General features: G+C 63.7%; 59 protein-coding genes and 1 pseudogene (2 of these 60 running past the window's edge). 41 read left to right on the plus strand and 19 right to left on the minus strand.

Translation table 11 applies throughout. The features are described 5' to 3' along the window. Positions 1–541, plus strand: the 3' end of a protein-coding gene (locus B384_RS17815; protein WP_024475644.1) for a glucoamylase family protein. The gene continues 1,103 nt to the left of window position 1, outside the view; 541 of the gene's 1,644 nt are visible here — the last part of the coding sequence; its start codon lies beyond the left edge, outside the window; it ends in the stop codon at positions 539–541. On the opposite strand, the gene B384_RS0105205 is transcribed toward B384_RS17815, so the two are convergent. Then, positions 538–1,167: a TetR/AcrR family transcriptional regulator gene (locus B384_RS0105205; RefSeq protein WP_035746769.1), complete on the minus strand. Its 630-nt coding sequence runs from the start codon at positions 1,165–1,167 to the stop codon at positions 538–540. The two genes, B384_RS17815 and B384_RS0105205, sit on opposite strands and share 4 nt — an antisense overlap. A gap of 133 nt (positions 1,168–1,300) precedes the next feature. On the opposite strand from B384_RS0105205, the gene B384_RS0105210 reads away from it, so the two are divergent. From B384_RS0105210 to rplI, 17 genes are all read left to right on the plus strand, one after another. After that, positions 1,301–2,572: a sugar ABC transporter substrate-binding protein gene (locus tag B384_RS0105210; protein WP_024475643.1), complete on the plus strand. Its 1,272-nt coding sequence runs from the start codon at positions 1,301–1,303 to the stop codon at positions 2,570–2,572. 2 nt (positions 2,573–2,574) lie between these two features. Beyond that, on the plus strand, positions 2,575–3,504 hold the full coding sequence (locus B384_RS0105215) for a carbohydrate ABC transporter permease (protein ID WP_019482083.1): 930 nt from the start codon (positions 2,575–2,577) through the stop codon (positions 3,502–3,504). A 1-nt stretch (position 3,505) separates the two neighbouring features. Then, complete coding sequence (locus tag B384_RS0105220) at positions 3,506–4,384, plus strand: carbohydrate ABC transporter permease (protein ID WP_019482084.1); 879 nt, start codon at positions 3,506–3,508, stop codon at positions 4,382–4,384. Between the two features lie 30 nt (positions 4,385–4,414). Next, on the plus strand, positions 4,415–5,590 hold the full coding sequence (locus B384_RS0105225) for a glycoside hydrolase family 1 protein (RefSeq protein WP_019482085.1): 1,176 nt from the start codon (positions 4,415–4,417) through the stop codon (positions 5,588–5,590). Between the two features lie 188 nt (positions 5,591–5,778). Beyond that, positions 5,779–7,461 carry an ABC-F family ATP-binding cassette domain-containing protein gene (locus tag B384_RS0105230; RefSeq protein ID WP_019482086.1) on the plus strand — a complete coding sequence of 561 codons (1,683 nt, stop codon included), beginning with the start codon at positions 5,779–5,781 and terminating at the stop codon, positions 7,459–7,461. 82 nt (positions 7,462–7,543) lie between these two features. After that, positions 7,544–8,743, plus strand: coding sequence for an MFS transporter (locus tag B384_RS17820; protein WP_019482087.1), 1,200 nt, complete (start codon positions 7,544–7,546; stop codon positions 8,741–8,743). 72 nt (positions 8,744–8,815) lie between these two features. Next, positions 8,816–9,808, plus strand: a complete 993-nt coding sequence (locus B384_RS0105240) for a daunorubicin resistance protein DrrA family ABC transporter ATP-binding protein (RefSeq protein ID WP_019482088.1) — start codon at positions 8,816–8,818, stop codon at positions 9,806–9,808. Beyond that, positions 9,805–10,641, plus strand: coding sequence for an ABC transporter permease (locus B384_RS0105245; RefSeq protein WP_019482089.1), 837 nt, complete (start codon positions 9,805–9,807; stop codon positions 10,639–10,641). The genes B384_RS0105240 and B384_RS0105245 overlap by 4 nt, the downstream gene beginning before the upstream one ends. A gap of 242 nt (positions 10,642–10,883) precedes the next feature. Next, positions 10,884–11,831: an ABC transporter ATP-binding protein gene (locus B384_RS0105250; RefSeq protein ID WP_019482090.1), complete on the plus strand. Its 948-nt coding sequence runs from the start codon at positions 10,884–10,886 to the stop codon at positions 11,829–11,831. Between the two features lie 2 nt (positions 11,832–11,833). After that, entirely contained in the window at positions 11,834–12,697 is an 864-nt protein-coding gene (locus B384_RS0105255; protein ID WP_019482091.1) for an ABC transporter permease subunit, read from the plus strand. Between the two features lie 36 nt (positions 12,698–12,733). Continuing rightward, positions 12,734–14,011 carry a sensor histidine kinase gene (locus tag B384_RS0105260; protein WP_024475641.1) on the plus strand — a complete coding sequence of 426 codons (1,278 nt, stop codon included), beginning with the start codon at positions 12,734–12,736 and terminating at the stop codon, positions 14,009–14,011. Further along, a complete protein-coding gene (locus B384_RS0105265; RefSeq protein ID WP_443110852.1) occupies positions 14,004–14,738 on the plus strand; it encodes a response regulator in 735 nt (244 codons plus the stop codon). The genes B384_RS0105260 and B384_RS0105265 overlap by 8 nt, the downstream gene beginning before the upstream one ends. Before the next feature lie 19 nt (positions 14,739–14,757). Then, on the plus strand, positions 14,758–16,038 hold the full coding sequence (locus B384_RS0105270) for a M18 family aminopeptidase (protein ID WP_019482094.1): 1,281 nt from the start codon (positions 14,758–14,760) through the stop codon (positions 16,036–16,038). A 184-nt stretch (positions 16,039–16,222) separates the two neighbouring features. Further along, positions 16,223–16,528 (plus strand): 30S ribosomal protein S6, encoded by a 306-nt coding sequence (gene rpsF, locus B384_RS0105275; protein ID WP_019482095.1) that lies wholly within the window; start codon positions 16,223–16,225, stop codon positions 16,526–16,528. Between the two features lie 64 nt (positions 16,529–16,592). Beyond that, positions 16,593–17,177: a single-stranded DNA-binding protein gene (locus B384_RS0105280; RefSeq protein WP_019482096.1), complete on the plus strand. Its 585-nt coding sequence runs from the start codon at positions 16,593–16,595 to the stop codon at positions 17,175–17,177. A 109-nt stretch (positions 17,178–17,286) separates the two neighbouring features. Then, complete coding sequence (gene rpsR / locus B384_RS0105285; RefSeq protein ID WP_005273147.1) at positions 17,287–17,526, plus strand: 30S ribosomal protein S18; 240 nt, start codon at positions 17,287–17,289, stop codon at positions 17,524–17,526. Between the two features lie 18 nt (positions 17,527–17,544). Continuing rightward, complete coding sequence (rplI, locus tag B384_RS0105290) at positions 17,545–17,994, plus strand: 50S ribosomal protein L9 (RefSeq protein WP_019482097.1); 450 nt, start codon at positions 17,545–17,547, stop codon at positions 17,992–17,994. A 16-nt stretch (positions 17,995–18,010) separates the two neighbouring features. Here the strand turns inward: rplI and B384_RS0105295 are convergent, their stop codons facing one another. Next, positions 18,011–18,526, minus strand: coding sequence for a hypothetical protein (locus B384_RS0105295; RefSeq protein WP_019482098.1), 516 nt, complete (start codon positions 18,524–18,526; stop codon positions 18,011–18,013). A gap of 593 nt (positions 18,527–19,119) precedes the next feature. Here B384_RS0105295 and dnaB point away from each other — a divergent pair. Next, positions 19,120–20,502: a replicative DNA helicase gene (dnaB, locus tag B384_RS0105300; RefSeq protein WP_019482099.1), complete on the plus strand. Its 1,383-nt coding sequence runs from the start codon at positions 19,120–19,122 to the stop codon at positions 20,500–20,502. Between the two features lie 22 nt (positions 20,503–20,524). On the opposite strand, the gene B384_RS0105305 is transcribed toward dnaB, so the two are convergent. The 3 genes and pseudogenes from B384_RS0105305 to B384_RS0105320 all read right to left on the minus strand — a co-directional run bounded on the left by B384_RS0105305 (position 20,525) and on the right by B384_RS0105320 (position 23,763). Then, the gene (locus B384_RS0105305) at positions 20,525–21,919 is read right to left on the minus strand and encodes a DUF2254 domain-containing protein (protein ID WP_019482100.1); all 1,395 of its coding nucleotides are present in this window, start codon (positions 21,917–21,919) and stop codon (positions 20,525–20,527) included. Between the two features lie 133 nt (positions 21,920–22,052). Next, a complete protein-coding gene (locus tag B384_RS17825; RefSeq protein WP_019482101.1) occupies positions 22,053–22,352 on the minus strand; it encodes an iron chaperone in 300 nt (99 codons plus the stop codon). 317 nt (positions 22,353–22,669) lie between these two features. Further along, a pseudogene (locus B384_RS0105320) lies at positions 22,670–23,763 on the minus strand (WD40/YVTN/BNR-like repeat-containing protein). Between the two features lie 389 nt (positions 23,764–24,152). Here B384_RS0105320 and B384_RS0105325 point away from each other — a divergent pair. Next, positions 24,153–25,031 (plus strand): DUF4031 domain-containing protein, encoded by an 879-nt coding sequence (locus B384_RS0105325; RefSeq protein WP_019482104.1) that lies wholly within the window; start codon positions 24,153–24,155, stop codon positions 25,029–25,031. Between the two features lie 96 nt (positions 25,032–25,127). Further along, positions 25,128–25,775 carry a TetR/AcrR family transcriptional regulator gene (locus tag B384_RS0105330; RefSeq protein ID WP_019482105.1) on the plus strand — a complete coding sequence of 216 codons (648 nt, stop codon included), beginning with the start codon at positions 25,128–25,130 and terminating at the stop codon, positions 25,773–25,775. Here the strand turns inward: B384_RS0105330 and B384_RS0105335 are convergent. Continuing rightward, positions 25,772–26,008: a hypothetical protein gene (locus B384_RS0105335; RefSeq protein ID WP_019482106.1), complete on the minus strand. Its 237-nt coding sequence runs from the start codon at positions 26,006–26,008 to the stop codon at positions 25,772–25,774. The two genes, B384_RS0105330 and B384_RS0105335, sit on opposite strands and share 4 nt — an antisense overlap. A gap of 124 nt (positions 26,009–26,132) precedes the next feature. On the opposite strand from B384_RS0105335, the gene B384_RS0105340 reads away from it, so the two are divergent. The 3 genes from B384_RS0105340 to B384_RS17840 all read left to right on the plus strand — a co-directional run bounded on the left by B384_RS0105340 (position 26,133) and on the right by B384_RS17840 (position 28,564). Continuing rightward, entirely contained in the window at positions 26,133–27,458 is a 1,326-nt protein-coding gene (locus B384_RS0105340) for an MATE family efflux transporter (RefSeq protein ID WP_026040985.1), read from the plus strand. Positions 27,459–27,555: 97 nt separating this feature from the next. Continuing rightward, positions 27,556–28,164 (plus strand): hypothetical protein, encoded by a 609-nt coding sequence (locus B384_RS17835; protein ID WP_019482108.1) that lies wholly within the window; start codon positions 27,556–27,558, stop codon positions 28,162–28,164. 67 nt (positions 28,165–28,231) lie between these two features. After that, complete coding sequence (locus tag B384_RS17840) at positions 28,232–28,564, plus strand: hypothetical protein (RefSeq protein WP_019482109.1); 333 nt, start codon at positions 28,232–28,234, stop codon at positions 28,562–28,564. Positions 28,565–28,708: 144 nt separating this feature from the next. On the opposite strand, the gene B384_RS0105355 is transcribed toward B384_RS17840, so the two are convergent. After that, on the minus strand, positions 28,709–29,254 hold the full coding sequence (locus B384_RS0105355) for a CGNR zinc finger domain-containing protein (RefSeq protein WP_019482110.1): 546 nt from the start codon (positions 29,252–29,254) through the stop codon (positions 28,709–28,711). A 76-nt stretch (positions 29,255–29,330) separates the two neighbouring features. On the opposite strand from B384_RS0105355, the gene B384_RS0105360 reads away from it, so the two are divergent. Continuing rightward, entirely contained in the window at positions 29,331–30,299 is a 969-nt protein-coding gene (locus tag B384_RS0105360) for an EamA family transporter (protein WP_019482111.1), read from the plus strand. Between the two features lie 18 nt (positions 30,300–30,317). Here the strand turns inward: B384_RS0105360 and B384_RS0105365 are convergent, their stop codons facing one another. Genes B384_RS0105365 through B384_RS0105375 form a run of 3 tightly spaced genes read right to left on the minus strand, consistent with a single transcriptional unit; the run spans position 30,318 to position 33,218 of the window. Next, on the minus strand, positions 30,318–32,597 hold the full coding sequence (locus B384_RS0105365) for a heavy metal translocating P-type ATPase (RefSeq protein ID WP_019482112.1): 2,280 nt from the start codon (positions 32,595–32,597) through the stop codon (positions 30,318–30,320). Positions 32,598–32,652: 55 nt separating this feature from the next. Next, positions 32,653–32,877 (minus strand): heavy-metal-associated domain-containing protein, encoded by a 225-nt coding sequence (locus tag B384_RS0105370; RefSeq protein ID WP_019482113.1) that lies wholly within the window; start codon positions 32,875–32,877, stop codon positions 32,653–32,655. A 29-nt stretch (positions 32,878–32,906) separates the two neighbouring features. After that, positions 32,907–33,218: a metal-sensitive transcriptional regulator gene (locus B384_RS0105375; RefSeq protein ID WP_019482114.1), complete on the minus strand. Its 312-nt coding sequence runs from the start codon at positions 33,216–33,218 to the stop codon at positions 32,907–32,909. Positions 33,219–33,379: 161 nt separating this feature from the next. Between B384_RS0105375 and B384_RS0105380 the strand changes: the two genes are divergently transcribed. Then, complete coding sequence (locus B384_RS0105380) at positions 33,380–34,015, plus strand: DUF305 domain-containing protein (protein WP_019482115.1); 636 nt, start codon at positions 33,380–33,382, stop codon at positions 34,013–34,015. Between the two features lie 54 nt (positions 34,016–34,069). Beyond that, positions 34,070–34,714 (plus strand): DUF3105 domain-containing protein, encoded by a 645-nt coding sequence (locus B384_RS0105385; protein ID WP_019482116.1) that lies wholly within the window; start codon positions 34,070–34,072, stop codon positions 34,712–34,714. Positions 34,715–34,781: 67 nt separating this feature from the next. Here the strand turns inward: B384_RS0105385 and B384_RS0105390 are convergent, their stop codons facing one another. Continuing rightward, a complete protein-coding gene (locus B384_RS0105390; protein WP_019482117.1) occupies positions 34,782–36,329 on the minus strand; it encodes an MFS transporter in 1,548 nt (515 codons plus the stop codon). Between the two features lie 61 nt (positions 36,330–36,390). Here B384_RS0105390 and B384_RS0105395 point away from each other — a divergent pair, with 61 nt between their 5' ends. Next, a complete protein-coding gene (locus tag B384_RS0105395; RefSeq protein WP_019482118.1) occupies positions 36,391–36,939 on the plus strand; it encodes a TetR/AcrR family transcriptional regulator in 549 nt (182 codons plus the stop codon). A gap of 6 nt (positions 36,940–36,945) precedes the next feature. Here B384_RS0105395 and B384_RS0105400 read toward each other — a convergent pair whose 3' ends face one another. Genes B384_RS0105400 through arsB form a run of 4 tightly spaced genes read right to left on the minus strand, consistent with a single transcriptional unit; the run spans position 36,946 to position 40,477 of the window. Next, positions 36,946–37,596 (minus strand): arsenate reductase ArsC, encoded by a 651-nt coding sequence (locus tag B384_RS0105400; RefSeq protein ID WP_337459688.1) that lies wholly within the window; start codon positions 37,594–37,596, stop codon positions 36,946–36,948. Between the two features lie 13 nt (positions 37,597–37,609). Further along, a complete protein-coding gene (locus B384_RS0105405; RefSeq protein WP_019482120.1) occupies positions 37,610–38,974 on the minus strand; it encodes an NAD(P)-binding domain-containing protein in 1,365 nt (454 codons plus the stop codon). Next, a complete protein-coding gene (locus B384_RS0105410) occupies positions 38,971–39,384 on the minus strand; it encodes an arsenate reductase ArsC (RefSeq protein WP_019482121.1) in 414 nt (137 codons plus the stop codon). The genes B384_RS0105405 and B384_RS0105410 overlap by 4 nt, the downstream gene beginning before the upstream one ends. Next, on the minus strand, positions 39,377–40,477 hold the full coding sequence (gene arsB / locus B384_RS0105415) for an ACR3 family arsenite efflux transporter (protein ID WP_035766516.1): 1,101 nt from the start codon (positions 40,475–40,477) through the stop codon (positions 39,377–39,379). The genes B384_RS0105410 and arsB overlap by 8 nt, the downstream gene beginning before the upstream one ends. A 122-nt stretch (positions 40,478–40,599) precedes the next feature. Between arsB and B384_RS0105420 the strand changes: the two genes are divergently transcribed. Beyond that, positions 40,600–40,941, plus strand: coding sequence for an ArsR/SmtB family transcription factor (locus B384_RS0105420; protein ID WP_019482123.1), 342 nt, complete (start codon positions 40,600–40,602; stop codon positions 40,939–40,941). 116 nt (positions 40,942–41,057) lie between these two features. Next, positions 41,058–41,615, plus strand: a complete 558-nt coding sequence (locus tag B384_RS0105425; RefSeq protein ID WP_035766517.1) for a dihydrofolate reductase family protein — start codon at positions 41,058–41,060, stop codon at positions 41,613–41,615. 121 nt (positions 41,616–41,736) lie between these two features. On the opposite strand, the gene B384_RS17845 is transcribed toward B384_RS0105425, so the two are convergent. Further along, positions 41,737–42,792: a lactonase family protein gene (locus B384_RS17845; RefSeq protein ID WP_019482125.1), complete on the minus strand. Its 1,056-nt coding sequence runs from the start codon at positions 42,790–42,792 to the stop codon at positions 41,737–41,739. Between the two features lie 93 nt (positions 42,793–42,885). Between B384_RS17845 and B384_RS17850 the strand changes: the two genes are divergently transcribed. From B384_RS17850 to B384_RS0105455, 5 genes are all read left to right on the plus strand, one after another. Continuing rightward, entirely contained in the window at positions 42,886–44,352 is a 1,467-nt protein-coding gene (locus B384_RS17850) for a cryptochrome/photolyase family protein (RefSeq protein ID WP_019482126.1), read from the plus strand. A 137-nt stretch (positions 44,353–44,489) separates the two neighbouring features. Beyond that, positions 44,490–44,885: a phage holin family protein gene (locus B384_RS0105440; protein ID WP_035766519.1), complete on the plus strand. Its 396-nt coding sequence runs from the start codon at positions 44,490–44,492 to the stop codon at positions 44,883–44,885. 206 nt (positions 44,886–45,091) lie between these two features. Next, positions 45,092–45,343, plus strand: coding sequence for a hypothetical protein (locus tag B384_RS0105445; RefSeq protein ID WP_019482128.1), 252 nt, complete (start codon positions 45,092–45,094; stop codon positions 45,341–45,343). 3 nt (positions 45,344–45,346) lie between these two features. Next, positions 45,347–46,261: an FHA domain-containing protein gene (locus B384_RS0105450; RefSeq protein WP_019482129.1), complete on the plus strand. Its 915-nt coding sequence runs from the start codon at positions 45,347–45,349 to the stop codon at positions 46,259–46,261. Positions 46,262–46,269: 8 nt separating this feature from the next. Beyond that, entirely contained in the window at positions 46,270–46,803 is a 534-nt protein-coding gene (locus B384_RS0105455; RefSeq protein WP_019482130.1) for a 2'-5' RNA ligase family protein, read from the plus strand. Here the strand turns inward: B384_RS0105455 and B384_RS0105460 are convergent. Together B384_RS0105460 and purB are read right to left on the minus strand one after the other, a co-directional pair. Further along, positions 46,800–47,720 carry an AEC family transporter gene (locus B384_RS0105460; RefSeq protein ID WP_019482131.1) on the minus strand — a complete coding sequence of 307 codons (921 nt, stop codon included), beginning with the start codon at positions 47,718–47,720 and terminating at the stop codon, positions 46,800–46,802. The two genes, B384_RS0105455 and B384_RS0105460, sit on opposite strands and share 4 nt — an antisense overlap. A gap of 97 nt (positions 47,721–47,817) precedes the next feature. Beyond that, the gene (gene purB, locus B384_RS0105465) at positions 47,818–49,242 is read right to left on the minus strand and encodes an adenylosuccinate lyase (protein ID WP_019482132.1); all 1,425 of its coding nucleotides are present in this window, start codon (positions 49,240–49,242) and stop codon (positions 47,818–47,820) included. 169 nt (positions 49,243–49,411) lie between these two features. Between purB and B384_RS0105470 the strand changes: the two genes are divergently transcribed. Together B384_RS0105470 and B384_RS19595 are read left to right on the plus strand one after the other, a co-directional pair. Next, positions 49,412–49,720, plus strand: coding sequence for a hypothetical protein (locus B384_RS0105470; protein WP_019482133.1), 309 nt, complete (start codon positions 49,412–49,414; stop codon positions 49,718–49,720). Further along, complete coding sequence (locus tag B384_RS19595) at positions 49,717–51,045, plus strand: hypothetical protein (RefSeq protein ID WP_019482134.1); 1,329 nt, start codon at positions 49,717–49,719, stop codon at positions 51,043–51,045. Before B384_RS0105470 ends, B384_RS19595 begins: the two co-directional genes overlap by 4 nt. On the opposite strand, the gene B384_RS0105480 is transcribed toward B384_RS19595, so the two are convergent. Then, on the minus strand, positions 51,022–51,414 hold the full coding sequence (locus B384_RS0105480; RefSeq protein WP_019482135.1) for a phage holin family protein: 393 nt from the start codon (positions 51,412–51,414) through the stop codon (positions 51,022–51,024). The genes B384_RS19595 and B384_RS0105480 overlap by 24 nt on opposite strands. 51 nt (positions 51,415–51,465) lie before the next feature. Here B384_RS0105480 and B384_RS0105485 point away from each other — a divergent pair, with 51 nt between their 5' ends. The 4 genes from B384_RS0105485 to B384_RS0105500 all read left to right on the plus strand — a co-directional run. After that, positions 51,466–52,605 carry a histidinol-phosphate transaminase gene (locus tag B384_RS0105485; protein WP_019482136.1) on the plus strand — a complete coding sequence of 380 codons (1,140 nt, stop codon included), beginning with the start codon at positions 51,466–51,468 and terminating at the stop codon, positions 52,603–52,605. A 119-nt stretch (positions 52,606–52,724) separates the two neighbouring features. Beyond that, positions 52,725–53,897 (plus strand): pyruvate dehydrogenase (acetyl-transferring) E1 component subunit alpha, encoded by a 1,173-nt coding sequence (gene pdhA, locus B384_RS0105490; RefSeq protein ID WP_019482137.1) that lies wholly within the window; start codon positions 52,725–52,727, stop codon positions 53,895–53,897. After that, complete coding sequence (locus tag B384_RS0105495; protein ID WP_019482138.1) at positions 53,898–54,872, plus strand: alpha-ketoacid dehydrogenase subunit beta; 975 nt, start codon at positions 53,898–53,900, stop codon at positions 54,870–54,872. It abuts the gene before it with no gap. A 9-nt stretch (positions 54,873–54,881) separates the two neighbouring features. After that, on the plus strand, positions 54,882–56,241 hold the 5' portion of the coding sequence (locus B384_RS0105500) for a dihydrolipoamide acetyltransferase family protein (protein WP_019482139.1). The gene runs 35 nt beyond the window's last position; 1,360 of the gene's 1,395 nt are visible here — the first part of the coding sequence; the start codon lies at positions 54,882–54,884; the stop codon falls past the right edge of the window.

Here is a 56,241-nt window from a genome sequence, read left to right on the forward strand (position 1 = left end):
CCATGCAGCGACAGTGCGGGCTCACATTGAGCATGGCCTGGAGGAGGCCGGCTATGGGTACTGGGGTTTCTCGCCCGCCAGTGATCCGTTCGCCTCCTACCGCGAGTACGGGGTCGAGGAGATCGGAATCAGCAGCACCGGCTACGCGAGCGACGTCGAGAGCACCGACGTCGACAAGGGGTACGAGGGCTGCCGGGAAGCCGCGAACCCGGAGCCAGAATTTGGCGACGGGGTCGTGACGCCGCACGCGGCATTCCTCGCCCTACCGTACGATCGCACGGCGGTACTGGAAAACCTCGATGGCATCAAGAACAATCTCGGCGCCTACGGGCCCGGCGGATTCTATGACTCGGTCGCGGTGGGCAGTGGCACCGCAGCCGAGCGCTATCTCAGCCTGGACCAGTCAATGATCATGGGTGCGATCCTCAATGAGCAGAAAAAGGACAGGCTGAAGGACTACTTTGTAGACCGTGGCTTCGAGAAGGCTGTCCGGCCGCTGGTCGAGGCTCAAATCTTTGGCACCAACCTCGGCGAAAACTAGCGCTCTTCTGATTCCGGCACCCCAGCGGGTGCCGGAATCAGAAAGTATCCCCTGACAAACTCGTCGAAGACCGCGGTCATGTCGACGGTGTCATCGAGCAGCCACTGTTGCTGCAGGCCATCCATCACCGCAGCGATTAACCGCGACGCATGGTGGACGTCGAGGTCACTACGCACCAGGCCATCGCGCTGTGCGTCGGCGAGGATCTTCGCCGTCTGCTGTGCCCGATCGGCGTACCGGGCAGCAAAATACTCGTGAGCCGGATGGTCTGCGTTGGTGGCTTCGGCCGCAATCACCGTGTACAACGAGGTGAGCCCCGGGGTGGTCTGGTTGTAGGAGACCACCCGGCGCATCTGTTGTAGCAGGGTGTCTTCGGCAACATCGCCGGCAGCATCCTTGACGCGCTCGTCACGTTGGCGCAGCACTTCAGTGAAGAGTTCTTCCTTCGTCGCAAAGTGGTGCATCAACCCGGCCGGTGTGAGTGCAACCCGCTTGGCGATCTCCCGCAGGGACCCGCTGTGGAATCCGCTGCGCCCGAAGACCACAAGCGCAGCGTCCAGAATTTCCTGGCGCTTTGCCTGGCCTTTGGCATAACTGCCGCGTTTTCGGTCGGGGGGCATAGTCATAGACAAAAACCTATCGCATGACCGGAAATAAAAACCTTCCGCATGTAAGGTTTTTGTGGTAGCTTGACAACGAACTCCGACGGCGAAAGCCGTGTCCTGCGGAGTGTTCACCACACCTACTGGAGGCAAGACTATGAATCAATGGCGATCATGGAGCGCGGTGGCCGTCATCGGCGCACTCGCACTGACAGGCTGCGGACGCGAAGAGGGAAGTGCGTCCGGACCCGAGGGCGGTGGCCCCATCGACGACGCTCCCGCAACCGGAGAGGTCACCATCTGGGCGATGGGCAATGAGGGTGAGATTCTCGACCAGTTGGCCGCCGACTTCGAGTCTGAGAACCCTGACGTAACCATCAACGTCACTCCGGTCCCTTGGGAGAGCGCGCATGACCGCATCGCCACTTCCATCGCGGGCGGAGAGACCCCTGACATTTCAATGCTGGGCACCACCTGGGTGGGTGAGTTTGCGGCAACCGGGGCTCTGGAACCGACGCCCGAGGGTCTCGTCGATGAGGGCGACTTCTTCGAAGGATCCTGGGGCACGGCAGTGGTCGACGACGTGGCCTACGGGGTCCCGTGGTACGTGGACACGCGTGCCCTCTACTACCGGACCGACATGGCTGAGGCGGCCGGCGTTGAACCGCCAACCACCTGGGACGAGTTCAAGACCTTCACGGAAGGCCTCCAGGCGGAGGGCGCCGAGGCAGGCATCTCCCTGCCACCGGGCGGCTTTGATTCCTGGCAGTACCTGGCACCGTTCGTGTGGCAGGAGGGTGGGGACATCATGAACGAGGACGGCTCCGAGTTCACCTTCGAGACCCCTGAGTGGAAGGCAGCATTCGAGTACTACTCGAGCTTCTTCTCCGAGGGAATCTCAGATCCGGTGCGGCTGGAGACAGGTGAGATTGAACAGAAGTTTATTTCCGGTGAGGTGGGCTCCTTCTTCAGCGGCCCCTTCCACGTTGGTCTCCTTGAAGAGCAGGGCGGCGAAGGATTCGCCGACCAGTTCGACGTAGCGATGGTCCCAGGCACTGATGCGCGGACCAGTTTCACCGGCGGCGGCAACCTTGCTGTGTTCAATGACAGCGAGAACCGCGACGCCAGCTGGAAATTCGTGAGGTGGCTCAGTGAACCCGAAACGCAGATCGCCTGGTACGACATTTCGACCACGCTGCCCAGCGTCCAGGCTGCCTACGACGATCCCACTTTCGCCGAGGACCCCAACCTGAGCGTCTTTGCCGATCAGCTCGAGGACTCCAAGGCACCGCCCGCCATTCCGACCTGGGCTCAGGTGTCGGCGGTCATCGATCAGGAGCTTGAAAAGGTCACCCGCGGCGACACCACAGTCGATGAGGCGCTGGCCGCTATTCAGGGACAGGCCGAAAGCATAGGGACAGGTCTGTAACAGTGGCACTCGCCCAAACGGGAAAACCAGCTCCGGCGCGGTCGCGCAAACCGCGCTCGCGTCGGAGCCGGCAGACTGTCGTCGCCTGGAGTTTCGCTGCGCCGTTCCTGATTCTTTTTGTGATCTTCATGGCGGGGCCCATCGTGGCATCCCTCGCCATGAGCTTCACTGATCTGACCACCCGGGACCTGCGAAGCCCGTTCGGGGTGAATTTCGTGGGATTCGAGAACTACATCGCCCTGTTCAACGACACCCGGTTCGTCCGCTCCCTGGTCAACACCGCAGCGTTTGTGTTGGTTGGTGTGCCACTCACCATGACCGTGGCCCTCCTGGTGGCGCTGGCGCTCAACAACGGGATCACCCGGTTCCGCACGCTTTTCAGGGTGGGCTTCTACGCCCCGGTAGTGACCAGCATTGTTGCGGTCGCGATCGTCTGGCGGTTCATCCTGCAGCCGGACGGACTCCTGAACGGCTTACTGGGGGTATTCGGCATCGCTGGTCCTAACTGGCTCGAAAATGAGTTGACGGCCCTGCCGTCCCTTATTTTCATGGCGGTCTGGCGCAATATCGGAACCCTGATGGTGATCTTTCTGGCCGGGTTGCAGGGAGTTCCACGGGAGCACCACGAAGCGGCCATGATGGACGGGGCAACCGCCGTGCAGCGGTTTTGGAATGTCACCCTTCCCGCTATGCGGCCGCCGATCCTGTTCGCGGCAGTGATCACCGGCATCGGGTTCCTGCAGTTTTTCGAGGAACCGTATGTGATGACTGGTGGCGGCCCGCTCGATGCGACCCTTTCGACCGCCATGTACACGTATGACCAGTTTGGGTTCGGTAACTATTCCTACGCCTCAGCGGCGAGCTACGTCCTGTTCCTCGCCATTGTGATCCTGTCCCTCATCCAGTTCCGAATCCTTGGAAAGAAGGACTGACATGGCTACCTCCGTTGCACCACCGGTCGTTGCGGTTCCCGCCAGCCGTAAGCGCTCACACCTTCAGCAGCGCCCCAGGCTGTGGCTGTACGTTGTGCTGGCAGTCGGCATGATTGCGATGATCCTGCCATTCGTGTGGATGATCCTTGGATCCTTCAAGACGACGGCCGAGATTCGGCAGTACCCGCTGAACTTCTGGCCCATGGAGCCAACTCTCGACAACTACACCGAGTTGTTTGTCCGGCTGGACTTCGCCACCTTCTTCACCAACAGCCTGGTGGTGGCGGTTTTCGTCACCGCCGGCAACATCATCTTCTCGTCAATGGTGGGATATGCCCTGGCGAAGCTGGACTTCGCAGGGAAAAAGATCCTGTTCATGTTGGTCCTTGGCACGCTGATGGTGCCTGGAGTGGTGACCTTCGTCCCACTGTTTGTGCTGACCGCCAACCTTGGTTTGGTGAATTCCTATCCGGGGCTGATTCTGCCCTTCCTGATCGCACCGCTGGGCGTCTTTCTCATGCGGCAATTCATGTTGGGCCTCCCGGATGACCTCATTGAGGCGGCTCGCATTGATGGCGCCAGTGAATGGCGAATCTTCCTCCGGGTGATCATGCCGTTGTGTGGGCCCGCCGTCGCCACCCTGACCATCCTCACGTTCCTTGCGTCCTGGAATAACTTTCTCTGGCCCCTCGTGGTGGCCACCAGCGAGGACCGCTACACGCTGCCCGTCGCCCTGGCGTTGTACTCGGTTGGTCAGAATGCAGCGGAGTACGGCCTCATGATGGCTGGCGCCGTCGTCGTGGTCCTGCCAATCCTCCTCATTTTCGTCCTGCTGCAGAAGTACTTTGTGCAGGGCATCGCGCTGACAGGCATCAAATAGCTGGCTTCCGCCGGCAGAAAGTAGTCGACTATGAACTTCCCAAACGGATTTCTGTGGGGTGCGTCTACGGCGGCGCACCAGATTGAGGGCGGCAACGTCAATTCTGATTGGTGGCAGCGGGAGCACGGTCATTTCCCCGGCGCTCCAGTCGAGGCCCCGAGCGGTGACGCTGCTGACAGCTACCATCGGTATCGCGAGGACATGACATTGCTGGCCGACGCCGGCCTGACGTCCTACCGCTTCAGCATCGAATGGGCGCGGATCGAACCGGAAGAGGGTTTTGTCTCCCGCGCCGCCGTGGATCACTACCGTCGGATGGTGGCGACCGCCGTCGAACTCGGTCTCACCCCAATGGTGACCCTGCACCATTTCACGAATCCCATCTGGTTCGCCCGGGCCGGTGGGTGGAAGGACGCTGGGTCGGTGGAGCGGTTTGCCCGCTACGTTCAGCACGCTCTGCCTGTGCTCGAGGGGGTCGACCTGGTCTGCACCATCAACGAGCCGAACATGGTCGCTGTTCTTGCTGACCCAGAGCAGGGTTTCCCCTCGATCGGACTTCCCGCAGGCAACCCCGAGGTCACTACGAACCTCATCGCCGCGCATCGCCGTGCCGTCGATATATTGCAGGCCGCGGGCAAGCAAGCCGGTTGGTCGGTCGCAACCCAGGCCTACCAGGCTGAACCGGGGGCCGAGGATGTCACGGAAGAATACGGCCGAACACGGGAGCACGTCTTCTTGGAGGCCTGCGTCGGTGACGACTGGGTGGGGGTCCAGGCCTACACCCGAACCAAGGTGGGCGTTGACGGTCCGCTGCCGATTGACGACGACGCCGAGCGAACGCTCACCGGTTGGGAATACTACCCCGCAGCCATCGAGGACGGCATCCGAAATTCCTGGCAGCGCAATAGCGTGCCGATCTACATCACGGAAAACGGGATTGCTACCGGCGATGACACTCGTCGAATCGACTACACGCGCGGCGCCCTGGAAGCCGTTGCCCGGTGCATCGACGACGGAATCGAGGTCCGCGGTTACCTGCACTGGAGCGCATTGGACAACTACGAGTGGGGCAGCTTCAAGCCAACCTTCGGCCTGATCGGCTGGGACGCCAAGACGTTCGAGCGGCACCCCAAGCCAAGCCTCGGCTGGCTCGGGAGGGTGGCCGCGGCGAACTCGCTGCTGGAGCCGGCTGACGCTGCCCCGTAGCCAATTCCGCACAGAGCTGCCCAGTAGCCAATTCCGCACGGAAACGGCCCCAAGGGTCAGGATCGCCGGTTGCAACCGGCAATCCTGACCCCAAGCGCCGTTTCTCGCTGCTGGGCAGCCCGCATCGGCGACAAACACCCCAGGTGGCAGGCGGGGGCCGGTTTGCCTCCGGGTGACAAACTTAAAGTGTGGCTCATCTAGACGTTTCCAACATTGACTACTTCCTCTCCGACGGGCGGCAGTTGCTCAACGCCGTCAGCTTCAAGGTCGGCGACGGGCACAAGACGGCCCTGATCGGCCCCAATGGCACGGGCAAAACCACACTGCTGCGCATCATCGCCGGCGATGTCACCGCCGATGAAGGCGCCGTCACCCGCTCCGGCAACATGGGAATCATGCGCCAGTTCGTCGGCCAGGTCAGGGATGAGACGACGGTCCGGGACCTGTTGGTCTCCGCCGCGCCGCCAGCCCTCGCCAAGGCCGCGAAAGCGGTCGACGACGCCGAGCTCGCCATGATGGAGAACGACGACGAACCCACCCAAATGCGCTACGCCCACGCGATTACCGAGTGGGGTGACGCCGGTGGCTACGAACTGGAAACCACGTGGGACGAAGTCACCATGGCTGCACTCGGGGTGCCTTACGCCCGGGCACAGTACCGGGCGTCGTCGTCGTTGTCCGGCGGCGAGCAGAAACGGCTGGTCCTCGAGGCGCTGTTCTCCGGACCGGACGAGCTGCTGCTCCTCGACGAACCCGACAACTACCTCGACGTTCCCGGGAAGCGGTGGCTGGAGGCGAAGCTGAACGAGTCCAAGAAATCGGTGCTGTTCGTCAGCCACGACCGGGAACTGCTCGCCAACGCCGCCACCCGCATCATCACGCTGGAGCCTGGGGCGCTCGGCGCGTCCAGCTGGATCCACGGTGGCGGCTTCGAAACCTACCTGCAGGCCCGCACCGACCGCAACCTGAGGTTCGAGGAACTGCGGCGCCGGTGGGACGAGGAGCACCTCAAGCTCAAAGAGCTGGTCAACATGTACAAGAACAAGGCGGCGTTCCGGTCCGACATGGCCAACCGGTACCACGCCGCCCAGACCCGGCTCGCGAAGTTCCTTGAGGCCGGGCCGCCGGAAGCGATCCCGATAGAGCAGAACGTCACCATACGGCTCAAGGGTGGTCGCACGGCCAAGCGGGCAGTCGTCGCCCAGAAACTCGAACTCACTGGGCTGATGAAGCCGTTCAGCACCGAGATCTGGTTCGGCGACCGGGTGGGAGTGCTGGGCTCCAACGGTTCCGGCAAGTCCCACTTCCTGCGACTGCTTGCCAGTGGCGGCACCGATCCGGAGAAGGAACACGAACCGGTCTCCGAGGTCAGCATCCAGCCCGTCCCACACGAGGGAACAGTGAAGCTCGGTGCGCGGATCCGACCTGGCTTCTTCGCGCAGACCCACGTGCGACCCGACCTGCTGGGACGCACCCTGCTCGACATTCTGCACCGCGGCGATGATCACCGGTCGGGATTGCCGCGCGAAGCGGCGTCAGGAGTTCTGGACCGTTACGGTCTGGCGGGTCAGGCGGAGCAACTGTACGACTCCCTCTCGGGTGGGCAGCAGGCGCGGCTGCAGATCCTGTTGCTGGAACTCTCGGGTGCCACGCTCCTGCTGCTCGATGAGCCCACCGACAACCTCGACCTGCACTCGGCCGAGGCGCTGGAGAAGGCCATCGACGCGTTCGAGGGTACCGTGCTGGCTGTCACCCACGACCGATGGTTCGCGCGTAGTTTTGACCGGTTCATGGTTTTCGGGTCGGACGGCTTGGTGTACGAAACTGAGGAGCCGGTCTGGGATGAGGGCCGGGTGCAGCGCGACCGCTGACCCAAACGGTCGGCTGAGGCAGTAGACCGGCTCCGAAAATTGCGCATACGGTTTACTGGTGCAAACAAATGTCTTGTCGGCCATGTGGGCGACGTTCGCCGTCTTCGGCCTTAACGGCCTGGTCTTCGCGAGTTGGGCTGCCCGGATCCCGTCCGCGTCCTCAGTGCTGGGCCTCGGCTCGGGGGAGACGGGCGCCCTGTTGTTGGCTGCTGCCGCCGGATCGGTGATTGCCCTCCCCCTCGCGGGCGGGATCTCAGGCCGGGTGGGGGTCGCCAATACGGTCAGGATCGGCGGCGTGGTGTCTGCCCTCGCGGCGGTGACCATTGCCGGCGGATTGACGACGACGTCGGTCTCCCTCACCGCGATCGGGCTATTTCTCTTCGGCGTGGGCGTTGCCCTCTGGGATGTGGCCCAAAACATTGAGGGTGCCGACGTCGAGCACCGCCTCCGCCGCACCATCATGCCCAAGTTCCACGCGGCGTTCAGCGGCGGCGCCTTCGTTGGTGCAATGGTCGGCGCCGGTCTGTCACACCTCGACGTCGACCTGTCCTACCACCTGCTGGGGGTTGCCGCCGTCGTCCTCGTGGTTTCCCTCTGGGTGCCCCGCTACTTCCTGCCGGACATCTCCCACGCCGACGCGTACCCGGATACTCCCCAGCCCAGCCGGTTCGCTGCCTGGCTGGAGCCAAGGACACTGCTCATTGGGTTGGTGGTGCTGGGCGCTGCCCTGACCGAGGGTGCGGCCAACGACTGGGTGGCCAAGGCCACCGTCGACGGCTTGGGGGCCAGCGAAGCGACTGGCGCGCTCATATTCGGCGTGTTTGTGGCTGCGATGACCCTGTTTCGGTTTGTGGGCGGCGGATTGATTGACCGGTATGGCCGGGTCAGGGTGCTGCAGATCAGCCTCGGGTCGTCGCTGGTGGGGCTCATCATCTTCGTTTTTGCGCCCACCGTGCCGCTTGCGGGGGTGGGAGCGGTGCTCTGGGGTGCCGGCGCAGCGCTGGGCTTCCCGATGGGAATGTCGGCGGCCGNCGACGAACCGCGTCATGCGGCGGCCCGGGTATCTGTGGTTTCCACCATCGGCTACCTGGCGTTCCTGGCCGGACCGCCCCTCCTTGGATTCCTCGGCGATGTGGTCGGCATCCGCAACGCACTGCTCGTCGTGGGGGTGGCGGTCCTCGCCTCATTCCTGGTCGCACCCGCTGCCGCCGAACGCCGGACCGACGCCGATCCCCTGGGCACACCCGTCCCCCAGAAACTGGATCAACCGGGCCCACTCTGACCGCTTCCCTCGCGGACAAAAACTGTCCTCAATGATTACCTGCGGGCTGCTCCGAACCTTAAGATTGGACGCATGACAATTATTGAGGCCAGAGGTCTGAAAAAGACCTACAAATCGAAGAGTGGCCCCGTTCACGCGCTGGACGGGTTGGACTTGCTGGTGCCCCAGGGCACCGTCAAGGCGCTGCTCGGTCCCAACGGTGCGGGCAAGACCACCGTTGTGAAGGTCTTGACAACGCTGATCCAGCCCACGGAGGGCACGGCGTTCGTTGACGGCATCGATGTGCTCTCGAACCCCCGGGCAGCCCGTCGGATCATCGGGGCATCCGGACAGTATGCGGCAGTTGACGAGAACCTGACCGGGTTTGAAAACCTGGAAATGGTGGGCCGTCTTTACCATCTCGGAGCCAAGACGGCGAGGCGTCGTGCCCAGGAGCTGATCGACCAGTTCGAGCTCACCGAGGCCGGCAACCGCCCGGTGAAGGGTTTTTCCGGCGGTATGCGCCGCAGGATCGACCTTGCCGGGGCGCTCGTCATCAACCCGAAGATCCTGTTCCTTGACGAGCCCACCACGGGCCTTGACCCGCGGAGCCGGCTGGCCCTGTGGCAGATCATCAAGAACCTGGTCCATGACGGCACTACGTTGCTGCTCACCACCCAGTATCTTGAGGAGGCAGACCACCTGGCCGACGACATCGCGGTGATCGACGGCGGCAAGGTGATAGCTGAGGGCACCTCCGACCAACTGAAAGCCCGAATTGGCGGGCATCGCGTGGTGGTGGCCCTCGTCGACGAGTCCGATGCCGGCGCGGCCAGTGAGATCCTTGCCCGCCATGGCGAGGGTGAGGCAAGGGTTTCCAGTGACCGGCGCAGCGTCGAGGTTGCTGTCACCGAAGGACCACGCGCGTTGCAATACATCCTCGCGGACCTGGGGCAGGCCAACGTCGGGTTGCACGACGCCGGTATGCGCCGCCCCACCCTCGATGATGTGTTCCTCAAGCTCACCGGCCACACCGCGGAAAATGAGCAGGACACCGAGAAATCCGAAATGGAGCAAGCCAAATGAGTGTCCTCACCAAGCAGACGACCTACGAGAGTGTCGGCACCCCCGCGGGGCAGCTCCTCTCGGATGGATGGATCGCGACCCGCCGGAACCTGATCAAGATCAAACGGGTGCCGGAGATCCTGGTCTTCACTATCCTGCAGCCGATCATGTTCGTGTTGCTGTTCAGCCAGGTCTACGGCGGGGCAATGAACGTCTCCGACTACACCAACTTCCTGATGGCTGGAATCTTCGCCCAGACGGTGATCTTCGGGTCGACCTTCTCCGGCGCCGCTATGGCCCAGGACCTCAAGGACGGCATCATTGACCGGTTCCGCACCCTGCCGATGAACCCCGCGGCGGTGCTGATTGGTCGCACCAACGGGGACCTGGTCATCAACAGTATTTCGATGCTGATCATGATGGGCACCGGCTGGATCGTCGGCTGGCGCGTCACCACCTCCGTCTGGGGATTCCTGGGCGGCGTGGCCATCCTGCTGCTGTTCAGCTACTCCTTCAGCTGGGTGATGGCGTTGCTGGGTATGAGCGTCAGGAGCCCGGAGGTCATCAATAACGCGTCCTTCATGATCCTGTTCCCGCTGACCTTCATCTCCAACGCTTTCGTGCCAATCCACACCATGCCCGAGGTGCTGAAGAACATCGCCGAGTGGAATCCGGTTTCGGCCCTGGTCGAATCGGCCCGGCAGTTGTTCGGCAACACCAATCCGGACTTCCCGGAACCCACGGCGTGGACCCTTCAGAACCCGTTCATCACGATCTTCGTGGGGATCGCGCTGATGCTGCTCATCTTCGTGCCGCTCTGCATCAGGAAGTTTGAGTCCATCAGCTCACGGTAGACCCACGTCGGATACCCAGAAACGGCTCTTGGGGTCAGGTTCGCCGGTTGCACCCGGCACTCCTGACCCCGGGGGCCGTTTCTGCGTCAGGAGGTTCGGGGGCACGCAGCCTACTCATCCGAAAGGTGTAGGCGAAGGCCGCCAAACATCATCCCAAGGAGCGGCGACCGGGCGAGGGACAATCCGTAGGGTAGAGGTAGGCCCAGCACCGTGGGCACCACAGCAATCTTAAGGACGCAGCCATGATTGAGGCACAAGGCCTGGCGAAGCGCTATGGCTCCAAGACAGCAGTGGATAACGTGTCATTCACGGTCCACCCCGGTAAGGTCACCGGCTTCCTCGGCCCCAATGGCGCCGGCAAGTCCACCACGATGCGGATGATCGTCGGGTTGGATAACCCATCCTCCGGCAACGTGACAGTCAACGGCCGGCGTTACGCCGAGCACCGGGCGCCCCTCCGCGAGGTCGGCGCCCTCCTGGACGCGAAAGCAGTCCACACCAAGCGCAGCGCCTACAACCACCTGCGAGCCATGGCAGCGACCCACGGCATCCCCAATAGCAGGGTCAAGGAAGTCATCGAAATGACCGGGCTGGGCCCCGTTGCCAAGAAGCGGGTCGGCGGCTTCTCCCTCGGCATGGGCCAGCGCCTCGGCATCGCCGCAGCGCTCCTGGGTGATCCCCACACTGTCATCCTCGATGAGCCAGTCAACGGACTGGACCCCGAGGGCGTCCAGTGGGTGCGCCACCTTGCCAAGGGGCTCGCCGCTGAAGGGCGCACAGTTTTCCTGTCCTCCCACTTGATGTCGGAGATGGCATTGACCGCCGACCACCTGATTGTGATTGGCCGCGGACGGATTATTGCCGACGCCCCCATCGAGCAAATCATCTCGGATCAGGGACAGGCGCGCACCCGGGTACGCACCGACAACCCAAGCGAACTCATCCGGGCGCTTGCCGGTGACGGTGTGACCTCGAAGCAGCTGGAGCCCGAGATGCTCGAGATCACCGGCGCCGACTCTCACCGGATCGCCCGCACCGCCCTGGACAACCGGGTGCTGGTCTACGAGCTCACACCGCTGCAGGCGTCCCTTGAAGAGGCGTACATGCAGCTCACCAACGATTCGGTCGAATACCACTCGGCCGATCTCCCGCAGGCAACCCAGGCCGCCGGCGTCGGGGAAGGAAACTAGCCATGTCTCACACAGCAGTCGCAGCGCCTACGCGCGGCACCACCCAGGGTAGTGGCGTGAACTTCATGCGGATCCTGAAGTCCGAATGGATCAAGTTGATCACGGTGCCCTCCACCGTGATCATGCTGTCGATCACGGTCATCGTGATGATTGGTCTGGCAGCTCTCTTTGCGTGGCAAACGACGGTTTTGCTCGATCTACAGGGAGACCCGGAGATGGCCGCCCAGATGCAGGGCGCCCCGGACGCCACCTCCATTACCAACACCATCCCGGGTTCGGGACTGATCTTTGGCCAACTGCTGATTGGGTCGCTGGGAGTCGTCCTGATCGCGTCTGAATGGGGCACCGGGATGATCCGCTCCACGATGGTGGCAGTGCCAAAACGTATTCCAGCACTCCTCGCCAAGCAGGCCGTGTTCGCAGTGGTGGCCTTCGTTGTTGGCGCCGGCTCAGCCCTGGTCAGCTACCTCATCGCACAACCTATCCTGACCCCGTCGGAACTCGAATTCGGACTCGGTGACGAGGGGGTGCTGATGCACATCATCAACACCGGTTCGGTGCTCGCCCTAATGGCTATCATCGCGATGTCGATTGGTACCCTACTGCGCAACACGGCCGGAGGCGTGGTCACCACGATCGGCCTACTCCTGATCCTGCCAATCCTGGTAGCCACGTTGCTGGCAGGGATCGCCGACTGGGTTCCCGACGCTGCTCGTTTCCTTCCCAGCAGCGCGGGGGAGCAGATGGTGGCCATTACCATCGCCGACGGCGCACTGAACCAGTGGCAGGGCGCGCTGGTACTGGGCGCCTGGGCCCTCGTACTGCTGGTTGCCTCCTTGCTGGTCACCAAGAAGCGGGACGTGTAACCCAGCGGGTCAACAGCGGATCGATAGGCTCACTCAATGAGTGAAAAAGCCTCGGTGGAGGGGGCGGCGGAGCGAACGGCCGCCGCCTCCTTCACTGAGCTCAATGCACGACGGCTAGGCCCGTTCCGGCGCTATTTCAGGAGCCACCCGCGGGTAACCGACGCGCTGATAGTAGTCCTCTACCTCGCCGCGAGCCTGCCACAGGCGATCGTCGGAACCGTGCTGGCCGATCGATGGTTGGCCTTGATCCCCGTCGTTGCAGCAGGGATCGTCCTCTTCTGGCGCCGGGACCGCCCACTGATTGTCCTTGGCATTTTGATGGCACTCGAATGGGCGAGCCTCATGGCCTCCGACGGTGAGGCGAGTGTCGGGTTTGGCGTCTGGTTTGCTCTGTACGCTGTGGCCGTCCAGCATCCCTTCCGCAGCGCCCTCTGGGCGCTCGCCGGAGCAGCACTGCTGACGATCACCCCCCTCTGGTTTGTCGACGCACTGTTTGTCGATGAGGCGCCATACCTCATCTGGATCGTGACCGGCTTTGTCCTCATGTGGTATTTCCTTGCCGTCGGATTTGGGGTTACCACCCGGAAGGATCGGGAGCATGAAACAGCCCTCCGCGACTGGGCCATCCGCAACGCCGAACTGGCGTCCGCCACCGAGCGCAACCGCATTGCCCGGGAGATGCACGACGTCGTCGCGCACTCCCTGTCGGTGATGATCGCCCTCTCCGACGGCGCCGCCGTCGTGATGAAGCGGGACCAGGACCGTGCCCGAGAGGTCCTCGATGAGCTCTCGACCAGCGGACGCACGGCCCTGGCCGACATGCGCCGGGTGCTCGGCGTCCTGCGGGAAAACCCCGACGCCGCACCCCGCGAACCCCTCCCAGCGGCCGGCTCGCTTTCCACACTGCTTGACGGCTTCCGGGCGGCGGGACTCTCCATCCGACTGGGACTCTCGGGTCCGGGATTGCCCGAGGACCCAGCCTTCCAGCTGACCATCTACCGGATTATTCAGGAATCCCTGACCAACGTCCTGCGGTACGGCAAGAGCGTCACGACTGTTGATGTAGCTATTGCGCGCACCGGAACCCTGGTCCGGGTGAGGGTGTCCGACGACGGCCGCGGCAGTATGGGGCCGGTGGTGTCGGTGGGTTCCGGGCAGGGGATCGCTGGAATGCAGGAGCGCGCCGCCATCTATTCGGGGACGGTTGATTGCGGTCCGGGCCCGGACGGTGGCTGGGTCGTGGACGCTCGACTGGTCATCCCCGAGGAGCAACAATCCACCAACAGGGGAGCACCAAGTGTCCGAAGTGCCTGAGGGGTTAGCGCTCAACGAGACAGCCGTGCCCGAAACGCTGGCCGGGGAGACCATCAGGGTCCTACTGGTTGACGACCAGCCGCTGCTGCGGATGGGGTTCCGGCTCATCCTCGAGGGTGAGGACGGGGTGGTCATCGTCGGTGAAGCGTCCAACGGCGCCGAAGGAGCGCGGATGGCGGCCGCCCTGAAGCCGGACGTCGTGTTGATGGACGTCAGAATGCCGATCATGGACGGGATCGAGGCAACCCGCCTGATCACCCAGTCTGGATCGTGTTCACGCATCATCATCCTGACCACCTTTGACCTGGACGAGTACGCCTTCGCAGGCCTCCAGGCTGGAGCGTCTGCTTTCCTCCTGAAGGATGTGGGACCCGATGAGCTGGTGAATGCCGTCCGGGTGGTTGCCAGCGGAGACGCGGTTGTCGCTCCGCGGGTGACCCGCCGCCTCCTTGAAACCTACGTGCGATCGCTGCCACCCCTTGCGACTCCACGGCCCGTCGATCCATTGCTGGAGGACCTGACCCCCCGTGAACGGGAGGTTTTGGAGGCCATCGCCGAGGGACTCTCCAATGCGGAACTGGCCCACAAGTTCTTTCTCTCCGAAGCCACCGTGAAAACCCATGTGCGGCGGATTTTCACCAAGCTTCACCTCAGGGACCGGGTGCAGGCAGTTGTGTACGCCTACGAGTCGGGTCTGGTGGTCCCCAGCCAGGGACAGGACTACTGAGCTTGGTAGGCTCACTTCCATGACCGCCCTCCAGCACATCACCGATCTCGGCGCCTACATTGGTGCCTCACCCTCCAGCTTCCACGCCGCAGCTGAGGGCGCAGCCCGGCTGGAGGCCGCCGGGTTTGTCCGGTTGCAGGAAGCCGACGCGTGGACAGCACGGGAGGGCAAATTCCTGGTGGTCCGTGATGGTGCCCTGATCGCCTGGGTAACCCCGGCCAAAGCCACCCCCGTCACTGGGTTCCGCATCCTGGGCGCCCACACCGATTCGCCGGGCTTCAAACTGAAACCCAAGCCCACCACCGGTCGGCACGGCTGGCTTCAGGCGGGCGTCGAAGTCTACGGTGGCCCGCTGCTCAACTCCTGGCTGGATCGCGAGCTGGCGCTCGCGGGCAGGCTCGTCACCCACGACGGCGTCGAGCACCTGGTGTCCACGGCCCCCCTGCTGCGGTTCCCCCAACTCGCGATCCACCTCGATCGGGCAGTCAACGACGGACTCGCGCTGGACAAGCAACAGCATATGAATCCGGTCTGGGGAGTTGGCGACCCACGCGACGCCGACCTCCTCGAGCTTCTGGCCGACTCAGCAGGGATTGCCCCGGTGAACGTTGGCGGCTACGACGTCGTCGTCGCGGACACCCAGCCAGGCAGCGTCTTCGGGGCGGACGGTGCGTTCTTCGCCGCCGGTCGGCTGGATAACCTTTCCTCGGTGCACGCCGGACTGGTTGCCCTGATCGCGGCGGGTGCCACAGCGGCGCCGGATGGGCCGATCGCCGTTCTCGCCGCCTTTGACCACGAGGAGGTGGGCAGCGCCTCCCGCTCCGGGGCGAGTGGGCCCTTCCTTGAGGATGTACTGCACCGCATTTCGGGTGGGCTGGGAGCGGAGTCCGAGGAACGCCGGCGCGCGCTGGCCGCCTCGTTCTGCGTTTCAGCGGATGCCGGTCACGCGGTGCACCCCAACTATGCCGAACGCCACGATCCCGTGAACCGCCCCATCCTCGGTGGTGGCCCGCTGCTGAAAATCAACGCCAACCAGCGTTACACCACCGACGCCCCAGGCGCCGCATATTGGGCCCGGCTGTGCCGCGAAGCGCGGGTACCGTATCAGGAGTTTGTCTCCAACAACGTGATGCCCTGCGGCTCAACCATTGGTCCGCTGACCGCCACCCGGCTCGGGATCCGGACGATCGACGTCGGGACCCCACTGTTGTCCATGCACTCCGCCCGGGAACTGTGCGGCGTTGAAGATCCGCACCACCTGGCCACAGCCACCGAACTGTTCTTCACCTCCATCAGGTAGCGACGAAGCCGGGGACCGGTTATCCACACGCGGTTCGGTGGGCCGGCGAATCTCCGGTAACATTGGTAAGTCTGCGCTGGCACCGGCCCGAACTGGGAATCAGGTGTCAGGCAGGCCAACGCAAATAGAACCTCCTGTTACGGAAAGACCGTGACCGTTTAGCCCAGAGGAGGTGGGTTCACAAATGCGTGCATATGAATTGATGGTAATCATCGACCCCGATGTCGAGGAACGTACCGTTGAGCCTTCGCTCGAGAAGTTCCTGAATGTCGTCCGCAACGGCGGCGGCACCGTAGACAAGGTAGACCTGTGGGGACGTCGTCGCCTGGCCTACGAAATCAAGAAAAAGGCTGAGGGTTTCTACGCTGTAGTCAACTTCACCGCCACTCCAGCAATCGCTGCCGAGCTTGACCGCCAGCTGAGCCTCAACGAGACGATCATGCGTACCAAGATCATCCGTCCCGAGGAGCAGAAGGTTTCAGCCGAATAATTTCGGCTTAGCTTCACAGATTAGGACAGGCCCACCACAGTGGGCTGTGACAGTAGGAGGCACCATGGCAGGCGAGACACTAATTACGGTCGTCGGTAATCTCACCAGCGATCCCGAACTTCGTTTCACCCCGTCAGGCTCAGCAGTGGCAAATTTCACCATTGCGTCGACGCCGCGGACCTTCGACCGCCAGTCCAACGAGTGGAAGGACGGCGAAACGCTGTTCCTCCGTGCGTCGGTATGGCGTGAAGCGGCAGAGAACGTTGCGGAGACCCTGACCAAGGGAACCCGCGTCGTCGCTCAGGGCCGCCTCAAGTCACGCTCGTACGACACCAAAGAAGGCGAAAAGCGCACCGTCATGGAACTTGAGGTGGACGAGATTGGTCCATCCCTGCGCTACGCGTCAGCCAAGGTCACCCGCACCCAGCGCTCAGGCGGTGGTGGCGGTGGTGGTTTCGGCGGCAACAGCGGCGGGAACAGTGGCGGCGGAAACAACTCCAACTCAGGTTGGGGCGGCGGCCAGCAGGGTGGTCAGCAGGCGCAACAGCCAGCTGATGACCCATGGGGCGCACCCGCTGGGGGCAACTCCTCCGGAGGTAACTCCTCCGGTTGGGGCAACGGCCCGGATTCGTCCGAGCCTCCCTTCTAACCCTTCTTTACCGGCAGGACCGCTCCGCTGTTGGCAGCGGCCACCCGCCAAGTAGTTCCCATCCCGCAGAATCGTTCTGCGGGCTCCACCAGACATAAGGAGCACCACGATGGCAAAGGCTGAACTTCGTAAGCCCAAACCAAAGTCCAATCCCTTGAAGGCCGCTGACGTCACCGTCATCGACTACAAGGACGTAGCCTTGCTGCGTAAGTTCATTTCCGACCGCGGAAAGATCCGTGCACGCCGCGTTACCGGCGTCACCGTTCAGGAGCAGCGCAAAATTGCGCAGGCAATCAAGAATGCCCGTGAAGTTGCCCTCCTGCCGTACTCCGGCGCAGGCCGCGGTTAAGGAAAGGAACCCAACCCAATGGCAAAGCTCATTTTGACCCATGAAGTAACCGGTCTTGGTGCTGCAGGCGACATTGTCGAGGTAAAGAACGGTTACGCACGTAACTTTCTTCTGCCCCGCGGCTTCGCCCTCACCTGGACCAAGGGCGGCGAGAAGCAGGTCGAGTCGATCAAGGCTGCCCGCCTCGCTCGCGAGCACTCCACGCTCGAGGACGCCCAGAAGCAGGCAGCTGCTCTCTCCGCCAAGCCGGTCAAGCTGACCGTGAAGGCCGGTGAGTCCGGACGTCTGTTCGGCACCGTCAAGGCTGACGACGTTGCGAAGGCAGTCGAGGCCGCAGGCCTTGGCACCATCGACAAGCGCAAGGTAGAACTGCCCGCCCACATCAAGTCGGTTGGCACCTACCAGGCGAACGTCCGCCTGCATGACGATGTCGCAGCAGTTATCGACCTGAACGTTGTCGCCAGCTAGTTCCGGCGCACATCATTCAGGACGGCTCCAGGGGCTCCCGCTTACCGCGGGGGTCCCTTTTGTCGTCCTCGGTCGGCCCACCGGCCTGTTCCAGCCCCAGGCCCTGCAGGTGCAGGGCGAAGGCGGGGCTGCTCATCAGCGCCTGCACCCGGTCCAGGGTGCTGACGCGTGGATCGCCCATGGCCGCCTGGTTGGCAGCGAGAGCCTGCCGGGTAGCCAGCACGCCGTCATCCTCATTCCCCGACTGCCCGGGCCCCAGCGGGGCGGCGACGACCGTCGGGTGGAGCCCTGGCGCGTCGTGAGCCTGGCGGGTTTTCGAATCGGTAGGAAGTGATGCGGTCCGTTGCCCAGTCCCCGGCCGCGGCGCGGGATAGTCAATGTTAGCCCGACGGCGGTGCGATTCACCAGACGATCCGGGCGCCGGGCCGGAGGCCGGGTCCGCCCCTCGATCACGGCGACCCACGTAACTGATCAACCCGCCGGTCAGGAGGAGCGCTGCGAGCAGCACGGCGCTGATCAGCTGTAGTTCCATCGACCTGTTCCCTTCACCCCGGGGTGGTGTCCATTTCAAAGTATCGCACCGCTCGGGGTACATCGCTGGTGGAAGTATGCCGGAAAGGTCATATCTCAGGTGGGAGCGCGGCATTCGGGTGCGGCGACCGGTATATAGGCCAGTGGGACGTCGTTTTAACTGTGGTCCGACTCACACTGGCAACCCACAAAGCTGTGGATAGCTGGTGAATAACTCGCCCCGTAGGCGCTGTGAGCGCATCTGTCAACACGCAAGTAGGGGATGAACGTTGGGTGACTGAAACATTTACTCCACAGGTGCGGGAGGGTGTTTGGCCTTGTCAGAGACATATTGGGTGGATAAGTATTTAGTTATCCACACTGTTGTCCCCATCCTGTGCACAAGACACGCCGCGTAATCCACAGTCAATCCACAGGGCCTGTGGATTACTCGCTTGGCAGGATGGTGCTTCGGCACTACCGTTGCGGAGTATCCCAGACGCTAAAACTGTCCGTACCGGGTGATAAGACTCAGTTATCAGACCGGATACGACCACCCCCGACGATCCGTCGGAGTGGTTCCCGGGGTAGGTAACTGGAAGAGAGAGTGCAGCGGTGTCCCTCACGCGCGTTGATTCATCAGAGGACACCCGGTCCCCGGAGTTCACCAGAACCCCGCCTCAGGACCTGGTTGCTGAGCAGTCAGTTCTCGGCGGAATGATGCTGTCCAAGGACGCCATCGCCGACTGCGTCGAGGTACTGCGCGGGGTGGACTTCTATCGTCCGGCCCACGAAAGCATCTACGAGGCCGTGATTGATCTCTATGGCCGCGGGGAACCCGCCGACGCCGTCACCGTCTCCGATGAGCTGACAAAACGCGGCGAAATTTCCCGCATCGGAGGACCCGCCTACCTTCACACGCTGATCCAGTCAGTCCCGACGGCCGCGAACGCCGGATTCTACGCGGAGATTGTGCGGGAACGCGCAGTGCTGCGGCGGCTCGTGAATGCCGGGACCAAAATTGTGCAGCTGGGTTACTCCAACGACGGCGAGGTGGATGACATTGTCAACGCCGCCCAGGCCGAGGTGTATGCGGTGGCCGAGCGGCGAAGTGCCGAGGACTATGTCGCGCTGAAAGACATCATCGAAAGCACCGTCGACGAGATTGAATCGGCCGGACACCGCGGTGAGGGTATGACCGGGGTCCCGACCGGCTTTTTTGAACTGGATGAACTAACCCAGGGACTCCATGGCGGACAGATGATTGTGGTGGCGGCGCGGCCTGCGATGGGTAAGTCGACCTTCGCCCTGGATTGGGCTCGCTCCGCAGCGATCAAGCACAACATGACCACCGTCTTCTTTTCCCTGGAAATGGGGCGCAACGAGATTGCCATGCGCCTGTTGTCAGCCGAAGCCACCATCGGGCTGCAGGACCTGCGCAAGGGCACGATCAAGGACGAACAGTGGGGCAAGATCGCCACCACCATGGGGCGGATGAACGATGCGCCGCTCTTCATCGATGACAGCCCCAATATGTCCCTGATGGAAATCAGGGCGAAGTGCCGGCGGCTGAAGCAGCGCCATGACCTGAAACTGGTGGTCCTCGACTATCTGCAGCTGATGTCATCGGGCAAGCGGGTCGAGTCGCGTCAGCAAGAGGTCTCCGAGTTCTCCCGCGCGCTGAAGCTGCTTGCCAAGGAGCTGAACGTACCGGTGGTGGCGCTCTCCCAGCTGAACCGTGGCTCCGAGCAGCGCACCGACAAGCGCCCGATGGTTTCCGACCTTCGCGAGAGTGGTTCGATCGAGCAGGACGCCGACATGGTGATCCTCCTGCATCGCGATGACGTCTACGACAAGGAATCCCCCCGGGCCGGTGAGGCCGACGTGATCGTCGCCAAGCACCGTAACGGCCCCACCAAAACCATAGTGGTCGGGTTTCAGGGCCACTATTCCCGGTTCAACAACATGGCTGTGGACGGTGGCGGCGGCGGGTTCTGACCGGATTACCGGACCCTGGTGATCAGACCCGGCCGCCTGCCACCGGGCCGCGTGGTGACCAGACGCCGTCAAGGGCCTGATTCACCTCGTCCAGCCGGCCCTGCAGGTGTTCCTGCACTGCCGGCGGGTGCGATTCCTGCCGGATAGCTGCAGCGACTCGCTGTAGCTGTTCGCGGACCGCCGGCTTGTCCTCATCAGCCGCGTGCCAGGCGACCTCCTGCAGCAGACTCAGGACCCGATCAACCACCGCCGGGTCGGAACTCCCGTAAAGCACTGGCTGGTCGAGGGTGATGTTCAGGAACGCGGCGAAGTCGGGGCGGTGGAGAATGACCCGAACCAACCCGTCGTCGTCGCGCAGTACGCGCTCTCCCAGCTCCCGTTGCGTGAGATCACACAACAACGCTGAAGTGTGCCCAAGTACGTGGATCGCGGTTGTTGGGTCGTTGATGCCGGGCGATAGCGCCTTGGCCGCTACATCAATAAGCTGTCGGAACCCGAACGCGACATCCTGCACCGCGGTCCGTTCGAATCCGTAGTTGAAAGCGGCTACCACGTCGTGGCGGAATGCCTTCAGTGCCTCATCATCCATACTCGGCTCCCCGCTGCGCGCCCAGCCGACGGCCATGGGTACGCCTTTCACAAGGGACGAACCGACGCGGCAATCAACTCTCACGATCGCATGGTGCTTCACCGCTGCGGCAAGGATCCGTTCCTCATCAACCCCGGTCAGGAACCCGGACTTCGCCGCGACTATCAGGGCCGCGGAGTCTGGCGCTACCGGCAGCACCGGGCTTGCTGAACCCCGTCGATCGGGGAATACCCGTTCAACGGTCGCCGCCGTTTCGCCGTGGACCTTACGCATAATGGTTTCCACTCTGATCTCCCGGGCCAGATGGGCCAGGAAAAACACCAGCCCGATGACGCTGGCAATCGCAAGCAGGAAGGCGAAAGTCACCGCAATGTGTGGGACAAACGCTTCCTCGCCGTCCTCACCGGAACGAACTGTCCGCAGGACGGTCAGCGCATAGGCGAAGGTGCCCAGGAACAGGGCCAACGTCGCGTGCACCACCCGGTCCCCGGTGAAGGTTCTCAGGAGCCGCGGAGAAAACTGGCTGCTGGCCAGTTGCAGCGTTACGACCGTCAGGGAGAAGGTCAATGACGTCGCAGTGATCAGCGAACCGGCCGTCGCCTCAAGGATGGCACGGCCAGCATCGGGACCACCGTTGATGAGGAGATAGGAAACCGCCGACGGCATGTCCTCGCCAATCGCGGCATCCAGGAGAGGGAGCCACACGCCCAGTCCGATTGCCACCAGTACGGCAAAGACCGGCAGCGGCCAGAGCTGCGTGCGCAGGGCATCGCCCGCAGCGCGAAACTTATCGCCGATCCGGCTGGTTGGGCCTGAAGTCATAGCCATCGGCGGTAGGGCTCCTTGTTGGTGTTACAGGTACCTGCAAAGCGTAGACCAGGCCGCCGTGGATTACCGTGAGCAACCCCAAATTAGGCGGAACCCGTGATCTCAGCTCGCCGTGCCCGCACAATCTCAACAACTACCGTCGCCGGAAGGGGTGTTCCGGCGTGAACCTGATCGTGCCGGTGGAAAGTGAATAGTCGCCGAGCCTTCCCCGGACCTGGTCGACTACTGCCGGTGAGAAGGGGTGGACCGCAAGGTGCCGGGCGCTGGCCGTGACACCGATCAGCGGTTTGCCCCCGACTTTCAATACGGGTATTCCGTAGCTCACCCCGGCGACGGCGTCGGGTGCCGCTACGCGAGCGAGAGCGATAAGCCGTTCCAGGCACTCACGCTCGGGTTGACCCAACGCCGCCACTGCCTCATCAAGTGAATCCATCGGTGTATCCGGCTAGCCGCCGGCCACGGACTGGATGATCATCACCTCGGCGCCTGGCGGGNCGGGACTGGTGTCGAAAGCCCCGCCAGGCGCCGCACGTCCTCACCATCGACGTACACGTTGACGTACCGGCGCAGGGCGCCCGTCTCGTCACGAATGCGCCGGGCGAACACCGGATAACCCTCGTGCAGGGTGTCGAGTAGCTGAGCGAGGGGGACGGGCGATTCAACGGCGACAGGCACCGATGACCGGTCGCCGATCAAGGGCCGCAAGAGGGTCGGAATCAGGACCGTCACACCGCCCGAGGTGGCGCCCACCTAGGAGCCGACGACAGCTGAGGCGCGGACACACAGGACGTCGGGCAGGTGGGAGACCACTTCGGTGAACGTTGCGCCCTCGTCGGCGCTCGCGTACACGGTGCCGCCCCGGGTGCCGAAGTACACACCCACCGGGTCCAGCGCGTCCACGCCGGCGGCGTCCCGCAGTACCGCGTTATATTCCTTCTCCGGTAACCCCTGGTCCAGCCGCGTCCAGGAGGATCCGGCGTCGTCGGTGCGGTGCACTGCGAGCCTGGCAGCTGGCGGGATGCGTTCGCCGTCGGCCTTCAGCGGGATCACCCACGCCGTTCCAGCACGATGCGGATGCGCGAGCATCACAAATCCGAAATCCGCGGGCAGGCCCTCGGCAATTGATTCCCAGGTTTCGGCGCTGTCGTCCGACCGATAGACCCCGTGGTGGTTCTGCGCATACAGTCTCGTGGGCTCCACCGCGTCGCGGGCTATCTTGTGCACGCACTGACCGAATTCGGGGTTGGGGTCGGGCATGAAGTACGCCGAAATGCCCTTGTTCCGCGGCGTCCAGGACGTTCCACCGTCGTCGGAGCGATACACCCCGCCAGTGCTCATCGCCACGTGGACTGTGTCGTCGACCGGGCTCGGAGCCACTGAGTGCGCTGCGGCGCCACCGAAACCGGCACCCCATTCGGGGCGGTGAGGGTGATCCCATAAGCCGCGATTCAGTTCGAAGTGCTCGCCGTAGTCGGTCGACTTCCACACCGAGATGGGCTGACAACCGGCCCAAACCACTCCCGGGCGGTCGGCGGAATCGGGATGGAGCTGCCAGATCCGTTCGACGGCAGCGTCGTCGTCCGCCGCGAACTTGATGGCACCGTGTTCGGGTTCAGACCAGGTGGCGCCGAGATCGTCGGAGTAGACCACCGTTGGGCCCCAGTGGTAGGACAGCACGCCCGNCCCGCCATGACCCGGGTTCGGCCCTCACGGGTATCGATGCCCACGCTCGCCACCTCCTGCATCAAAAAGTGTGGGTCGGAGAGCGTCCAGGTCAGCCGGTCGGTGCTGGTCGCAAGCCAGAGGCCCTTCTTCGTGCCGATGGCCAGGAGAGTTGTTGTCATGGGGTCCTCGGTTCAGTGGGTAACTGATGTGAACACTGTAAACAATGGCATAGGCGCGGTGTCCTGTACATAGGCCGATCGGACGCCGCGTCGTCGTCGGCGACGTGGCAGGCTTGGGTCAGCGCACCGACTTCCGTTCGTAGATTGCCATCGACCAGGTGTAGCCGACGGCGATGATCACCGCGTCCCGGCGCTGCCCGCGATGGTTGCCGGGAGAAGCGGTGGCAGGTAGGAGAAAGGCGCATCCCGACCCGCGTCCGGGTCCACGCCGGGCAGCCAGCCCCGAGGGTGCCGACGAAAACAAACACACTGAAGGGTAGGGCCACTACGGGTCAGCGGATCGTGAAAAGGCCCTGAGTGGCCCGCAATGCCCCCGGTAAGCTGGAGCAATGGCCATCTTCATAGACCCCCCGCTATGGCCAGCCCACGGGACCGAATTTTCCCACCTGATCTCGGATACCTCCGTCGCCGAGCTTCACGCTTTTGCTGCCGTCGCCGGGATTGCCGAACGGGCCTTCGACGGCGATCACTACGATGTTCCGGCCCGCCGCTACCGCACACTCGTGGCCTTGGGGGCGAGGGAGGTGGATTGTGGAACCCTGACCCGGATCCTGATCTCCAGTGGTTTGCGCATCCCGGCCCGGCAGCGCGCGCCGAGGTTACGGCGTGCCCTGCTGGTGCGGTGGGGTGCGGTGGCGCCGCAGGCTCCACAGTTGGGTGAGAGCCTGCTGGGCCGATGGTCCGAGGCGCATCGCCGCTACCACACACCCTCCCATCTCCTCGAGGTGCTGGAGGCGCTCGATGTGATTTTCCTGCCGTCCGACGACGAGCACCTGCGCCGCCGGGTCCGGCTTGGCGCGTGGTTTCACGATGCCGTCTACGAGGGCGCCGCCGGAGCGGACGAGCGAGCGTCTGCTGCCTTGGCCCAGGATTGGCTGTCAGGGGTTGTGCCGGCAGCTGAGGTGGCGGAGGTGGCCAGACTGGTGCACCTGACCGCGTCACACGACCCGATACCCGGCGACCGCGCCGGCGAGCTGCTGTGCGACGCGGATCTGGCCGTCCTGGGGAGGCCGGAGCACCAATACGGGCAGTATGTCGCGGCGGTACGCCAGGAATATGCCCATGTGTCGGACCACGACTTCACTGTCGGCCGCAGCGACGTCGTGCGGCGGCTCCTCGCCATGGACCGACTGTTCCGCACCGTCCCGGCGCAACGACTGTGGCTGGAAGCCGCTCGCGCCAATCTGCTGAACGAGCTGCGGTCCTGATCTGCCTCCGGGGTTTCGTTGCAGGACGGTTGATGCCTCGTGACACAATTGTTGACACTGTTTACTTTTAGTTGTCCGAAGTTAGGTTGAGGGCCTGTGACCCAGCAGTCGAATCCGCGCACCACGTACCGGCACGGTGACTTGCGGCGGGCGCTGATCGCAGCGGGAACCGAGCTGGCGCGTGAGGGTGGACCCGACGCCGTCGTCCTTCGTGAGGTGACCCGCCGCGCCGGTGTGACCCCGAACGCCGCCTATCGGCACTTTGCTGACAAGAGCGCGCTGTTGTGGGCTGTATCCCTTGCCGCACAGTCGAGACTGGCGGCAGCTATGGAGGAGGAGCAGTCAGCGATCGACGACGACGACGGCGCTCGTCTCGGCAATGTCGGGCTCGCGCGTGCGAAACTACGCGCGGTCGGGGCCGGGTACCTGCGCTTCGCCCAAACCGAGCCGGGGTTGTTCAGAACCGCATTCGCCAACCATATCGACCTGCGGGACGCCGCGATTGAAGACTCTGCCGGGCCGCACGGCAGGACCCCGTTCCAGCTGCTGTCCGACGCCCTGGATGCGCTCGTTGACGCCGGAGTGTTGCCGGTCGACCGGCGGCCGGGTGCGGAATTTGTTGCCTGGTCGGCGGTGCATGGGCTGGCCATGCTGGTGATCGACGGCCCGCTGCGCGGGTTGGACGCCGATCAGCGGTTGAGTGCCGCGGGGCGCCTGCTGGAAATGGTGGAGAAGGGGATCTAGTCCTGGTCGAGGCTGGAGTGGTGTTTGCGGCGGACGACATAGCCGGTCGCAAGAGAGGCGATCGCTATCGCGATCAGGAGCGCACCGATCCCAAGATTCAGCCCGGCACCTGCGGGCACCGCCTCATTGAGCGCAGCGGCCCTCGCGAAATCGGAGATGCCCTGCGGGATGAAGAGAGTGCTCAGGAAAAAGGCCACCAGACCGCCGATGAAGAACCAGACCTGTTTTTGCATTGAACTCTCCTGTGCGCCGTCGTGCCCCGGCATTAAGCCTAGCCGACCAACGTCCCTTGACCGCTTCCACTCGGGTAGGAGACGGTTCGGAGCAAGGCATTAAGGTGGCACTGTGACCACCGCACTGCCTGACACCCGCGAGCTGAGCCGCCGGATCCTTCACCTTGCCGTGCCGGCGTTGGGCGCGCTGATCGCGGAGCCGTTGTTCCTGTTGGCCGATTCAGCCATTGTGGGGCACCTGGGTGTCGACGAACTTGCGGGCGTTGGGCTGGCGTCCACCGTGCTGCACACCGCGGTCGGGCTGATGGTCTTCCTCGCCTACTCGACCACGCCCGCCGTCGCACGGTTCCTGGGCGCGGGGCGGATGCAGGATGCGGTGGCAGCGGGCCGGGACGGGATTGGCCTGGCGCTGGTGCTGGGCATGGTGTTGTCCACCGCGGGCTGGGTGCTGGCGCCCGGGCTGTCCTCACTGATGGGCGCCGAGGGGCAGGTGCATGACTTCGCCGTCGACTACCTGCGGTATTCGATGCCTGGCCTGACCGCGATGCTGGTGGTGCTCGCGGCAACCGGCGTGCTCCGCGGCCTGCAGGACACCAAAACGCCGCTGCTGGTGGCGGGCATCGGTTTCACGGTGAATATCGGCCTCAATTTCCTCCTGGTGTACGGGCTGGGGCTCTCGGTGGCCGGGTCGGCGCTCGGGACCAGCATCACGCAGTGGGGGATGGCCGCCGTGTACCTGACCATCGTCTACCGGCTGTCCCGAAAGAACCGGGTCCCGCTGCGCCTGTCCTGGCTTGGATTACGGGCGACGGCGCGGGTCGGCTCGTGGCTCATGTTGCGCACCATGAGCCTGCGGGCGGCAATCCTCGCCACGGTCTACGTCGCGACGGCGCAGGGGTCGGTTTCCCTCGCCGCACATCAGCTAGTGATGACCATCTTCATCTTCCTTGCGTTTGCCCTCGATGCGATCGCCATCGCTGCGCAGGCCCTGATCGGCAAGGAACTGGGTGCCGGCGACAAACCGCTCGCGCACGCGTTGACCCGCAGAATGATCGGCTGGGGGTTGGGATTTGGGGTCATTACCGGTGCGCTCCTTGCGGTGGCTGCGCCGTTTGTCGGGTGGATCTTCACCACTGACGAGTCAGTCCAGTCGGCGCTCGCGGCGGGGCTCCTTGTCCTCGCCGCGTCACAACCCATCTGTGGGCTGGTGTTTGTGCTTGACGGGGTGCTGATCGGAGCCGGAGACGCGAAGTATCTGGCGATCGCCGGCGTCGTCAATCTTTTGCTCTACCTGCCGCTGCTGATCTGGGTCTTCAACGCCGAATTGACCGGACCCGCCGGTATCGTCTGGCTGTGGGTGGCGTTCGGTGTGGGGTACATGGCTGCTCGTGCCCTGACCCTGGCCTGGCGGGTCCGCAACGACCGTTGGATGGTAACCGGCGCCCATTAGGCATGGGTCCCCGACAGACTTCATGGGGTCCACTCGGGGATAAACTAGGACTTCTGGACTGAAGTGATCAGCCCTGTGTCTACCGGAGGTCTACGCAATGGGTGCCGCACCCCAGGATGCGACGGTCCAACCGCCACGCACTCCGCTCGATCAAGCGGCGGCGGTCTGGCGGCCGTTGCTCTTTCGCGCGATTGTGTCCGCGGCCTTCGGGGCCCTGACGATTTTCTGGGTTCAACCATCGGTTCATGTCGCGTCAGTGGCCGGTGGACTGTACCTGTTGGCGCTCGCAGTTTCGGCGGCCTGGTTGGAGCGGGCTGCCGGGGTGAAGACCAGCGGCGACCGGTGGGTGGCCGGGATCGGGCCGGGGTTCCTCCTGGTGGGTGGCGTGCTCAACCTGTGGGTTCATACCGATGCGATGTTCGCCCAGGTTGTTGCGCTCGTTCTGGTGATTTCCGGGGCTGTTGACCTGTTTGTGGGAATCCGCCAACGCCGCTTCAACGTCGTTGGGAAAGATCTCATCGTGGTCGGTGCAGTGGGAATGACCTCGGGATTGTTGCTTCCGCTTTTCCAGGACGCTGGGGCGCACGCGCTGCTCGGCGTCACGGGAGGCGGGGCGATCATCATCGCTGTCGTTCTTGCGATCGCGTCGTTCGGCTTCCGGCATGATGTACGTCACGCGGATAAGGCGTCCCCGTCAACCGCGTAAACTAGACACGGCAGTCTTTCTACCCTTCGTAGAAGAATGTGCGGCGGCAATTTCTCAAGGAGTAACAGTGTCCAAATCGGTCAAGGGTGTAAAAGGCCCTCTCATCTTCTCTGCTGTCCTCGGGGCGGTGGCCGGTATCGTCGCGATGGTTGTCTCCACCGGTGGTGGAACGAGGGAACTCAGGGTTGATATCGGCCTCACCGCTGCCGGTATCGCGTTCATTGCGGCGCTGGTGGTCTGTGCGCTGCTCCTGATGACGGAGAAGCCCAACGCTGATCACCTGGGCAAGGGAACCGGCATCAATCGGTCATCGTCGAAAATCCAGGGCGGCGCAGGCAACCTCGATAAGGACGGAAACATCAAAGGGACGCCGCGCGGCGGCCCGGACAGCCCTCGCTGACCCTGCCCGCTGGCCCGTCGTTCGCGCCCAGGTCCAGAAAAGTGGCTGCACTGCAGGCCCAGGTCCAGAAAAGTGGTGGCACTGCAAGTGCGCTGTTGGGCAACCACTGGTATGCGGGTGCGGGACTTTTCTGGCCCCGAGGGGTTACCCCGTAGCCGATTTTCGGGCCCGGTAGGCCTTGACGTGGGCGCGATTCGCGCAATTTCCGGTGTCGCAGTACCGTTTCGAGCGGTTCCGGCTCAGGTCCAGCACCACGGCGCTGCAGTCGTCGGCCGCGCAGATCCGCAGCCGCTCCATTTCATGGGTCCTGATGACATCGACCAGCGCCATCGCCGCTTCGGTTGCCATTCGGTCCTCCAGCGGAGCCTCGGGCCCGGTGGCATGCAGGTGCCAGTCCCAGTGATCATGACGTACCAGTTGGGGAAGGGCGCGGGCGTCGCTCAGCATCCGGTTGACGTGCGCGACGGCGTCGTCCTCCGTTGACGTCCATACCTCCTCCAGCTCTGCCCTGAGCTGCACCACCGCAGCCAACTCGTTGGCAGTATGGGCGCGCGAGCCGGAGAAGTCCTGTTCCGCCAGGAATCGGTCGAGGTCCGCCAGCGTTGTCAGCTGGTCGGTCTCCTCCTTGCCCGTGTTGATGAGCGCTGCCGCAGAGATCAACGCAACCTCTGTGTCATTAGCAAAGGTCACATTGACTCCTGACATTGTTGGGGTCTACTGTCACTACCATAATCAACTTTTGGTCATGACACTAATGAGGTTCAGCATGAAAAACGGCGCAGCGGCGGGTCTGTGGTGGGCGGTCATCTCGGCGGCGGCATTCGGCGTGTCCGGGCCGTTTGCCAAATCGCTGCTGGAAATCGGCTGGAGCCCCGGAGCCGCCGTCGGTGTGCGCATTGGTGGTGCCGCCCTGGTCTTGCTGATTCCGGTCCTGTTTGCGCTCCGCGGGCGCTGGACCGCACTTCGCGGCAGTGCACTGACCCTCATCATCTACGGTGTCACTGCCATCGCGCTCTGCCAGTTCTTCTACTTCAACGCTGTGCAGCGGATGTCAGTGGGCGTATCCCTGTTGCTGGAATACCTGGCGCCGATACTGATTGTCGGATGGCTGTGGGCGCGAAGCCGCCGGGCACCACGCCGCCTCACCGCCGCTGGTTCGGTGACGGCGATGCTGGGTTTGCTCCTGGTGCTGGATCTCACCTCGGACGAGCGGCTGGACCCGATTGGAGTCATTTACGGGCTTGCGGCGGCGGTCTGCCTGGCGGTCTTCTTCCTCATGTCAGCCAAGGCCGACGACGGCCTGCCGCCGCTGGTGATGGCAGGGGGCGGCATGGTGGTGGGCGCCGTGGCGATCGGGGTCATGGGGCTGGTGGGCATCATGCCGTTCACCTTTGAATTTCGGGATGTGACACTGGCTGGTTGGGAGACGAGCTGGCTGGTCCCCGTCCTCGGCCTGGTCCTGATCTCGACCGTGGTGTCCTACTTCACCGGGATCCTTGCCGCCCGCCAGCTCGGCTCGAAGGTGGCTTCCTTTGTGGGGCTCACCGAGGTGATGTTTGCGGTGCTCGCGTCCTGGCTGATGCTCGGTGAGCTGCCGGGACCCATCCAGCTGCTGGGCGGTCTGCTGATTATCGGCGGAGTGGTGATGGTTCGCGTCGATGAGCTACGCACGCCAGCTGATGGGATCCATCCCCTGGAGCGGGCGAACGACGTCGAACCTGTTCCGCTGCCCTAGAACCATCCCCGCCGACCGTTACTTGCCGAACCTGCGCAGCCGGAGCGAGTTGGCCACTACCAGCACCGAACTCGCGGCCATCGCCGCGCCGGCGACCATGGGGTTGAGGAAGCCGAGGGCCGCCACCGGGATTCCAATGGTGTTGTAGAAGAAGGCCCAGAACAGGTTGGTCTTGATGGTGCGCAGGGTGATCCGTGAGAGCTCGATGGCCTGGGCCACCTGCTCCAGGCTGTTCCCCATCACGGTCAGGTCGGCTGCCTCGATAGCCACGTCAGTGCCGGAGCCCATCGCGATGCCAAGATCGGCCTGGGCCAGCGCTGCGGCGTCGTTGACTCCGTCGCCGGCCATGGCCACCGTGGCCCCCTCGGCCTGAAGTTTCTGGATCGCCTGGACCTTCCCCTCGGGCAGTATCCCGGCGAGGACGTCGTCGGGGGCAATGCCGACCTGCTCCGCCACCCTCCGGGCAACTGCAGCGTTGTCGCCGGTCAGCAGGATGGGCCGGAGACCCAGTTCCTTGAGCCGCGTGATGGCGGCCGCCGACGATTCCTTGACCGTATCCTTCAGGGACACCAGCCCGGCGACGCGGCCGTCCACTGCCACCCAGATGGCGGTGGAACCTGCATCCTGCTGGTCCTGCAGTTCGGCCAGATGCTCCTGGCTGATGACGACGCCGTTCTCCTCCAACCAGCCCGAGCGCCCAGCAACCACCGTGACCTCCCGTCCGCCGTCGTCGACGGTGCCCCGGACCCCGCCGCCCGCTGAACTGCTGAACCCCGCCACCGAAGGATGCCCAGGGGCAGCAGCCGCGATCGCCTGGGCAATCGGGTGCTCGCTGGCCGCCTCGACGGCGCCAGCCAGGGCCAGGACACGCGTGCGGTCGAGTGCCCCAAGCACGACGACGTCGGTCACGGCCAGTTTGCCCGTGGTGACGGTGCCGGTCTTGTCCAGCACGATGGTGTCGACGGTCCGGGTGTCTTCCAGGACCTGAGGGCCGCGAATCAGGATGCCCAGCTGGGCGCCGCGACCCGAACCGGTCAGCAGGGCCGTCGGTGTGGCCAGGCCCAGCGCACACGGGCAGGCGATCACAAGGACGGCGACCGCGGCAGTGAACGCCGATTGAAGGTCGCCGGTAAGGACCATCCACCCGACAAAGGTCAGGACGGCAATAACCAACACAATCGGCACGAATACGGCGCTGATCCGGTCCGCCAGGCGGGCAATCGGTGCCTTGCCGCTTTGCGCCTGGCTGACCAGCCGTCCCATTTGGGCGAGGGTGGTTTCGCTGCCTACCCGGGTGGCCCGGATAATCAGGCGTCCCGAGGTGTTGATGGTGGCGCCGGTGACGACGTCGTCAACACCGACATCCACCGGCATTGACTCGCCCGTGATCAGCGAGGTGTCAACAGCACTCGCCCCATCGATCACGACGCCGTCGGTGGCGATTTTCTCTCCGGGCCGCACAACGAACTGGTCGCCGTGCACGAGGGAGTCGGCGGGCACTTTGACCTCCACGCGACGCCCATCCTGATCGCGGAGCACTGTCGCCTCCTTGGCTCCGAGGCTGAGGAGCGCTTTGAGCGCCTCCCCTGCGCGCTGCTTGGCGTTCGCTTCCAGGTAGCGGCCCAGCAGCAGGAAAGTGACGACGACGGCCGCCACCTCGAAGTACAGGGCGTGATCACTCATGGCCATACCGGCGTGTTCGGTGATCGAGGGGTCGGCTAGGAGCTGCCAGGCCGAGAAGAGGAACGCGGCCGTGACGCCGATCGAGACCAGGGTGTCCATTGTGGAAGAGAGATGGCGGGCGTTGATGGCGGCCGCCCGGTGGAATGACCAGGCAGACCAGGTGACCACGGGCAGGGTGAGAGCGAAAACCAGCCACCCCCAGTGCGGGAACTGCGCCGCGGGCACCATGGAAATGACGGCGACCGGCACCGTGAGCAGCGCCGCAACAATTAGCCGCGGCCGCAATTGCGCGGCGGTCCCCCCGTGTGACACGTGATCGGAGTGCACCGGGTCCGTGCCGTCCAGTGCTGGGTCGCCAGGGGAGCTGTGGGCCGGCCGCTTCAGTTGGGCGGTGTACCCGGTCGCATGGACCGTGTCCACGATGTCCTGATCCGATATGTTCTCGGGGACTGTGACGGTGGCGGACTCCAGCGGCAGATTCACACTCGCCTGGACTCCTTCAAGCTTCCCGAGTTTGCGCTCCACCCGTCCCACGCAGGACGCGCAGGTCATGCCCTGGATATCGAGTTCGACAATCCTGGTCGGTGGAGAGGTGGACAGCTGATCGGTGCTCATGGGGGTCCTTGGTGATGCTAGTAAGTCGAACTGCTGGAGTTAGGCGCTGTTGCGCCTAGGCGTCGTTGGCGACAACGAGGTAGCCGGCCTCGGCTACCGCTTCGCCGATCTGGTCGGGGTCGAGGTCGCCGTCGGAGGTCACGGTGGCGGTGGAGACGCCACCCTTGTTGAGGTCGACGGTGACGCTCTGGACGCCGTCGAGGGCGCTGATTTCTTCGCTGACCGAATCAACGCAGTGGCCGCAGGTCATGCCTGAAATGCTGACGGTGGTGGTGCTCATGGGTGTACTCCTTGGGTGTTGGGGGTTTGCTACCTCAGCAGGCGACTGATCGCTGCCGAGGCTTCCTGGACTTTTTCCTGGACAATTTCGGGGTTGCCCGTGAGTTGGGACTCGTTGGCGGCGCCCACCACGCAATGGGCAATATGCTCTTCAAGGAGCCCCATGCTGACCGCATGGAGGGCCTTGTTGATCGCCGACACCTGGGTGAGGACGTCAATGCAGTACTTGTCTTCCTCGATCATCCGGGCGATCCCGCGGACCTGGCCCTCGATCCGCCTCAGGCGCCGAAGATAGGCGTCCTTGTCCGCTGTATAGCCGTGTTCGATGGTGGTGTCACTCATTGGTCCTCCTCGTTCTTCATCGAACATATACCCCCTACCGGTATATTTCAAGTACCCTAGGGGGGTATCTTCATGTTCGTTCAGGGAACGTCGAGCCTGATGCAATACGTTAGAGAAGAAGGAACCACCGCCAGCACCTGGAAAACAAGGAAAAAAGATAGATGACCCTGCACCTCGAGACGTGGCAGAAGCGCCTGCTCATTGTTCTGGCCGGAGCGCTGCTGGTCTCGCTATTTGTCCTTGCTTTTGTTGCTGGCCGGATCGGTACCGGCACCGACCATCCGTCCGGCACCAGCGCCGATGCTGGTTTTGCCCGCGACATGCAGATTCATCACACCCAGGCGGTCGAAATGTCGCGGTTGGTGCGAGACCGGACCGATGACGAGGTGGTGCGCACCATTGCGTATGACATTGCGATGACGCAGCAGCACCAGATCGGTCAGATGTATGCCTGGCTGGAAGAGTGGGGGCTGCCCCAAAGTTCCTCCGCGCCCAATATGGCCTGGATGGCAGGGTCAATGGATCATCACACCGGTGGAAGCATGTTGGAGCCGAACGGCCTGATGCCTGGGATGGCTACCGCCGAGCAGCTGCAGGAACTTGCTGATGCTTCGGGAGTCGAGGCAGAGCGGATTTTCCTGACGCTGATGATCACCCACCATGAGGCAGGCGCCGAGATGGCGCAGGCAGGCGCGGAGCTTGCCCAGGAGCCCCGGGTGAAAGGTGCTGCCGAGAAGATGGCTGTAGCCCAGGTCGCCGAAATCACTGCAATGGAAGACATGCTGGACAAGCTCTAGCAGCACCGACGGTACATTTGTTTCAAACACACTCAAGGAAAAAGGATTTACGCGTTGAACAAGAAGCGAGCCCAGGACAATGCCGACCGCCAGGCGCGGTTGGCTGCCATCCAGTCCAAGCAGCGCGCCAGCGACCGCAAGCGCACCACTCTGATCCTTGGTGGCATCGGCGCGGTGGTCGTGGCGATCATTGTCGCGGTGACCATTGTGATTGTGGGTCAGGTGCAGGAGAACCAGCGCATCGAAGCGCTCGCCAGCAAGCCCATCGAAGGCCTCCAGGAATTTGATGGCCTGACGAACAACCACGTCGACGCCCCTGTTGAGTACGAGCAGTCTCCACCCGTGGGCGGAGATCACAACGCCGTCTGGACCAACTGCGGCGTCTACACCTCGGAGCTTCCCAACGAGAACACCGTCCACTCGATGGAGCACGGTGCCGTATGGATCACCTATCAGCCCGATCTGCCTCAGGACGAAATTGATGCCCTGACCGACCTCGTGGGGTCCAGTGGGTACGTCCTGCTCAGCCCCTACGCCGATCAGGAGTCGCCCATTGCCGCGAGTGCCTGGGGCCTACAGCTCGGCGTTGACACCGCCGACGACGACCGTCTCGCGGTCTTCCTGGAGCGGTACATTCAGGGCGAGCAGACCCTTGAGCCGGGCGCTGCCTGCTCCGGTGGCATCACCCCTTCGGCCTAGGGTTGCCGGGAACGAATCTGCCGGGCGTACGTGGGAAGACATGCTCCCCACGTACGCCCGCGGTTTCCTAAGCGCGCCGCAGGCTCCACAGGGCCAACGCGGCTGCGAACAGCATGAGCGCTGCCCCAATACTTGAGGTGAGCACCACTCCGCTGTCGAAGGCGTGGAAAGCCGAATCGAGCAGCCGACTGCCGCCGTCGGCCGGTAGCGCGGCGGCCACATTCACCGCGCCGCCCAGTGTTTCGGTCGCGGTAGTCACCTGGTCCGGGCTCAAGCCCTCCGGAAGGACCAGGTTGCGCTGGTAGGACGCGAGCAGCACGCTACCCAGCAGGGCCGTGCCGAATACCGAACCAACCTCGTAGGCGGTTTCGGATACTGCTGACGCCGCTCCGGCCTTTTCTGCGGGCACCGTTGCGAGGATCAGGTCGTTGGACACCGTCTCGGATGCACCGACACCCACACCAAGCAGCATGAACGCGAACAACAAGATGGCGGCCGACCCACCCTGACCGGTGACCGCCACGAAGGCGTAAGCTGCGGCGGATAGCAGCAAGGCGATGGGTACAACTACGCGCGGCGGCACCCGGCGGACGATGGGAACCACCGTGAGTCCCGCAATGATCGTCATTACCAGGCCGGGAACCAGAACCAGGCCCGCGTTCAAGGGGCTCAGCCCAAGGACCAGCTGCAGGTGCTGCGACACGAAGTAGATGAACCCCACCAGGGAGAAGATCGCCAGCAGATTTACCAGCACCGCCCCCGTGAAGGCGCGCACCGTGAACAGCCGCACGTCGAGCATGGGGTTCGATCGGCTGAGCTGGCGCCTGGTGAACAGCGTGCCCGCCGTAAGTCCGATGACGACGGCGGCGACGGTGACCGTCACCGAGTCCCCCTTCGCGAAGTTTTTGATCGCGAAGACGATGGGCAGCATGGTGGTCACGGAGAGGACGATGCTCAAGTAGTCCACCCGCCCCGGGTTGGGGTCCTTCGATTCCGGAACCAGCGCCGGGGTGAGCGCCAGCATCAGCACCAGTACCGGGACGGCCAGTAGGAATACCGACCCCCACCAGAAGTGTTCCAGAAGTGCGCCGCCGACTAGCGGTCCCATGGCTGCGCCGGCCGAGAACCCGGCGGCCCAGATAGCGATAGCGAGACGGCGCTGGTTGCGATCGGTGAAGATGTTCCGCAGCAAGGAGAGGGTCGAGGGCATCAGCATGGCGCCGAAGACGCCAAGGCCCACCCGGGATGCGACGAGCAGTTCTGCCGTGGGCGAGTAGGCGGCGGCGACCGAGAAGACGGCAAAGCCAATGGCACCGATGATGAGGAGCTTTCGGCGGCCGAAACGGTCGCCGAAGCTGCCCATTGCGACCAGTAGCCCCGCCAGGACCAGGGGATAGCTATCGATGATCCACAGCAGGGTGGTGCCGCTGGTGTTGAAGGCCAGGGAGATGGCGGGGGTCGCGAAAGCGAGCACCGTGTTGTCTACCGCAACCAACAGGACGGGCAGCATTAGAACAACAAGGGCGGTCCACTCGCGCCTCCCCGCCCGGCCGGGAGCGGGGTGCTGTGCTGCCGCTCCGGTTGACGGCTCGGTGAAGTAGGTCGATGTGCTCATCACTCGAGGCTATACCGTCCAGCCGGTACAGTAAAATTTGAAGCACCGTTACGATGAATGCATGGCCAGTTCCAAAGAGCGCATCCTCGACAGTTTCGAAAACATCCTTATCCGCGACGGGGAGCGGGCTGCCACCATGGAGGCGGTGGCCGCCTCAGCTGACGTGTCCAAGGGCGGTCTGCTGTACCACTTTCCGTCGAAGGAGGCGTTGGTCGATGCGTTGGGGGAGCGGCTACTCGCTCTTTCCGCACGGGACCGGGAGCTGATGGCCGCCGACCCCGACGGTGCGGCACGCTACTACGTCCGGACCTCTGTCTATGAAGACAGCGCTTTGGATCGCGCGCTTGTGGCGATGGCGCGACTGGCCCAGCAGGGGCACCCGAAGGCACAGCAAAACTTCGCCCAGATCCAGTCCTTGTGGCTCGAGGCACTTGAGTTGGCACTAGGGAGCCATCCGGTGGCCCGTGCAGTGAAGCTGATGGGTGACGGCCTCTACTATGACGCGGCCTTCTTTGCGGGCAGCGGCGCGGATCAACGATCCGCGGATGAAATGGAGCAACTCCTGGAGCTGGTTGACCTTCTTCAGGCGCCCCAGCGTCGGGGCGCCTGACCTGGCCTACTGGTCCAACAGTTCGGCGGCGAGTTTCCGGACCCGCTCGTCCAGGTCGTTCCGCACCCGTTCAACACCCGTCGCATCGAGATCAGCGGGATCCTCAACCTGCCAGTCCTCATAGCGTTTTCCCGGGTAGATCGGGCAGGTATCGCCGCAGCCCATGGTAATGACGACGTCGGCCGCACGCACCACGTCATCGGTGAGGGGCTTGGGGAAGTCGGCACCGAGATCTATACCGAGTTCCTTCATGGAGTCGACCACGTTGACGTTGAGCTGTTCGGCGGGCATGGATCCCGCGGAACGGACATTGATCCGACCTTCTCCGTAATGTCTGAGCAGCCCAGCCGCCATTTGTGAGCGTCCGGCATTCTGCACACAGACGAACAGCACCTCGGCTTTTCCGCTGGGACGAATGCCCTGGGAATGGGCGAGGGCGTTGAGTCGGTCCTCAGCGAAGTGCTTGGTGATGGAGGCGAGATAGGTCTTGATCTTTGCCGTGCGGGCGAGAGCTGTGTAGGACTCGAAGACGTACCGATCCACCATCTCCGGGGTGAAGACGCCATCAAACCTGCCAGCCAGTTCACCGCTAATCCGGTGTAGGACGTGTTCGTCGTTGATCAATCCGGGCATCGGGTCGGGCTTGGTGGACATCATTGCTCCTTGGTGGTCAGTAGTCAGGATCGTTGGAGCGGCCGTGCGCCGTTCCAGTAGGAACTCCTACGGTCACGAGCTGCGGTGTGCTGCAGCAGCTGTCTGCCGCTGCTTCAGCAGCGGGGGCGGGGGCATCACAGGAGCCCCCCAGGTCGGTGCTGCACACTCCCGTTTCCGGCAGTTCCAGTTGGACATCCTCTGAGGCTGCCGTATCTCCTGCGATTGCTGCGACCACTGACCGCACCTGCTCGTAGCCGGTGGCCAGCAGGAAGGTGGGAGCACGGCCGTAGCTTTTCATCCCGACCAGATAGAAGTCCTTGTCGGGGTGGGCGAGCTCCTTGGCGCCGTGAGCGGGGACCGTTCCGCAGCTGTGGAACTCGGGATCAATCAGTGGCCCCAATGCGCGCGGTGCCTCGACCGCTGGGTCCAATTCCAGACGAAGTTCGCGAAGGATGCCGAGATCTGGCCGGAAGCCGGTCGCTGGAATCAGCAGGTCCACCTCGACTGAGTCATCGATGGTGTGGACAGTCAGGGTGTCACCGGTTGAGAAGCTGCTGATGGTGAAGTTCGTTTTGAGCTCCACTACGCCGTCGTCGACCAGTTTGCGCAGCCGGGAGCCGAGCTGGCCGCGGGCTGGGAGGCCGTCAAGGTCGCCGCCCCCGTAGAGCCGTTCAGCGGAGCCGGTGCCGCGGACTGCCCAGATGAGGGTGGTGGACTCGGATGCCCGGGCCACCTGTCCCAGTGCGATCAGGGTGTTCGCTGCGGAATGACCGGCACCGACCACCATGACCCGTTTGCCTTCGAACCTGTCCCGGTCATCGCCGGTCACATCAGGCAGCGGGTGAGTGATGAACCGTGCCGCCTCTGCCTCCCCATGGGCGGGGAGTCCACTCTGGCCGAGAGGGTTGGGTTGGTCCCAGGTGCCGGACGCATCGATGACGGCGTGAGCAAGATGATCCTCGACCCCGTAAGGGCCTTGCACGCGAACCAGGAACGGCTGGGTGTCGCGGCCCTTGGTGCGGGTTTTGTCCATGCCCTGACGGGTCACGGCGACGACGCGGGAGTTCAGGTGCAGTGCCTCGGCGATGGCCGGGACGGCGGCGAGCGGCGCCACGTAGTCGGCGACCAGTTCGGACCCGTAGGGCAGCGCCGTTCCCCGCGGCGAGGTCCAGCCGGTGGGCTCGAGCAGGCGCCGGGCGGCGGCGTCGACGTTGAACTGCCACGGTGAGAATAAGCGGATGTGGCCCCAGTCGCTGATGGCTGCGCCCGGCGTCGTGCCGGCCTCGAAGATGAGGGGGGTCAGTCCGCGCTCCAACAGGTGAGCCGCAGCGGCGAGACCGATCGGTCCGGCGCCGATGATGACGACTGGGAGTCCGCTCATGCGGGGATCAGTTCTGCGATCAGCGCTTCGACGCGGCCCTTGATGGTGTCGCGGATGGGTCGAACCGATTCGACGCCCTTACCCGCCGGGTCTTCCAGTACCCAGTCTTCATACCGTTTCCCGGGGAAATAAGGGCATTCGTCGCCGCAGCCCATGGTGATCACTACATCGGAGTCCTTGACGGCGTCATCGGTCAGGACCTTGGGGATCTCGGCTGACATGTCGATGCCCAGTTCACGCATGGCCTCGACTGCCGACGGGTTGATGGAATCGGCTGGCTGCGAGCCTGCCGATCGGACCTCAATCCGGCCTTCGGAAAGTGTGGTCAGGAAGGCAGCCGCCATCTGTGACCGCCCGGCATTGTGGACGCAGACGAAGAGGACTGAGGGTTTTGTCGATGAATCAGACATGAGAGGTTTCCTTTGATGGTGTCAGGGAGTCGGTGGAAAAGAAGCGCTTCCGCGCCCACAGGGCCACATAAACCAGTGCAACAAGAACTGGAACTTCAATCAAGGGTCCGACGACGCCGGCGAGGGCCTGACCGCTGGTGACCCCGTAGGTGCCAATGGCGACGGCGATGGCCAACTCGAAGTTGTTGCCAGCGGCGGTGAAGGCGAGGGTGGTGGTTTTGGCGTAGCCAAGGTTCAGGAGCTTGCCGATCACCATTCCTGCGGCGAAGACCACCAGGAAGTAGATCAGGAGGGGCAAGGCAATACGGGCGACGTCGAGCGGCCGGGCGAGGATTTCATCGCCCTGGAGGGCGAAGAGGATGACGATGGTGAACAGGAGACCGTAGAGTGCCCACGGTCCAAGCTTGGGGAGGAACTTCCCTTCGTACCAGTCGCGGCCTTTGGTGCGTTCGCCGATGGTGCGGGTCAGGAATCCGGCCAGAAGTGGTATTCCGAGGAAGATGAGGACGCTAATGGTGATGGCCCAGAAGGAAAAGTCTGCGCTGGTGGTTGGCAGGCCAAGCAGGCTCGGCAGCCCCTGCAGGTAGAACCAGCCCAGTGCTCCGAACGCGAAGACCTGGAAGACCGAGTTGATGGCGACGAGAACGGCCGCCGTCTCACGGTCACCGCAGGCGAGGTCGTTCCAGATCATCACCATGGCGATACAGCGGGCCAGGCCGACAATAATCAGGCCGGTGCGGTACTCGGGCAGATCGGGGACGAAGACCCAGGCCAGGATGAACATGAAGGCGGGGGCTGCGACCCAGTTGATCACCAGGGAAGTGATCATGAGCTTCCGGTCCTTGATCACGGCGCCGGTTTGGTCGTAGCGAACCTTTGCCAGCACCGGATACATCATCACCAGGAGGCCGAGGGCGATGGGCAGGGACACTGAGCCGACAGCCAGGGAATCCAGGGCACCGGCCATGCCGGGGATGAACTGGCCGAGCGCTATGCCCACCACCATGGCGGCGATGATCCACACCGGAAGCAGCCGATCGAGGGTGGACAGTTTGCCGGCCGTTTCTTCGGCGGGAAGGGTGTGAGTACTCAAGGGGCTCCGTTGAACTGTGGTGAATGACGGTCGCATGGATCGATGGTCTTCGATGCCTGAAGTATTTCCCAGGACATCGACGAATGTCAATGTCAGTGCATAATAGATGGATGACTACAGCCATGAGCACAACGCCGGAGGCGCTCACCGCCTGCTGCACACCCACGGGTGAGCCTGCAATGTCGGAGGAGACGGCGTCGTCGTTGGCTGCCCAGTTCAAGGCGATCGCTGATCCCAACCGGCTTCGGATGGTGTCGATCATCTCCTCGAGCGAGAACGCCGAGGCGTGCGTCTGCGATATTACCGAGCCGTTGAACCTTGGGCAGTCGACCGTGTCGCATCACCTGAAGATCCTTGTGGATGCCGGCGTCCTGACGCGCGAGAAGCGCGGTGTGTGGGCCTACTATTCGCTCGTGCCGGGGGCGCTGGACAGCCTCGCTGGGGCGCTCACCGGTCGCCCCTGAACGGAGCTAGTCCCTGCCTGCCCGGGGTGGGCGTCAAGAGGTCCTGCTCGCTTTGTCGGGGAACGGTGAAACGCCGACAGGACTAAACTGCCGGACAACTGACGATGGGAGCAGTGATGCAAAGAGGAAAGTGGCAGGGGCACGTCTTTATCGGAATGAGCGTCGACGGGATGATCGCCCGCGCAGATGACGACCTCGACTGGCTTACCGGCAGCCCCAGCGACGCTGCAGATCCGGAGGAGGCAGGGTTCTCGGACTTCATGCAACTGGTCGATCACATGGTGATGGGCCGCAGCACCTATGACATCGTCAATTCCTTCGGCGAGTGGCCCTACGGCGACACCAAGGTTCTGGTGCTCAGCACCACCCTTGAGTCCGACGATCCCCGGATCGAGGTGGTGCGTTCCCTCACCGAGGCACTGGCGAGGCTCGACGACGGCGGCGCCCGGCATGTCTACGTTGACGGCGGCAGAACGGTGCGGACGTTCCTGGCGGAGGGCCTCATTTCCACTTTGACGCTCACTCGGGTGCCGGTGCTGATCGGTGACGGTAAGCCCCTCTTCGGCTCAGTTCCCGCCGACATCCAGTTGACCCACGAGGAGACCAAAGTCCTGACCGGCGGTGCCGTCCAGTCCCGTTACCGGGTGAACGGTCCAGCAGGCAGCACATCGTGAGTATCGGCCCGGCTCGGCTCAAAAACACCCGGCACGGACTCAGAAAAGTGGCCGGGCCGCAGCCAAGTGGTGTCGCCACCGCGAAGCTGCGGGTCCAGCACTTTTCTGGGCCGAGAAGGGGCTAGTCCAGCGGTGAGAACTCGATCCACCGCGGCCCCGGGGAGCAGCCATGGCTCCCGCGGTCGTGCAGCAGTCCGCTCTGCGGGTCGATCGCGTACAGGGTTATCCCGTCCGAGGCCTCCCCGCATGCCAGCAGAAATTCACCGCTAGGGTCGATGTTCATCCCGCGAGGCTGGGATTGCGTGGGGGCGGTGTCGACCAGCGTGAGCGTGCCATCGGGTGCCACGGCGACGACGGCGATGGTACTGCTGGTGCGCTCGGTGCTGTACAGGAAGCGACCGTCGGGGGACACCTGCAGCTCAGCGCACCAGATGGCGTTGGCTGCCGGTTCGGGCCCGGACCCGTCCCGGACCCGTCCGGGCACCAGATTCAGTGAGGGGGAAATCGAGGAGATCCGCTGCTGCTCGGTCAAGGCGCCAGACTCGGGGTCCCGGGCGAACGCCGCGATCTCCCCGGACATTTCGTGGAGCGCGTAGAGCGTCGCGCCCGACGGTGAGAAGCGGAGATGACGCGGGCCGCTCCCGGCAGGGGTGGCAATCTGGCCGTGATCAGTCAGCGTGCCCGTGGCCGAGTCCAATGCCCACCAGGCAATGAGGTCATCACCCAGGGCGGTGGCGTAGGCAAACCGGCCATCGGGGCTCGTGACGACGGCGTGGGCGTGGGCCCCGGGAGCCTCGGAGGTGGCAGTGTCCGGCACCATCCCGCCGTCGCCGTCGAGCTTCATCACACTGACCAGGTGGTCAGTGTAGGAAGCGCCCAGCAGGTGGCTGCCCGATGGGTCGACACCCAGATAGGCCATCCCGGCAACCAGATCGGCGTTATGAGCCGTGGCGAGGCTGCCTGAGCTTGAGTCGATGGATAACGCGGTGACCGAGGGCGGGGAGGTGGCGAGAGCGGCGTAGAGCACTCGGCTGGAGGGGTGCATCGCGAGGCATTGAACCTTCACGCCCAGCGGCAAGGACTGGCCGGTCGTCAACGTTCCGGAGGTTGTGTCCAGCTGGAAAGTATCGATGCTCCGGCCGTCGGCGCAGGCAACATGTACGGCGAATCGAGTCATATGGCTCAGCCTAGCAACCGAGCCGCAGGACTCCCCGGATGTGCGAGCATTGCAGCGGTGCAGATGCACGTCAGGCGGGACGAAGGAGTTGCAATGCACGTTCAGTTGGTATTCCCCCACCAGCTCTTCGAAGAGCACCTGGAGGCCCCCTCGTCGCACCGGTTCATTCTGGTTGAAGACGACCTCTTCTTCCGCCAGTACCGCTTCCACCAGCAGAAACTGGTCCTGCACCGGGCGAGCATGCGCCTTTTTGCACAACGCCTGAAGGATTCAGGTCACGCTGTGGATTACCTTGAAACGTCAGCAACCCAGGCGAGTCAGGACCGGCTGGGCGCCCTTCTGGGCGAACTTGGCGCCACACGGTGTACCTACTATGAAGTCGTCGACGACTGGCTGAACCAGCGGCTCGCCACGACCCTCGGTGACCTTGGTCTGCCTGCTCAGATCGAAACCAGCCCCGGTTTCCTGCTCAGTAGTGAAGACATCAGCGGCTACTTCAGGGACAACGGTTGGCGCATGCAGAACTTCTACGAGTGGCAGCGCCGCCGGCTGGGCATCCTGGTCGAGCCCGATGGCAGCCCGATTGGTGGGCGTTGGAGCTTCGACTCGGAGAACCGCAAGAAGCTTCCGAAAGGGATGACGCTGCCGGACCTTCCCGTGTTTGACCGTTCGGATGAGGTGCTGAGTGCGCTGGAGTGGGTGGCTCAGGAATTCCCCGACAACCCAGGAGCAGCGGCCGGGTTCAACTGGCCGGTTACCCACCAGGAAGCGGCCGCTGCCCTGGAAGCGTTCCTGAATGACCGGTTCACGAAGTTCGGCCCCTATGAGGACGCCATCTCGGCCCCTGATTCCTTCCTGTTCCATTCGGTGCTGAGCTCAAGCCTGAACCTGGGTCTGCTCAGCCCCCTGGAAGTGGTTGACGTGACCCTGGATCATGCCGCGCGGCATGACACACCACTTGCCAGCGTCGAGGGCTTCATCCGTCAGGTCATCGGGTGGCGCGAATACATGCGCGCCTCCTACCTGCTGCGTGGCCGTGAAATGCGCACCATCAATAACCTCGGGTTTGAGCGTCGCCTCGACGACGGCTGGTGGACCGGGGAGACCGGGCTGGAGCCGGTCGACGTCGTTATCAAGCGAGTTGACGCCACCAGCTACGCGCATCATATTGAGCGACTGATGGTGCTCGGCAACGCAATGGCCCTGTTGCGGATGCACCCGGACGACGTCTACGAATGGTTCATGGCGATGTTCATCGACGCCTACGACTGGGTGATGGTCCCGAACGTTTACGCGATGAGTCAGTTCGCGGCCGGCAACATGATCACGACCAAGCCTTACGTGAGCGGCAGCAATTACCTGAAGAAGATGAGCAATTTTCCACCGGGCCCGTGGCAGGACAGCTGGGATGCGCTCTACTGGCAGTTCGTGAATGATCACCGCGAAATGTTCAGCCGGAATCCACGGTCCTCCATGATGGTCAGCCTCTATGACAAATTCGACGACGACAAGAAGGTGCGCCTGCAGAACGAGGCAGCACGGTGGTTGCAGGGCAAATAGGCGCATCACCGCCGCGGGCTGCATAGCGCACGCGTCGTGACGAGACCACCCGATACGGGTGAGCCCTGAAGGAGACCTTGATGGCAGGATGGGCCTCACCGAAGCGGGTAAGAAGCCCGAGAGAAAGTGAAATGCTCATGATCCGGTTTCTGTTCCATGTCCTCATCAATTTGGTTACTGCGGCCGTCGGTCTACTTCTGGCCGCGTGGCTTGTCCCCGGTGTGACTCTGCAGCTTGCGGGTTTCATCGTCGCCACTCTGGTATTTGCCTTCGCGCAGGGCATCCTGGGGCCCTTTGTTTTCAACGTCGCGCGACAGTACGCGTCGCCCATCCTGGGTGGGATAGGGCTGGTGACCACGCTGATCGCCCTTTTCGTCGCCTCCTTCTTTCAGGGAGGACTGGAAATTCGAGGTGTCTCCGCCTGGGTGCTCGCAACTCTGATCGTGTGGATTGTCACCGCGCTAGGAGGCTGGATCCTCGGAGCGATCTTTCTCAAGAACAGGAGCGCACGGCGCAAAGCTGAAACTCAATAGCGGAATGACCGGTGATGTCGCGCAGCGAGGGTCGGGGGATTCCGCCCCGAGGAAATGAGGCACGTGCAGATTGCCGTCGTTGTCTTGGTGAGCTATTGGATTCTGGGGGGTGTTGCCGCTCGGGGTGGCGTACTAAGGTTGGATTGTTAGGGTCAGACGGGTAGAGGGCGTCTGTCATAGTGCACGCTCCAACGAAGGAATCACTCATGACCGAAAACATTTCCCCCGCCAGCCAGGACCACCACAACATCCGGGACTGGGCAGATCTTGCCGAGGAAATGTGGACGTACCTCACCGGCAAGGGCGCAGCCGTAAATTACAGCTTCATCGACATGACCGTCGAGGTACCCCGGGATATTGGTCCCGACGCCCCTCGCGCCACATGGAAGCTGAACGGAACGTTGCGGGTCACAACCAGTGACAACGATGCAGCGGGCTCAGACACCCACCGCAGCTGAGCCATGACCGCAAAGATCCGGTTGGAGATCGATCTCGAATTTTCGGTGACCGAACCAGCAACGCCGGACCGAGCCCCCTCAACCATCAACGGGACCGTCAAGGCGGACGGATCGACCGTCGAGGTGTATCTCGATACGCCCGAGGCGTTTGGCGGGTCTACCCTTCCCAGCCTCGACGCCGTCCGGGAGTTGGCCAAAGCGTTCGCTGACCAGGGCGTTGCCGTATCGGTGTCCGGCCCCAAGGGTAGCCTCGTAAGCCTCGGCGCCGTCAAGGTCTCGCGGGCACAGCGGCTCCTGACCCGGTCACCCCACATCCGGCTGGGATCCCTCAGCGCACTCAAACCCATGGCCAAAAGCGTGCGGGCCTCAGGGAAGTCCGACGCCACCAACCTGCTGCCGCCGTCGACCCCGTTTCCCCTGGTGCCCACGGTGAACCGGAAGATCCGTCGGCGGGTGACCACCACCCACCACACGCCCGGCAGTGGGCGCGCCCGGCTGATCTTCGTCCAGGATTCAGCGACCTGGAATGGGCAGGTGCCACGGGAGTTCAACCTGGGGCCGGTGTCCACCACGATCGGCAGTGGAGACGGTGTCGATCTGGTATTGCCCGGCCTGGACGCCGTGCACGCCGAAGTGGTGCATAACGACGCCGACGAGTACGTGCTCATCCCGCATGGACCGGTCAGCGGCAGCGTCAACCCCTCGGGGCCGTCGGTGCTCCGGACCGGGGCGCGCATCCAACTGGGTCAGTGGTGCCTCGCCTATTTCCGTGAGGAGTACGCCGATCATGGGCGGCCATTCGGCGGTCGCAGCGGAGGGGAACTGGCATACCAGCGACCGCAGTTCGATCCGCGCACCGGCAGGACCGAGGGTGACGGCTCAGAAGGCGTCGGGGACTTCCGCCGCCGGCCGCGCTAAACCGCGCGGTGGACAGCATTGAACTGCTGCTCGATGAGGGATCCGAGCAATTCATCCTGCGCGAGTGGGAGGCGCTTCAGGCGGCTGGACTGCCCAGCAGGGCTTCCCACCGTTCTCCACATAACCGTCCGCACATCACCCTCGTAGCCGCACCAGCCATCACCGGCAATCGGGATGAGCAAACGGGGGCAGGTCTGAACCTGCCCCTGGCGTTCACCTGCGGTGGGATGTTGCTGTTCAACGCCGGGCGGAAGGGCTACGTGCTGGCACGGCAGGTGATCTGCACCGCCGAACTGCTGATGCTCCATCGCGGAGTGCACGACGCCGGTGCGGTGGCTGGCGCGGCGCACACCTCACTGCCCGGCAGGTGGATCCCGCACATTACGCTCGCGAACGCGGTGCCGGGAGAGCAGCTGGCAGCAGCGCTCGACGTCGTCGGCGCACCCATGCCCGAGGGCAGCGTGGTGGGGGCACGGCGCTGGGACAGCCAGGCCAAGACCATCACCTCACTGGCTCATCTCACCAACGCGACGAGCGGCTAGGTCAACAACCAGGCAATCACAATCAGGGCTGGCACCGACAGCATCGACGAAATCAGGATGACGTCCCTCGCGACAGTGATTCCGCGGTTGTATCGGCCAGCGAACAGGAACACGTTCTGGGCGGCGGGCAGGGCGGCCATGACCACCGCGCCAAACACCAGCTCATCATCCAGCTGAAACAGGAAGTTGCTGAGCAGGTAGGCAGTCGCGGGCATGACGAAGGTTTTAATGAGGGTCGCCACGATGACCTCGGTGCGGCCCTCGCTGGCACGCAGCGGGCGGCTCCCCCGCAGCGACATGCCGAACGCCAACAGTACGAGCGGGACCGCCGCCCCGCCCAGCAGCGCCAGCGGTTCCCAGATCAGTTGGGGCACGTCGAGGTCAGCCCATCCGACGGCCAAACCAATGAATGAGGCAACGATCATCGGGTTGCGAAATGGCTGGGTCAGAACGTTTTTGACCGAGGGCTTCCGTCCCGAGGAGAGGTCAAGAATGGTGAGATAGAGCGGAGTCAACAGAAGCAACTGCACCAGCAACACCGGGGCGACGGCCGTCGCGTTGCCCAGCGCGTAGACAGCGATCGGGATGCCGATGTTATTGGCGTTGACGTAGGAGCCTGCCATCGCACCGATGACTGTTTCGGCCGCTGGGCGCCGGAACCAGATCCGGCTCACCACTACATACAGGAGCGCCGCGACCACGGCAGTGATAAGCGCGATTGGCAGGTAGGCGGACAGGACCGACGTAAGGTCAGCGTCCGCGAGAATGGTGAACAGCAGGGCCGGATTGGTGATGAAAAAGGCCGTCTGGGTGAGAGCCTTTACGGTCTCGGGCCCACCGATCCGCAGGCGGGCAGCAATATAGCCCGCCAGGATCACCGCTCCGACAATCGCGAAGCCCGCCAGTACGCCGCTCAAAGGCCCTCCGACCGCAGTTGATGATGGGGAAAGTTCGGATGAGACCCGGGGCCTCGGGGTGCATCCGTCCCGTCGCTGTGGGGTCGTTCGGTCGGTACTACCTGAGGTGGCCGACGAGCTGTTCAGCGATCCCCGTGTAGGTGGCGGGAGTCAATGCCATCAGTCGGGTCTCCGCCTCGGCTGAAAGCCCCAGGCCGGAAACGAACTCCTGCATCCGGGCGCCATCGACACGCTGTCCACGGGTCAGCTCCTTCAGGCGCTCGTAGGGGTCATCCATACCCGGGACACCGGCGATGCCCTCGGCCCGCATGACCATCTGAACGGCTTCACCGAGTACTTCCCAGTTGGAGTCGAGATCAGCGGCCAGCACTGGACCAGCGACGTCGAGCCGCTCCAGGCCCTTCGCCACATTCGACAGTGCCAACAGCGAGTGACCGAACGCGACACCAATGTTCCGCTGCGAGGATGAGTCGGTGAGGTCACGCTGCCACCGTGAGGTGACCAGGGTGGCCCCCAGTACGTCCAACAGGGAACAGGAGATTTCGAGGTTCGCTTCGGCGTTCTCGAATCGGATCGGGTTCACCTTGTGCGGCATCGTGGAGGACCCGGTGGCGCCTTCCACCGGAACCTGGGCGAAATACCCGATCGAAATGTAGCTCCACACATCGGTGCAGAAGTTGTGCAGGATCCTGTTGAAACGAGCCACATCCGCGTAGAGCTCAGCCTGCCAGTCGTGGGATTCAATCTGGGTGGTCAGCGGGTTCCAGGTCAGCCCCAGCCCCTCGACGAAATCCCGTGACACCCGCTGCCAATCGGCACCGGGAACGGAGGCGTAGTGGGCGGCGAAGGTGCCGGTCGCACCGTTGATCTTGCCAAGGTACTCAGTGCGTTCGATCCGTTTGAGCTGGCGGTCCAACCGGTGCGCGACGACGGCGAGCTCCTTGCCCAGCGTGGTCGGAGTTGCTGGTTGACCGTGGGTGCGCGAGAGCATGGGTACGGCTGCCGACTCGCGTGCCATTCCAGAGATCTGGGCAGTCAGGGCCCGGGCGGCGGGTAGCCAGACGTTCTCGACGGCACCCTTGATTCCCACGGCGTAGGAAAGGTTGTTGATGTCCTCCGAGGTGCAGCCGAAGTGGACCAGAGGTTTGAGGGCCGATATTCCGATTTCGGGGAGCCGGCGTCCGATGAAGTACTCCACCGCTTTGACGTCGTGGACTGTCACCCGTTCCAGTTCGGCGAGCTCGGCGACCGATTCTCCGTCGAAACCGGTCACGATCTCCCGGAGTGCCGCCTCCTGATCGGACGTCAGGGGTGCGGTTCCCGGCAGGACGGCATTGCGGGTGAGGTGGATCAACCACTCCACCTCCACATGGACGCGGTCCCGGTTCAATGCTGCCTCTGAGAGATAGTCGACCAGGGCCGCCACGGCACCGCTGTACCGACCGTCCAGCGGGCCGAGAGCCAGCGGAACGCCCGACTGGGTTGAAGTCGATGCGAGGTTTACTCGGGAAGTATCAGCCATACCCAGATCATTTCACGATCTGGAGGGTGCCTGCTGTCGTGTGACTTGCCCCCGCCTCCAGCCAACGCACTGCGCCAGCTCACATAGCAACGCTTTCGCCCACGGCTGCCCTGCTGCGGGGGTACCGTTCGAGTGATACAGCCCCGGTTAGGAGAGACAGGGAGATTCAATGAACGGTGCGGCTGGGTTACCGTGCGAGCCCTGGGCGACCGACAGTGGCACCGCAGTAGCGCTCAGCGCCCTGGTCCTGCTCCAGGCTGACGCGGTGGATAACGTAGCGTCCCGGATGGTGGAGGTTGCCGACCTTGAGTGGGAATCACCGGCGGGCCGGAACTATCGGGATTACGTTCTGGTCCAGGCGGGAGGAGTGCGCCTGTGCGGTGCACTGTTGCGAGACGCCGCGATCGGTGTCGAATCGTTCGCCGCCACGCTCAGAAGCTTCGAGTACAACCGGTACCTGGTGCAGCAGCTGCCATGAGGGCAACGGGCGACCTTTTGCCAGTCAACCCACCACCGGAACCGGTGGAGTCCGGCATCGTCGTCAACGGTGGAGTAGGAAGCATCAGGTTCCAATGGTCGGAGCTACGGCAGGGAACGGTACGGCTCGGGCTCCTGGCCGACAGCATCAGCGATATCCTCCAGCAGTGCGGGGAGCTCCAATGGCGGCTCCAAATGCTTCTCAAAGAGCAGGACCTGACCGTGCGGGGCGCGGGGGTCGGCGCCGTCACCGGCCTTGACGATGCGCGGACCGCGCTGGCGGCAGCCGAAGACGAACTGCGGGACACAGCCCAGCGGGTTGAAGCGTGCCGACTGGCCTACGAAGCGGCCGAGGCTATGGCTCGCCTGGCTTCGGGCGCAGCCAGGACCGCTCTGGGAGAGGTCGAACGGGACCTGGCTCGGGCCATCAGCCTCGCCAATGGTGGCGACCTGGCCGAACCCAGTGCGTTGAGCGTGGAACGGCTATCGCCTGTTGCCGGGCTGACACTCGACGGCTCAGTGCCCGCGTTATTGGATCGGGTCCAGGCGGTCAATGCAGACGGACCAGGAGCCTTCGAGGTGCTGAAAGTGCAGGGACCGGAGGGGTCGGTGTTTGTCGTAGTGCTGCCAGGCACCCAGGGGTCGTCCATCACCGCCAGCACCCAGCCCTTCGATCCGACCGGAATCGTCGAGGCGGTCCAGTACGACAGCATGTTTGTCACCGAGGCAGTGGGAGCGGCGCTCGCCGAATCTGGAGCCGTCCCGGGGGACCGGGTGATGGTCGTCGGTTACAGCCAGGGCGGAATGCACGCAGCGAACATTGCCCAGAACCCGGGCTTCGCTGAAACCTACCAGCTTGAGCTGGTGTTGACCGCGGGATCTCCCACCGGCCGGGAACCCTCCGGTGGGGCTCAATACCTGCACCTGGAGCATGCCGACGATTGGGTCCATCAGGTGGATGGCACCTCGAATCCCGACGAACGCGACCGGGTGACGGTGACCCTGCGGGATCCGGTCGCAGGGATTCCCGACGGCGACAAAGGGTTGGGCGCAGCGCACAAGCTGGGCACCTATCTGGCCGGGGCCGAAGCGGTCGAGGCCAGCAGCCACCCCTCAGTGGTAGCGACCGTCGCCACACTCAGGGCTGCGATCGGTACCCGGGTCCCGGCCGAACGGCATGTGTTCATAGCCCACCGCCCATCGGTTGAGGGGCGTACCTCCTCGACTGACCAGCGGCGACGGGGACATCGGTTCACGCCTGGTCCGGCCCCTGAGCCGGGCCGCTCGGTGGGTGGACCCCAGCTACCTGCGAGTGCCAGTGAGTGACCCTGCCACCATCGAGACCACGCTGATGATGAGTGAGCCGAGGACTGCGGTCCAGAAGAAATCGTCAACCGAGAACAGGATTGGGGTGAAAGAGGTCAGCCACGCGGTGAGCATCAGCATGCCTGCGTTGATGATGACGGTGAACAAACCGAGCGTCAGGATGGTGAGCGGGAGGGACAGCAATGCAACGATTGGCCGGACCAGCGCATTGACGATACCGAAAACCAACCCTACGAACAGGTAAGACAACACGACTCCGGTGGTATCCCCACTGGACGCCGCTCCTCCCACCTCGATGCCTGGAAGAAGCCAGGCCGCGACGAAAAGCGCCAGCGCATTAATGAGGATACGCACAATGAACTTCAGCATGACCCAATGCTGTCATAAGGCTCAACCCATGCCCAGCGATAAGCTGGACCTATGACTACACCAGAGCGCCAGGGCGACGACGCCGGGGCACAGGAACCTTCAATCCATCCCCGCAGCGTGTTGGGCCGCCTGCCACGCTATGCGGCCGGCAAGCCGCCGGTCGTTGTCGAGGGCCTGCAGAGCTACAAACTTTCCTCCAATGAGAACCCCCTCCCACCGCTACCGTCGGTGCTAGCGGCGATCGCGTCGCAGACGCACATCAACCGCTATCCAGACCCGATGACCACCGCGCTCCGGACGGCGCTCGCGTCGTTCCTCGCCGTCCCCGCCGATGACATTGTTGCCGGCGCAGGAAGCCTGGGCGCGTTGAATCAGGTCCTGGCCACGTTTGCGGGGCAAAACGACTACGACGCGGCCGATGAAGTGATCTATCCGTGGCGCTCATTCGAGGCGTACCCGATTTGCGTTGGGCTGGCCGGGGCGGCCGGTGTGCAGATTCCACTAAACCAGGATGGAACCCACGACCTCGAGGCAATGCTTGCGGCAATTACTGACAGGACCCGCGTCATCCTGCTGTGCACGCCCAACAACCCCACCGGACCGATCCTCAAGGCGACCGAGGTCGCCTCGTTCCTGCAGCGGGTGCCGGCGCATATCGTCGTCGTCATCGACGAGGCTTACCAGGAGTTTGTCAGGGACGCCGAGGCAGTGGACGGGCTCGCGATGTACCGGGAGCACCAGAACGTTGTGGTGTTGCGCACGTTCTCCAAGGCGCATGGCCTCGCTGGGCTTCGCGTGGGGTACTCCGTCTCGCAGCCGGAACTGACTCAACACCTCAGGGTGAGCGCCGTGCCGTTTGCAGTCTCCCAGATCGCTGAACAGGCTGCGGTCACCTCGCTGGAGCATTTCGACGAGGTGAGGGAGCGCGTCCAGGGGATTGTCGATGAGCGGACCCGGGTGGTCGAGGGCCTGCGGGCGCTGGGCTGGACTGTGCCCAACGCCGAGGGAAACTTCGTCTGGCTCGCGCTTGGCGACAACACGCCGGAATTCGCGGGACTCGCTGAACAGCGGGCCTTGTCGGTCCGCGCCTTCGGCACCGAGGGGGCCCGGGTGAGTATTGGCGAGCCCGAAGCCAACACCCGTTTCCTTGACCTTTGCGCTGCTTACCCACATGGGCCCGGCCTTTCGTAGAGCGTCATAAATGGGTTGAGCACGATCTCGTGACTAGTGTGGACGAGGTACATGCGCATGAGCGTATGTCCCAGCTATACATTCCATTCAAGGTATATAAGGACGGGGAGGGAGCACGTATGGACGTTGTGCAATCGACCGCAGCCGGGCTGGACAGCAACGGAAACGGCGTGGGTCCGGCCGGTGCTGGATTGGACACCCCGGACATGGTCCAGCTGATGACCGCAGACGGCGATCTGCGGGACGATGCTCGGTTCAGCGACTATGCCCCCGATCCGGACACCTATCAGGGCCTGTACCGGGACATGTTCCTGATCCGTCGGTTCGATCAGGAGTCGACTGCGCTCCAGCGGCAGGGCCAGCTAGCCCTCTGGGTGCCACTGACCGGCCAGGAAGCCGCGCAGATCGGCTCGGGTCGCGCAATGCAGCCACAGGACTATGCCTTCCCCACCTACCGGGAGCACGGCGTGGCACTGACCAGGGGAGTCGACTTACCGGACATCCTCAAGCTGTTCCGCGGGATCACGAACGGTGGCTGGGATCCCCGGAAGCACAACTTCCAGCTCTACACCCTGGTGCTGGCTGCCCAGACCCTGCACGCTGTCGGCTACGCGATGGGTATTCAGCGGGACCGTACCGCCGATCCTGCCGTCCCCGCGGCGGCATCGGTCGCCTATTTCGGGGATGGGGCCAGCTCGGAGGGTGACGTTCACGAAGCTATGGTCTTCGCCGCCTCGTTCAACGCCCCGGTGGTGTTCTTCTGCCAGAACAACCACTGGGCCATCTCGGTGCCCTCGGACGTCCAGACCCGGGTACCCCTGGCCCAGCGCGCCGCGGGCTACGGGTTCCCCGGCATCCGCGTCGACGGCAACGATGTCCTGGCAGTCAGTGCGGTCACCGCCTGGGCGCTGGAACATGCCCGGCAGGGCAAGGGGCCGGTGCTCATCGAGGCGTTCACCTACCGGATGAGTGCCCACACGACAGCCGACGACCCGACCAAGTATCGTGCCTCCGCTGACGAAGAATCATGGCTGGCGCGTGATCCTCTACTCCGGTTGGAAACTTATCTCCGAGCCAACGGCACCGCCGACTCGTTTTTCGAAGGACTTGAGGCGGAGGCGGCGGAGCAGGCCGGCCGGCTCCGCCGCGCGGTCCTCGCCATGGAAGCACCCGATCTTAGCCAGCGTTTCGGCACGGCTTATGCCGAGCCGCACCCCCTGGTCCAGGAGGAACTGCGGTTCTGGCAGGACTACGAGGCTGGATTCGCGCCAGAGAAAGATGGAGGTCGCTAGATGCCGGTCATGACCATCGCCAAAGCGATCAACGAGGGGCTCCGCGCCTCGCTGGAGGCTTCCCCGACGACGCTGCTGATGGGCGAAGATATCGGCGCTCTCGGGGGCGTCTACCGCGTGACCGAGGGCCTGAAAGCCGAGTTTGGCGCAGATCGCGTAGTCGATACGCCGCTTGGCGAGTCAGGCATCATCGGGACAGCCATCGGGTTGGCCTTGCGCGGCTATCGACCCGTCTGCGAGATTCAGTTCGACGGGTTTGTCTTCCCGGGGTTTAACCAGATCACCACCCAATTGGCGAAGATGCATGCCCGCAGCGACGGAATGCTCCGAGTTCCGGTGGTCATCCGGATCCCTTATGGGGGCGGGATCGGTAGCGTTGAACACCACTCCGAGTCACCCGAGGCGTTGTTTGCACACACCGCAGGACTGCGCATCATCACGCCCTCCAACCCGCAGGATGCCTATTGGATGATCCAGCAGGCCATCGAGTGCGACGACCCGGTGATCGTCTTCGAACCGAAACGACGCTACTGGCTCAAGGGGGAGGTGGACCTAACCTCCCCATCCGGGGACCCGTTCACCGCCCACGTGCTGCGTGAAGGCACGGACGCGACAGTGGTGGCGTACGGCCCGCTGGTGCCCGTTGCGCTCGCCGCCGCAGCGGCTGCAGCGGAGGATGGACACAGTATCGAAGTAATCGACCTTCGGTCGGTGTCACCGATGGATTTCGACACGGTGACGGCATCAGTCCAAAAGACGGGACGGCTGGTTGTCGCCCATGAAGCGCCCACGTTCGGCGGGATCGGCGGTGAGCTTGCGGCCCGCGTGACCGAACGCGCCTTCCTTTCGCTACAGGCCCCCGTGATGCGGGTAGGAGGCTTCCATCTGCCGTATCCCGTGGCGCGCATGGAAGAGCACTACCTGCCAGATATTGATCGGATCCTCGAATCCGTCGACCGGGCCCTGGCCTACTAGAGGAACCCCATGACACTCAATACGTTTAATCTCCCCGACGTCGGGGAAGGGCTCACCGAGGCAGAGATAGTTCAGTGGAAGGTCCAGCCAGGCAGCGTCGTCGCGATCAATGACATCATCGTCGAGATCGAGACTGCCAAATCCCTGGTAGAGCTGTCCTCACCGTACGCGGGCGTCGTCGCGGAGCTTCTAGCCACGGAGGGTGAGACCATCGACGTCGGCTCGCCGATCATCTCTGTAGCGGACGGCGACGACGACGCGCCAGCTCCCCAGATGCCCGGCGAGTTATCCACCCCGCCGGCGACCACTCATCCATCAGCCGCGACGGACGCGTCAGCCACCAGCGGCTTCACAGCCGACAGCGGACAGCACGCGGACGCCCAGGAGCCACCGGAGGCCGGCCCACTGGTGGGAACCGGCCCGAAAGCTGATGCGGTGAAGCGGCGGCCTCGACGGGCTGACGCAGAGCCAATGCAGGCCCCAACTCCGCAGTCCGCCCCGCCGGCTGACGGGGCGCAGCCAGCCAACCGGGTGCTGGCCAAACCGCCGGTTCGGAAGGCGGCCCGCGATCTCGGAATCAACCTGTCCGATGTCGAAGGGACTGGCCGCTCGGGCGAGGTGACCAAGCGGGATCTCATGAGCTACCAGGCGCAGCGCGACGCCGAACAGGACGGCGCCAATACCTTCTGGGAAGCGACCCAAAAGCCTCAGGACCAGCGGATTGAACGCGTGCCCGTCAGAGGTGTCCGCAAGGCGACCGCGAAGGCGATGGTGGACAGCGCCTTCTCGGCGCCGCACGTCAGCATCTTCGTGGACGTGGACGCCTCCCGCACCATGGAGTTCGTGAAGCGGCTCAAGGCTTCCCGGGACTTCGAGGGAATCAAGGTGTCGCCCCTGCTCATTCTGTGCAAGGCAGTCATCTGGGCCGCCGCCCGCAACCCGTCGGTCAATGCGACCTGGGCCGGTGACGAGATCCTCGTCAAGCACTTCATGAACCTGGGCATCGCTGCCGCTACTCCTCGCGGACTGATGGTTCCGAACATCAAGGATGCGCAGGACCTGACGTTGAAGGAACTCGCGATCGCCCTCAATGAGCTGGCGACCACTGCTCGTGCGGGAAAGACGCAACCAGCCCAGATGCAGGGCGGGTCTCTCACAGTCACGAACATCGGCGCACTCGGGATCGATACAGGGACGCCAATCATCAACCCGGGAGAGGTTGCAATCGTGGCCTTCGGCACGATCAAGCAGAAACCGTGGGTGCTCGACGGGGAAGTTATCCCACGGTGGATCACCACATTGGGGGGATCGTTCGACCACCGGGTGGTGGATGGCGACCTCAGCGCACGCTTCATGGCCGACGTCGCCT

This window comes from Arthrobacter sp. TB 23, assembly GCF_000294595.1.
Taxonomy (GTDB): Bacteria; Actinomycetota; Actinomycetes; order Actinomycetales; family Micrococcaceae; genus Arthrobacter_D.

Excerpts from the sequence above, each read along its gene's own strand:
- B384_RS0105205 (WP_035746769.1), bottom strand. The coding sequence starts at position 1,167 with ATGACTATGCCCCCCGACCGAAAACGCGGCAGTTATGCCAAAGGCCAG.
- B384_RS0105470 (WP_019482133.1), top strand. The coding sequence starts at position 49,412 with ATGAACGGTGCGGCTGGGTTACCGTGCGAGCCCTGGGCGACCGACAGT.
- rpsR (WP_005273147.1), top strand. The coding sequence starts at position 17,287 with ATGGCAAAGGCTGAACTTCGTAAGCCCAAACCAAAGTCCAATCCCTTG.
- B384_RS0105440 (WP_035766519.1), top strand. The coding sequence starts at position 44,490 with ATGATCCGGTTTCTGTTCCATGTCCTCATCAATTTGGTTACTGCGGCC.
- B384_RS0105425 (WP_035766517.1), top strand. The coding sequence starts at position 41,058 with ATGCAAAGAGGAAAGTGGCAGGGGCACGTCTTTATCGGAATGAGCGTC.
- B384_RS0105270 (WP_019482094.1), top strand. The coding sequence starts at position 14,758 with ATGACCGCCCTCCAGCACATCACCGATCTCGGCGCCTACATTGGTGCC.
- B384_RS0105245 (WP_019482089.1), top strand. The coding sequence starts at position 9,805 with ATGAGTGTCCTCACCAAGCAGACGACCTACGAGAGTGTCGGCACCCCC.
- B384_RS17845 (WP_019482125.1), bottom strand. The coding sequence starts at position 42,792 with ATGACTCGATTCGCCGTACATGTTGCCTGCGCCGACGGCCGGAGCATC.
- B384_RS0105405 (WP_019482120.1), bottom strand. The coding sequence starts at position 38,974 with ATGAGCGGACTCCCAGTCGTCATCATCGGCGCCGGACCGATCGGTCTC.
- B384_RS19595 (WP_019482134.1), top strand. The coding sequence starts at position 49,717 with ATGAGGGCAACGGGCGACCTTTTGCCAGTCAACCCACCACCGGAACCG.
- B384_RS0105365 (WP_019482112.1), bottom strand. The coding sequence starts at position 32,597 with ATGAGCACCGATCAGCTGTCCACCTCTCCACCGACCAGGATTGTCGAA.
- B384_RS17825 (WP_019482101.1), bottom strand. The coding sequence starts at position 22,352 with ATGGATTCACTTGATGAGGCAGTGGCGGCGTTGGGTCAACCCGAGCGT.
- B384_RS0105250 (WP_019482090.1), top strand. The coding sequence starts at position 10,884 with ATGATTGAGGCACAAGGCCTGGCGAAGCGCTATGGCTCCAAGACAGCA.
- B384_RS0105325 (WP_019482104.1), top strand. The coding sequence starts at position 24,153 with ATGGCCATCTTCATAGACCCCCCGCTATGGCCAGCCCACGGGACCGAA.
- B384_RS0105410 (WP_019482121.1), bottom strand. The coding sequence starts at position 39,384 with ATGTCTGATTCATCGACAAAACCCTCAGTCCTCTTCGTCTGCGTCCAC.
- B384_RS17850 (WP_019482126.1), top strand. The coding sequence starts at position 42,886 with ATGCACGTTCAGTTGGTATTCCCCCACCAGCTCTTCGAAGAGCACCTG.
- B384_RS0105400 (WP_337459688.1), bottom strand. The coding sequence starts at position 37,596 with ATGATGTCCACCAAGCCCGACCCGATGCCCGGATTGATCAACGACGAA.
- B384_RS0105240 (WP_019482088.1), top strand. The coding sequence starts at position 8,816 with ATGACAATTATTGAGGCCAGAGGTCTGAAAAAGACCTACAAATCGAAG.
- B384_RS0105295 (WP_019482098.1), bottom strand. The coding sequence starts at position 18,526 with ATGGAACTACAGCTGATCAGCGCCGTGCTGCTCGCAGCGCTCCTCCTG.
- B384_RS0105495 (WP_019482138.1), top strand. The coding sequence starts at position 53,898 with ATGCCGGTCATGACCATCGCCAAAGCGATCAACGAGGGGCTCCGCGCC.
- B384_RS0105480 (WP_019482135.1), bottom strand. The coding sequence starts at position 51,414 with ATGCTGAAGTTCATTGTGCGTATCCTCATTAATGCGCTGGCGCTTTTC.
- B384_RS0105445 (WP_019482128.1), top strand. The coding sequence starts at position 45,092 with ATGACCGAAAACATTTCCCCCGCCAGCCAGGACCACCACAACATCCGG.
- rplI (WP_019482097.1), top strand. The coding sequence starts at position 17,545 with ATGGCAAAGCTCATTTTGACCCATGAAGTAACCGGTCTTGGTGCTGCA.
- B384_RS0105450 (WP_019482129.1), top strand. The coding sequence starts at position 45,347 with ATGACCGCAAAGATCCGGTTGGAGATCGATCTCGAATTTTCGGTGACC.
- B384_RS0105395 (WP_019482118.1), top strand. The coding sequence starts at position 36,391 with ATGGCCAGTTCCAAAGAGCGCATCCTCGACAGTTTCGAAAACATCCTT.
- rpsF (WP_019482095.1), top strand. The coding sequence starts at position 16,223 with ATGCGTGCATATGAATTGATGGTAATCATCGACCCCGATGTCGAGGAA.
- B384_RS0105220 (WP_019482084.1), top strand. The coding sequence starts at position 3,506 with ATGGCTACCTCCGTTGCACCACCGGTCGTTGCGGTTCCCGCCAGCCGT.
- B384_RS0105390 (WP_019482117.1), bottom strand. The coding sequence starts at position 36,329 with ATGAGCACATCGACCTACTTCACCGAGCCGTCAACCGGAGCGGCAGCA.
- B384_RS0105335 (WP_019482106.1), bottom strand. The coding sequence starts at position 26,008 with ATGCAAAAACAGGTCTGGTTCTTCATCGGCGGTCTGGTGGCCTTTTTC.
- B384_RS0105375 (WP_019482114.1), bottom strand. The coding sequence starts at position 33,218 with ATGAGTGACACCACCATCGAACACGGCTATACAGCGGACAAGGACGCC.
- purB (WP_019482132.1), bottom strand. The coding sequence starts at position 49,242 with ATGGCTGATACTTCCCGAGTAAACCTCGCATCGACTTCAACCCAGTCG.
- B384_RS0105210 (WP_024475643.1), top strand. The coding sequence starts at position 1,301 with ATGAATCAATGGCGATCATGGAGCGCGGTGGCCGTCATCGGCGCACTC.
- B384_RS0105255 (WP_019482091.1), top strand. The coding sequence starts at position 11,834 with ATGTCTCACACAGCAGTCGCAGCGCCTACGCGCGGCACCACCCAGGGT.
- B384_RS0105380 (WP_019482115.1), top strand. The coding sequence starts at position 33,380 with ATGACCCTGCACCTCGAGACGTGGCAGAAGCGCCTGCTCATTGTTCTG.
- B384_RS0105280 (WP_019482096.1), top strand. The coding sequence starts at position 16,593 with ATGGCAGGCGAGACACTAATTACGGTCGTCGGTAATCTCACCAGCGAT.
- B384_RS0105485 (WP_019482136.1), top strand. The coding sequence starts at position 51,466 with ATGACTACACCAGAGCGCCAGGGCGACGACGCCGGGGCACAGGAACCT.
- B384_RS0105370 (WP_019482113.1), bottom strand. The coding sequence starts at position 32,877 with ATGAGCACCACCACCGTCAGCATTTCAGGCATGACCTGCGGCCACTGC.
- pdhA (WP_019482137.1), top strand. The coding sequence starts at position 52,725 with ATGGACGTTGTGCAATCGACCGCAGCCGGGCTGGACAGCAACGGAAAC.
- B384_RS17835 (WP_019482108.1), top strand. The coding sequence starts at position 27,556 with ATGGGTGCCGCACCCCAGGATGCGACGGTCCAACCGCCACGCACTCCG.
- B384_RS0105260 (WP_024475641.1), top strand. The coding sequence starts at position 12,734 with ATGAGTGAAAAAGCCTCGGTGGAGGGGGCGGCGGAGCGAACGGCCGCC.
- B384_RS0105305 (WP_019482100.1), bottom strand. The coding sequence starts at position 21,919 with ATGGCTATGACTTCAGGCCCAACCAGCCGGATCGGCGATAAGTTTCGC.
- B384_RS0105225 (WP_019482085.1), top strand. The coding sequence starts at position 4,415 with ATGAACTTCCCAAACGGATTTCTGTGGGGTGCGTCTACGGCGGCGCAC.
- B384_RS0105360 (WP_019482111.1), top strand. The coding sequence starts at position 29,331 with ATGAAAAACGGCGCAGCGGCGGGTCTGTGGTGGGCGGTCATCTCGGCG.
- B384_RS0105420 (WP_019482123.1), top strand. The coding sequence starts at position 40,600 with ATGAGCACAACGCCGGAGGCGCTCACCGCCTGCTGCACACCCACGGGT.